Source organism: Streptomyces litmocidini (assembly GCF_014649755.1).
GTDB lineage: Bacteria > Actinomycetota > Actinomycetes > Streptomycetales > Streptomycetaceae > Streptomyces > Streptomyces litmocidini.
Genome location: NZ_BMTQ01000006.1, coordinates 1 through 57671, shown reverse-complemented (window position 1 = coordinate 57671; position 57671 = coordinate 1). Strand labels below are relative to the sequence as shown.

Sequence of the window (57671 nt, the reverse complement as noted above, 5' to 3'; positions counted from 1 at the left end):
GGGACGGCCCAGGACTTCCCGCCGAGGGTGGTGAGTTCGACGGTCTGCGGGAGGAGCTTGGCGCGGTCGGCCCCGGTGAACTGGTCGCCGATGTCCTGGAGGGCGCCGGAGCTCACGAACTCGGGGAGCGAGGAGTACTCGATGGAGACCAGGTCGGGGGCGTTGCCCGCCTTCACGGCGTTGGAGATCTTGGCGTAGCCGCCGGCGGTGCCGGAGGGGATCTCCTCGAACTTCACCCGGATGTCGGTGTGGGAGGCGTTGAAGGCGTCCACGACGTCCTTGGAGCCCTTGGCCCAGCCCCAGAAGGTGATGGTCACGGGCCCGTTCGGCTTGCTTGCGGTGTCGTCACCGCCGCCGCCGCAGGCCGTGAGGACGGCCAGGGCGGTGGCGGTGCCGGCTATGACGCGGGACGTTCTGCTCCAAGTACGGGTCACGGCACGGCTCCTGAGGGCGGGCGACTGGAGGTTGTGGCCGTGATCCTGTGACCGTTCATGACCGAAGTCAAGAGCGAAAGATTGTTTGATCGAAAAAAGATCAGATCGAAGGTGCGGGGCCCCCGGTCGGGCCCGCGTGGGAGCCGGCCCCGCACGACTCCCGCACCCGCAGCCACGGCAGCAGGCTCAGATGCCGCCGCGCGGCCTCCTCCCCGGCCCCTTCGGTGAGCCGCTCCACCAGCAGCTCCGCGGCGTGCCGCCCCACCTGCCGCTTCGGCGGCGCGACCGCCGTCAGCGGGGTGTCGGCGAGGGCGGCGACCTCGTCGTCGTACGCGATCAGGGCCAGGTCCTGCGGCACCCGCACGCCCAGCTCGGCCAGGCGCTGCACGATCTCGATGGCGTCCACGTCGTTGTGGACCAGGGCCGCGCTCGCCAGACCCGAGCCGACGGCCTCGTGCAGCGCCCGCACCGCCCGCTCGAAGCCCTCCGGGTCCGCCTCGGCCGGTACGGAGTCGATGACCGGGCGCGGCTCCTCCAGGCCCAGCGTCCCCAGCGCCTCGGCATAGCCCGCGCGCACCGCGAGCGCGGTCGGGGAGTCCCGGCGGGCCACGAGCAGCGGGGTCGCGTGGCCGAGCGAGAGCAGGTGGCGCAGGGCGAGCAGCACGCCGTGGGCGTGGTCGGAGGAGACCCGGTCCAGGCCGTCGAGCGGGCTGCCGGGCTCGGCGCGGCGCTCCAGGAGCACGGTCGGCACGGGCAGTTCGGCCAGCCAGTCCCCGTACGCGAGCCGGTCCTCGGGCCCCCGCCAGCCGGGCGCGACGAGGACGCCCTCGGCACCGGCCGCGAGGAGGCCCTCGGTGCGGGCGCGGTCCTCCTCGGGCCGGTAGTCGGAGATCCGCAGCACGAGCCGCGCCCCGGCGCGGGCCGCCGCCTCGTGCGCCCCCCGGATGACCTCGGCGAAGTAGTACGTGGCGGAGGGGGCGAGCAGGCCGAGGACCAGCCCCTCGCCGGGGCGCCCGCCGCCGGGGGCGCCCTGCCGCCGGGGCCAGGAGACCTGGCCGTGCACCCGGTCGAGCAGGCCCCGGCCGGCCAGGACCTCGACGTCGCGGCGGGCGGTGACGGGGGAGACCCCGAGGCGTTCGGCCAGTTCGGAGACGCGGGCGGTGCCGCGCTCGCGCACCAGGGCCAGCAGTCGGTCGTGTCGTTCGGCAGCACTCTCGCGCACGGCGCGGTTCCCCCTCGCGGTGGTGGTGGTCCGTGGACCCCGGTGGTGCGTCGGTCCCGGTGGACGCGTCGGCGTCCCCTGGACGCGTCGGCGTCCGCAGATGCGTCGGCTCCGGTGGTCCGTCGACCCCGGGGTGGGTCACCCTAACCCAGAAATGATCGAACGACAGGAGTTTCGATCATTCGCTCCGACTCTCTTGACGTTCGATCGGAGTCTGTTCAGGATTCCCGGCGACGCAGAGGCCGTCGCAGGGAGCCCCAGGGAGCATCATGCCCACGCCGCCCGAGAACCGTGAGATCAGCCCGTACACCGGCTGGACCCGTGCCCACTGGGAGGCCGCGGCCGACCGACTCCTCCTGGACGTCCGCCCGTTCGCCTCCCCCCGGGGCGGCCTCCTCGACCTCCCCGGCCCCCGCCCCAGCTGGTCCGGCCCCCGCTCCGACGGCCTGGAGGGCTGGGCCCGCACCTTCCTCCTCGCCGCCCTCCGCGTCGCGGGCGCCCACGGCGAGGACCCCCACGGCCACCTCGACCGGTACGCCGCGGGGCTTGCCGCCGGCACCGGGAAGCCGGGCCGCGACGACCACGACTCCTGGCCCCCGATGGCCGACACCCGCCAGGCGGTCGTCGAATCCGCCTCGATCGCCCTCGGCCTCCGCCTCACCCGCCCCTGGCTCTGGGACCGCCTCGACGACCGCGTCCGGCAGCAGGCCGTCGACTGGCTCCTCCCCGCCCTCGGACCGTCCCCCGTCGACAACAACTGGTGGCTCTTCGGCCTCACCGTCGCCGGCTTCCTCCAGGACATCGGCGTCGAGACCGACCGCGCCGCCGCCACGATCGACCGCTCCCTCGCCCGCGTCGAGGACTGGTACCTCGGCGACGGCTGGTACAGCGACGGCGACAACCGCGCCTTCGACCACTACAACGCCTGGGCCCTGCACTTCTACCCCGTCCTCCACGCCCACCTGTCCGGCGACCGCGCCCTCCTCGGCCGGTACGGACCCCGGCTCCGCGCCCACCTCGACGACTACGTCCACCTCTTCGACGCCAACGGCGCCCCCGTCCCGTACGGGCGGTCCCTGATCTACCGCTTCGCCGCGGCCGCCGCCCCCTGGCTCGGCGCCCTCACCGGCCACACCCCGCTCACCCCCGGCGCCACCCGCCGCCTCGCCTCCGGCACCCTGCGGTACTTCCTCGACCGAGGCGAGGGGCGCGACGAGGGACGCGGCGAGGGGCGCGGCGCCACCGACGAGCGCGGGCTCCTCACCCTCGGCTGGCACGGCCCGTACCCGCCGCTCGTCCAGGAGTACTCGGGACCCGGCTCCCCCTACTGGGCCTCCAAGGGCTTCCTCGGCCTCCTCCTGCCCGCCTGCCACCCCGCCTGGACCGACCCCGAGGAACCCCTGCCCGCCGAACGCGCCGACACGGTCCGCGCCTTCGCCCCCGCCGGGCTGCTCGTCCAGACCACCGCCGCCGACGGGCTCGTACGCCTCCACAACCACGGCAGCAACCACGTCCACAGCGCCCCCGGCGAGGAGGACGACCCCGGCTACGCCCGCCACGCCTACTCCACCCGTACGGGGCCCACCACCGGGCCCGCCCCCGCCGACAACCACTTCGCCCTGATCGTCGAAGGGAAGGCCACCACCCGCGGCCCCGCCGTCCCGACCGGCACCGGCCCCGACCGGGCCGCCTCCCTCCACCACCCGCTGCCCGGCGTCCGGGTCCTCTCCGCGACCCTCGTCCACGGCCGCGCCGAACTCCGCGCCCACCTCGTCCTCGACGCCCCGGAGGGGACCCCCGTACGGCAGACCGGCTGGGCCGTCACCCCCGACGGCCCGCACGCCCAGCTCCACCCGGTCCACGGCTACGCGCCGGACGTCGGGGAACTCCCCACCGAGGAGACCCTCCAGGGCCCCGGCAGCCGCACCCTCGCCCTGCACGGCGCCACGAGCGGCCCGGCGACCCTCTTCGTCGCCCTCGCCTCCCTCACCGCCGAACCCGACCCCGCCCCCCTCCCGGCCCTCGCGAACGTCCGGGTCACCGGCCCCCACGCCCTCACGGTGACCTGGTGGAACGGCACCACCGCACACCTCGATCTCGAAGCCCCCGATGCGGAAGATCAGTGACCCGGCGCCGTACCCGCACCGCCCTCGCCGCCGCCCTCGCGCTCCCCCTGCTCGCGGCCGCCCCCGCCCAGGCCGCGCCCCCGCCCGGCGACCGCCACTACGCCGACTGCTCCGCGAGCGGAGCGGGCGACGGCACCGTCCGGCACCCCTGGACCACCTGTCGATCCACGACGTGCGCGGCGGCGACTTCAAGACCCTCACCGGTTCCAGCGCGATCCACGTCGCCGTCGAGGGGACGACCGTCCCCAGCTGGTACGACGGCCTGGAGATCCACCACAACGACATCCGGGACGTCGACCGCGAGGGCATCTACTTCAGGTCGCGCTTCTCCCGGCGCGACCTGGTCGGCGACCAGCAGGACCCGAACGCCTGCCCCGGAGCCTGGACCCCGAGCCTGAACGTCCGGATCCACCACAACGCCCTGACCTCGCTCGCCGGCGACGGCATCAAGATCGACACGACCGGTGGGGCCCGCGTCGACCACAACCGGCTCGACGGCTTCCAGCTGCGTTCCCGGGCCGCCAACGCCGGCATCTGGACCTTCGACACCGACGACACCGTCGTCGAGCACAACGAGGTCTCCGGCGGCGGAAACACCAGGGACGGCATGTCCTTCGACGCGGACGGCGCCTCCCGGGGCACCGTCTTCCAGTACAACCACAGCCACGACAACGCCGGCGGTTTCCTGCTGGTCTGCCCCTACAGCGGCGCCAAGACCCTCGGCACGGTGGTCCGTTACAACCTCAACAGGACCGTCCGTCCCGGATACCTCGTCCAGGACGACGCCGGCAGCCCCGCCGCCACCCGGCACGAGCCGTCGATCCGCAACAACGTCTTCGTGAACGAGGGCGCGAGCGGCGGCTACGGCTTCAAGAACCCCACGCCCGGGCTCTCCTTCTCGCACAACCTCTTCCACGGCGTCGCCATGACCCGTCCCGACCCCGGCGGCGTCGACGCCGATCCGCTGCTCCTCCCCGACCTCCGTCCCGCCGCCGGCTCCCCGGCCCTGTCCGCCGGCACGCCCATCGCGGACAACGGCGGCAGGGACTGGTTCGGCAACGCCGTGTCGGCGACGGAGGCCCCGAACATCGGGGGGTACGAGGGACCGGGGCTGTAGCGAGCGCCATCGAGCCGACCGGGCCTCCGGCGAGCGCCGCCGAGCCGACCGGGCCTCCGGCGAGCGCCGCCGAGCCGACCGGGCCTCCGGCGAGCGCCGCCGCGGGCCTCCGGCGAGCCCTACCGCGGACCGTACTTGCGGCCCGCCTTGGAGGAGACCCCGCCGAGCAGACCGCGCGGCGCCAGCTTCACCACACCCATGAGGGCCTTGTAGCGGGGGTCCGGGACCGACAGCGTCCTCCCCCGCTCCAGGTCGACGAGCGCCGCCGCCACCAGCTTGTCCGCGTCGAGCCACATCCAGCCCGGGATGTTGTCCGTGCCCATCCCGGCCCGCTCGTGGAACTCGGTCCGTACGAAGCCGGGGCAGAGCGCCATCAGCCGTACCCCGCTGCCCGCGAGGTCCCGCGCCGCGCCCTGCGTGAACTGCACGACCCAGGCCTTCGACGCGCCGTAGGTGCCGCGGGGCACGAAGGCCGCCACCGAGGCGACGTTCACCACGGCGCCCCGGCGGCGGTCCTTCATCGAGGCGGCGGCGGCCGAGGTCAGCCGCAGCACCGCCTCGCAGTGCACCGTCAGCATCTTCAGCTCGTCGGCCATGGAGACCTCGAGGAAGCGGCCCTTGTTGCCGAAGCCGGCGTTGTTCACCAGCATGTCCACCGGCTGCTTCCGGTCCGAGAGCCGGGCCTCGACGGCGGCGATCCCGTCCTCCTCGGAGAGGTCGGCCGCGAGCACCTCGGCCTCGACGCCGTGCCGGTCGTGCAGCTCGGTCGCCTGCTCCCGGAGGCGCTTCATGTCCCTGGCCACGAGCACGACGTCATGGCCGTCCGCCGCCAGTCTCCGTGCGAAAGCGGCCCCGATGCCCGCGGTGGCGCCCGTAATCAGTGCAGTCGTCATACGGGCAACCTAGTGCCTGTCCTCCGGGCCGGTCCGGGCCGCCGGGTCCCCGCTCGCGCGGCTACGCCGTGGCGTACTTCTCCGTGTACTGGCGGGCGAGCGCGAGGAGCCCGGACTCCATCCACTCGGCGGCGGCCAACGTGGAGGGCAGCAGGGCGCGTTCGGTGGTCGCGGCGCGGTGCAGGAGCGACACGGTGATGTCGTGGTCCGGCCGGTGCAGCACCGTGATCGGGTCGCCGGCCCGCACCTCGCCCGGCACGATCACCCGCAGCAGCGCGCCGGGGCCGGCCTCCGACTGCGTGAACCGCTTCACCCAGCCCTTCTCCCCGAGGAAGCCCGCGAACGTACGGCACGGGATGCGGCCGCCGGTCACCTCCAGGACCACCTCCCCGCCGATCCGCCACCGCTCGCCGATCAGGGCCCCGTTCACGTCGAGGCCGAGGGTGGTGAGGTTCTCTCCGAAGGAGCCGTTGGCCAGTTCGCGGCCGAGCTCCCGCTCCCACAGGTCCATGTCCTCCCGGGCGAAGGCGTAGGCCGCCCGGTCGTCGCCGCCGTGGAAGCGCAGGTCGCAGACCGTGTCGCCGGCGAGCCCGCTCGCCCCGACGCCGGGCGCCCCCGGTGCCTCGATCCGTACGGGCCCCTCCACCGGGCGCTTGTCGATGCCGGTCATCCCCGAGGCGGCGTCCGTGTACTCCACGGGCCTGGCGCGGCCCACATTCACACTCAGCAAGGTCATGCGGGCACTGTACGGGCGGGGATCTCAAAGGCACCCACGGAAATATCCATCTTCACCCAAGAGCCGCTTATGCTGGACGCATGATCGAGGCCCGCCACCTCCGCGTCCTGCGCGCCGTCGCCGCCACCGGCTCCTTCTCGGCCGCCGCGCGCGAACTCGGCTGCACCCAGCCCGCCGTCAGCCAGCAGATGAAGGCGCTCGAAGCCTCCGCCGGCACGCCGCTGCTGATCCGCACCGGACGCGAGATGCGCCTCACCCAGGCCGGCGAGGTCCTGGTCCGTCACGCCTCCGGCATCCTCGCCGGGCTCACCGCGGCCGAGGAGGAGGTCGCCGCCATCGCCGGGCTCCGGGCGGGCCGGGTCCGCCTGGTCTCCTTCCCGAGCGGCAGCTCCACCCTCGTGCCCACCGCGCTCGCCGCGCTGCGGGCCGCGCACCCCGGCACCCGGGTCTCCCTCGTCGAGGCCGAACCGCCGCGCTCGATCGAGATGCTCCGCGAGGGCGACTGCGACATCGCCCTGGCGTTCCGGTACGGGGCGGGGCAGGCCGAGTGGGACGACCTGGTGGTCCGCCCGCTCCTCGCCGACCGGCTCGTCGGGCTGGTGCCCGAGGGGCACCGGCTCGCCGGGGCCGAGGCGGTCGGGATCGCGGAGCTGGCGGACGAGTCCTGGATCGCCGGCTGCCCGCGCTGTCGCCGCCAGCTCGTGGACGTCTGCGAGGACGCGGGGTTCGTCCCCCGCATCGACTTCGCCACCGACGACTACCCGGCCGTGGTGGGTCTGGTCGGCGCCGGTCTGGGCGTGGCCGTCCTGCCGGAGCTGGCCATCGAGTCCGTACGGCCCAAGGGCGCGCGGACCGTGGCCGTGGAGCCCGCCGTGGAGCGGGAGATCGTGGCCCTGACGCTGCCGGACCTCGCACAGGTCCCGGCGGTCGCCGCCACGCTCGACGAACTGATGCACGCCGCCAGGCGCGCGTAGCCGGCCGAGCCGGGTCGATCCGCGCCGCCGCGCGCGTGCGGCCGGGTCACGGCGTACGCGGGCGCGTGGATCCGTTCATCGTCCCCTCGGCGCTCGACGCGTCCCCTCGACGCTCAGCGCGATAGAGAAACGTTCCTTCACATACGTTCCCCGAGCGATGTCATCGTCGTCATGGATGTCGCGGACGCGCCGGACGCGGCCGATGCGGAGGCCGGTGCCGTCGCGATCAGGCGGTTGCGCGCGCGTCCCATGAGTTCTTCGCGTTCGTCCTCGGTGAGGCCGCCCCATACGCCGTAGGGCTCCCGCACGGCGAGTGCGTGTGCCGCGCACTCCGCGCGCACCGGGCACCGCATGCAGACCTCTTTCGCCGAGTTCTCACGCGCACTCCGTGCCGCGCCGCGCTCTCCCTCGGGGTGGAAGAACAGGGAGCTGTCGACCCCGCGGCAGGCCGCGAGCAGTTGCCAGTCCCACAGATCGGCGTTGGGTCCGGGAAGGCGGGAGAAATCTGCCATTGCGCTTGTCCCCTTGAAACCGTGTCGAACGGATAGGTGGGCGGGTGGATGGCTGATGGCCGGGGTTCCTCGTCTTCCCCGACAGGTCCGGGCGATACACCTACTGTCGAAGTAGATGTAAATATGACTCATTGCGAATCTAGTCACAGACACTGCGAAAAGGGAAGAAAACCCGCCAAATGGGGCAGAGCTTGCGATGTTTGGGCGAACGGGCCGCGCCGCTCTCCTCCGCGCACGTCCCCTCACGTAGAGTGCCGAAGACGCCGTCCGACCCGTAACTCTTTCGAGTGACCGTCGTTGAGAGTGCGGAGGCGGTTGAAGGAACAAGCGCTCGGGCACACGTCCGAGAGCGTCAACCGCACAGGTGACGATACGTACAGCCCTGGAGGCTCAAGGTGACGCGCAACAGCTGCGAGAGCCGCGGAGGTCAGGCATGACATCCGTCCTCGTCTGCGACGACTCCCCGCTTGCCCGAGAGGCGCTCCGCCGCGCGGTCGCGACCGTGCCCGGCGTCGAGCGCGTGACCACCGCGGCCAACGGCGAGGAAGTCCTCCGCCGCTGGGGCGCGGACCGCTCGGACCTGATTCTGATGGACGTGCGCATGCCCGGCCTGGGCGGCGTGGAAACCGTCCGCCGGCTGCTCTCCGCGGACCCCGGCGCCCGCATCATCATGCTCACGGTCGCCGAGGACCTCGACGGCGTCGCGCTCGCCGTCGCCGCGGGCGCCCGCGGCTACCTGCACAAGGACGCCTCGCGCGCCGAGCTGCGGGCCACGGTCACGCAGGCGCTCGCCGACCCGACCTGGCGGCTCGCCCCCCGCCGCCTCCGTTCGGCCGAGATGGGCGCCGCGCCCACCCTCACCGCGCGCGAGATCCAGGTCCTCGAAGGCATGAGCCACGGCCGGTCCAACGCGGAGATCGGGCGCGAGCTCTTCCTCTCCGAGGACACCGTCAAGACGCACGCCCGGCGCCTCTTCAAGAAGCTCGGCGCCTCCGACCGGGCGCATGCCGTCGCGCTCGGATTCCGCTGGGGCCTGGTCCGCTGAATCGCAGGTCACCTGCCGTCTCCCCGTCCTCACCCGCGTCCGTCGTGGGGTGGACGGGGTGGGCTTGTGTCACTTCCCCGCCGAATGCCGCATCCTTGAGATGTGGAGTTCCTCGGGGACGAGTCGATCGAGCGGGAGGGGAGGGCGCGGGAGATGAATGCCGGCGCACCTGCTCATAACGCTTCGGTGCACAACTACGGACGCGGTGCCGCGAACCGAGAGGCATCGGGGCACCATGGAGCGATGCGCGACGACGAGACCGTGGGTTCCCCCATGCCTGCCGGGCAGGGGGAGATCGGCGCGCTCGTGCACCGCGCGGTCGACGGCGACGCGCAGGCCACCCACGACCTGCTCGCGCGCGTCCACCCGCTCGCCCTGCGGTACTGCCGCACCCGCCTCAACCGGCTGCCCGGCGACGCCCGGCACTTCGTCGAGGACCTCGCCCAGGAGGTCTGCGTCGCCGTCCTGATGGCGCTGCCGCGCTACAAGGACACGGGCAGGCCCTTCGAGGCCTTCGTCTTCGCCATCGCCGGACACAAGGTCGCCGACCTCCAGCGGGCCGCCATGCGGCACCCGGGATCCACCGCCGTGCCCTCCGACGAGATGCCCGAGCGGCCCGACGACTCCCTCGGCCCCGAGGAGCGCGCCCTGCTCAGCGACGACGCCGAGTGGGCCAAGAAGCTGCTCGCCAACCTCCCGGAGAACCAGCGCGAACTGCTCGTGCTGCGGGTCGCGGTCGGGCTCACCGCCGAGGAGACCGGTCAGATGCTCGGCATGTCCCCCGGCGCCGTCCGGGTCGCGCAGCACCGCGCCCTCAGCCGGCTGCGCGCGCTCGCCGAGCAGTGAACCCGGCGCCCGCCGGGCGCCGCCCGCCCGCACTGGCCGAGCAGTAAGCCTTGCCGGCCCCCGTCGTCCCTTTCGTACACGTGTGAACGTCCAAAGCTGCCCGCTGATCTTGCTCGTGGAATGAGACACCGCTCCAGGCCGTTAGCATGGACATCCCGCACCGATCAAGGCCATTTGGGAAGGTGTCATGACTGCCAACGTCGACGGAGTGCCCGAGAAATTCGCGACACTCGGGCTGACCTACGACGACGTGCTGCTGCTGCCCGGCGCGTCCGACATGGCGCCCGACCAGATCGACACCGCCTCGTACATCTCGAAGAACGTGCGGGTGAACATCCCGCTGCTCTCCGCCGCGATGGACAAGGTCACCGAGTCCCGCATGGCGATCGCCATGGCGCGACAGGGCGGTGTCGGCGTGCTGCACCGCAACCTCTCCATCGCCGACCAGGCCAACCAGGTCGACCTGGTGAAGCGGTCCGAGTCCGGCATGGTCACCGACCCGATCACGGTCCACCCGGACGCCACGCTCGCCGAGGCCGACGCGATCTGCGCCAAGTTCCGCATCAGCGGCGTCCCCGTGACCGACCCGGCGGGCAAGCTCCTCGGCATCGTCACCAACCGCGACATGGCCTTCGAGTCGGACCGCGACCGCCGGGTGCGCGAGGTCATGACCCCGATGCCGCTGGTCACCGGCAAGGTCGGCATCTCCGGCGTGGACGCCATGGAGCTGCTGCGCCGCCACAAGATCGAGAAGCTGCCGCTGGTCGACGAGACGGGCATCCTCAAGGGCCTCATCACGGTCAAGGACTTCGTCAAGGCCGAGAAGTACCCGAACGCCGCCAAGGACAAGGAAGGCCGCCTGATCGTCGGCGCCGCCGTCGGCGTCGCCGGTGACGCGTACGAGCGCGCCCAGGCCCTGATCGAGGCGGGCGTCGACTTCATCGTCGTCGACACCGCGCACGGCCACTCCCGCCTGGTCGGCGACATGGTCGCCAAGATCAAGTCGAACTCCTCGGTCGACGTCATCGGCGGAAACGTCGCCACCCGCGACGGCGCCCAGGCGCTGATCGACGCCGGTGTCGACGGCATCAAGGTCGGTGTCGGCCCGGGCTCCATCTGCACCACCCGCGTGGTCGCCGGCATCGGCGTCCCGCAGGTCACCGCGATCTACGAGGCCTCCCTCGCCGCCAAGGCGGCCGGCGTCCCGGTCATCGGCGACGGCGGCCTGCAGTACTCCGGCGACATCGCGAAGGCCCTCGTCGCCGGCGCCGACACGGTGATGCTCGGCTCGCTGCTCGCGGGCTGCGAGGAGTCCCCGGGCGAGCTGCTCTTCATCAACGGCAAGCAGTTCAAGTCGTACCGCGGCATGGGCTCGCTCGGCGCCATGCAGTCCCGCGGCGAGCAGCGCTCCTTCTCCAAGGACCGCTACTTCCAGGAGGGCGTCGCCTCCGACGAGAAGCTCGTGCCCGAGGGCATCGAGGGCCAGGTGCCCTACCGCGGCCCGCTCTCGGCCGTCGTCCACCAGCTGGTGGGCGGTCTGCGCCAGTCGATGTTCTACGTCGGCGGCCGCACGGTGCCGGAGCTCCAGGCGAACGGCCGCTTCGTCCGGATCACCTCGGCGGGCCTCAAGGAGAGCCACCCGCACGACATCCAGATGACGGTCGAGGCGCCGAACTACAGCAGGAAGTAACGCAGCGCGACGCGTGGGGGCGGTTCCGGCATGTGGCCGGAGCCGCCCCCCACGCTTGTGTCGGGGATACTGGTAGGCGCAGACGTAGAGGGAAAGGCCACACATCGTGACTGAGATCGAGATCGGGCGCGGCAAGCGCGGCCGCAGGGCGTACGCGTTCGACGACATCGCCGTCGTGCCGAGCCGGCGCACCCGGGACCCGAAGGAGGTCTCGATCGCCTGGCAGATCGACGCCTACCGCTTCGAGCTGCCGTTCCTGGCCGCCCCGATGGACTCGGTCGTCTCGCCGCAGACCGCCATCCGCATCGGCGAGATGGGCGGCCTCGGCGTGCTGAACCTGGAGGGTCTCTGGACCCGGTACGAGGACCCGCAGCCGCTCCTCGACGAGATCGCCGAGCTGGACGAGGCGACCGCGACCCGCCGCCTCCAGGAGATCTACGCCGCGCCGATCAAGGAGGAGCTGATCGGGCAGCGCATCAAGGAGGTGCGCGACTCCGGCGTCGTCACCGCCGCCGCGCTCTCCCCGCAGCGCACCGCGCAGTTCTCCAAGGCCGTCGTCGACGCCGGCGTGGACATCTTCGTCATCCGCGGCACGACGGTCTCCGCCGAGCACGTCTCGGGCGCGGCCGAACCGCTGAACCTGAAGCAGTTCATCTACGAGCTGGACGTCCCGGTCATCGTCGGCGGCTGCGCCACGTACACCGCGGCCCTGCACCTGATGCGCACCGGCGCGGCCGGCGTCCTGGTCGGCTTCGGCGGCGGCGCCGCGCACACCACCCGCAACGTCCTCGGCATCCAGGTCCCGATGGCGACCGCGGTCGCCGACGTGGCCGCGGCCCGCCGCGACTACATGGACGAGTCCGGCGGCCGGTACGTGCACGTCATCGCCGACGGCGGCGTGGGCTGGTCCGGCGACCTGCCGAAGGCGATCGCCTGCGGCGCCGACGCCGTGATGATCGGCTCCCCGCTGGCCCGTGCCACGGACGCGCCGGGCAAGGGCCACCACTGGGGCATGGAGGCCGTCCACGAGGACGTGCCGCGCGGCAAGCTGGTCGACCTGGGCATCGTCGGCACCACCGAGGAGATCCTCGCGGGCCCGTCGCACACCCCGGACGGCTCGATGAACTTCTTCGGCGCCCTGCGCCGCGCGATGGCCACCACGGGCTACAGCGAGCTCAAGGAGTTCCAGCGCGTCGAGGTCACGGTCGCGGACGCCCAGCACAAGCGCTGACCTTCCGTACGCACGCCGAGGGGCCCCGCACCGGGTGGTGCGGGGCCCCTCCGCGTGCGCGGCTCACCGGGCGGCGGCCTTCTTGGCCCCGGAGAACGCCGCGAACGCGGCGAGGCCGAAGAACAGGAACGTCAGCGGGTCCAGGTCTTCCTTCCAGGCCGAGGTGAGGACGTCGAAGTGCTGGAAGAGGAGCTCGGTGGGGGAGACGCCCAGCTCCTTGCCGCCGATGACGGAGAGGGCGACCAGCTGGCCCAGGTACACCGAGCCGAGCGAGAACACGGCGCTGACCACGGACAGCACGGGGTTGTCGCCCCCTGCCTTGCCGGCCGCGAAGCCGACGAGGAAGCCGACGCCGACGGCCGCCCAGCCGATCTCGCGCTCGACGGCGCCGGCGATGCCGCCGTAGAGACCGGCGGCGACGAGCGCCGCGACCAGGCCGGCCACCAGGCCGAGCCCCACGTTGGCGCGGGCGGGCGCGGGCGGCGGGGCCATCGGGTACTGCTGGGGCGCGGCGCCGCCGGCGAACGGGTTGCCGGGCGGCGGGACGGGCTGGCTCATGCTGTGGATCCCCCCGGGGAAAGTGAAGAGCGGTCGGTCCTGAACGCGTGTCGGCCGGTGAACGCGGTGCTCGGCGCCGCGGAGACCGGTCCGAACGTGACCAGCGCCATCGACCCACCGGTCACGCGGACGCCGAAGGCGGTGGCGATCCGGTCGGGCGGGGACAGGTCCCCCTGGCGTGCGCGCGCGTGGAACGGTGCGCGCTGAGACCCCGGAGGTTAGCAGCTGTACATGACAATGGCGGAAGGATTTCCGGCCGGGGCCGTCCTCAGAGGCGGTGGGCCGCTCCGGCGGGCGTCGCCCCCCGCGTGTCCAGGAGGAGCTGGGCCTTCACCGAGAGGCCCTGGAGGTCGTACGTGCGGTGGTGCTGGAGGAGGACCGTCAGGTCGGCGTGGGCGGAGGCCTCGTAGAGGGAGTCCGCCCGGGGGACGGGCAGCTCGCGGACGCGCCAGTCGGGGACGTGGGGGTCGTGGTAGCTGACGGCGGCGCCCAGGTCCATGAGGCGGCGGGCGATCTCGTCGGCGGGGGAGCCCTGCCGGTCGGGGAGGTCCGGCTTGTACGTGATGCCCAGGAGGAGGATCCGGGCGCCGCGGGCCGACTTGCCGTGCTCGTTGAGGAGGGTGGCGGCGCGCTGGACGACGTACTGCGGCATGCGCTCGTTGACCTGGCCGGCGAGTTCGACGAGGCGGAGCGGGCGGTGGGCGCCGACCGTGTCGACGGGGACGCCGTGGCCGCCGACGCCGGGACCGGGGCGGAAGGCCTGGAAGCCGAAGGGCTTGGTCTCGGCGCAGCGGATGACGTCCCACAGGTCGACGCCGAGTTCGTGGCAGAGGACCGCCATCTCGTTGACGAGGGCGATGTTGACGTGCCGGAAGTTGGTCTCCAGGAGCTTGACGGTCTCCGCCTCGCGGGGGCCACGCGCGCGTACCACCTTGTCGGTGAGCCGGCCGTAGAAGGCGGCCGCGGACTCGGTGCAGGCCGGGGTGAGGCCGCCGATGACCTTGGGAGTGCCGGCGTAGCCGTGGGTGCGGCTGCCGGGGTCGAGGCGGCCGGGGGAGTACGCGAGGTGGAAGTCGCGTCCGGCGCGCAGGCCGGAGCCCGTCTCCAGCGTCTCGCGGAGGAGGCCCTCGGTGGTGCCCGGGGGGACCGGGGACTCCAGGAGGACGGTGGTGTGCGGGCGCAGCCGGGCGGCGAGCGCGCGGGCGGCGTCGGTGACGGCGGTGAGGTCGAGCGTCCGGTCGGGGCCGAGGGGGGTCGGGGCGCAGAGGACGGCGGTGCGGACCCGGCCGAGCTCGGCGGGGTCGGTGGTCGGCCGGAAGCTGCCCGAGAGCATCCGGCGGATCTCGGGGGCGGTGAGGGAACCGTCGACCGGGGAGCGGCCGGCGGCGAGTTCGGCGGCGGGGCGGGGGTCGGTGTCGTAGCCGATGGTGTCGATGCCTGCGGCGGAGGCGGCCTGGGCCAGGGGGAGTCCGTGGTGGCCGAGGCCGATGACGGCGAGGTCAGCGGGCATGGGGGTGGGCCGTCCTTCCCAGTAGCCGGAGGGGACGCGGGGCGCAAGCCCGGTGGACAGAACGGGTCGAGCGCAATGTCAGACTAGGCGTAAATATGACCGATATGCGGCATTGTGGGGCCGAAGATCGCCGAGTGTTATCCACAGGTTGGCGGCGAGACGGTGGCCGAAGCCGCGGGGGCGGGCCAGAATCGAGCTGTGAGCCGGACCACACGGGCCCGGTTCACGGCTTGTGCGCGTCCCGCCCGGGAAGGGGGGACGAGGGCGTGCGGAGACCGTGCGGGACGGACGGGGGACGACGGGAGGCAGCACCGTGAGGACAGCGACACTGGGACCCGCCGAGCGCGCCGAGGCGCTCGCGGCCATGGCCGACCGAGAGCTGGACGTGCTGGTCGTCGGCGCCGGAGTGGTCGGCGCCGGGACCGCCCTCGACGCCGTCACCCGAGGACTCTCCACCGGCATCGTGGAGGCCCGCGACTGGGCCTCCGGCACCTCCAGCAGGTCCAGCAAGCTCATCCACGGCGGCCTGCGCTATCTGGAGATGCTGGACTTCGCCCTCGTGCGGGAGGCGCTCAAGGAGCGCGGACTCCTCCTGGAGCGGCTCGCCCCCCACCTGGTGAAGCCGGTCCCCTTCCTCTACCCCCTCCAGCACAAGGGCTGGGAGCGGTTCTACGCCGGCTCGGGAGTCGCGCTGTACGACGCGATGTCGCTCTCCTCCGGCCACGGCCGCGGCCTCCCCGTCCACCGGCACCTCTCCCGGAAGGGCGCCCTGCGGGTCGCGCCCTGCCTGAAGAAGGACGCCCTGGTCGGCGCCCTGCAGTACTACGACGCCCAGATGGACGACGCCCGCTTCGTCACCACCCTCGTGCGCACCGCCGCCTCCTACGGCGCCAGGGCCGCCAGCCGGGCCCGCGTCACCGGCTTCCTCCGCGAGGGCGAGCGGGTCGTCGGCGCGCGCGTCCAGGACGTGGAGGCCGGGATCGCGTACGAGATCCGGGCCAAGCAGATCGTCAACGCCACCGGCGTGTGGACGGACGACACCCAGGCCCTCATCGGGGAGCGCGGCCAGTTCCACGTCCGCGCCTCCAAGGGCATCCACCTCGTCGTGCCCAAGGACCGCATCCACTCGACGACCGGACTGATCCTGCGCACCGAGAAGTCCGTGCTCTTCGTCATCCCCTGGGGACGCCACTGGATCGTCGGCACCACCGACACCGACTGGGACCTCGACAAGGCGCACCCCGCCGCATCCAGCGCCGACATCGACTACCTCCTGGAGCACGTGAACACCGTGCTCGCCACCCCGCTCACCCGGGACGACGTCCAGGGCGTCTACGCCGGCCTGCGCCCCCTCCTCGCCGGCGAGTCCGACGCCACCAGCAAGCTCTCCCGCGAGCACACCGTCGCCCACCCGGTCCCCGGCCTCGTGGTCGTCGCCGGCGGCAAGTACACGACGTACCGCGTGATGGCGAAGGACGCCGTCGACGAGGCGGTGCACGGCCTCGACCAGCGCGTCGCCCCCTGCGTCACCGAGGACACCCCGCTCCTCGGCGCCGAGGGCTACCGGGCCCTGTGGAACGCGCGGGCGAGGATCGCCGCGAGGACCGGGCTGCACGTCGTCAGGATCGAGCACCTCCTCAACCGCTACGGCTCCCTGACGGAGGAGGTCCTCGACCTCGTCGAGGCCGACCCGAGCCTCGGCGAACCGCTCGCGGCGGCCGAGGACTACCTGCGGGCCGAGATCGTCTACGCCGCCTCGCACGAGGGCGCGCGCCACCTCGACGACGTCCTCACCCGGCGGACCAGGATCTCCATCGAGACCTTCGACCGGGGCGCGCTCAGCGCCCGCGAGTGCGCGGAACTGATGGCCCCGGTGCTCGGCTGGGACGAGCACCAGATCGGGAAGGAGGTCGAGCACTACGCGAAGCGGGTGGAGGCGGAGCGGGAGTCGCAGCGGCAGCCCGACGACCTGACCGCGGACGCCGCACGGCTCGGGGCGCCGGACATCGTCCCCATCTGACAGGGTGTCCGGGGGGCCCGCGCCCGGTGGGAACCTCGGGGGCGAGCGGAGGCGTCGTATCCCGGAGTGCGGACCCGGGGGCGTCACCCGCCCCGAGGTGAGAGACAATGGCCTCTCTTCCAGGGCGGGTTACCGCATCGCGCGGGAAGCGGCAGACGCGGCGAAGATCAGGGATCGCAGAGGGGACGCATGTCGGAGGCGGAGCAGTCGCGGGACAAGGCGAGGGACCCCAGGCGGGACGCCGCCGCGGGGGCCGCGACCGACGGCGACCGAGGAGCGGTTCCGGCCGCGCGCGAGTCGGCACGAGACGCGAAGGACGCGCAGGTCAGCAGGGGTGCGCAGGGCCCGGGAGGCGGACGGGAGCCGGGGCGGGGCGTCGAGGACGCGAAGCCCGCGGAGCCCGTGGGATCCGAGGAGCCCGAGGAGCCCGAGAAGTCCGCGGCGCCCGCGAAGCCCGCGGAGTCCGCGGGTCCCACGCCGGTCCCGGCGGCCCGGGAGGCCGGGTCGGACGTGAAGGAGCCTCAGGACGCGCCGCCCGCCCGCGCGACGGGTTCGGGTGCGACGGGTTCCGGAGCCGGTGGCGACGACTCCGTCGTGGGCGGGCGGCTGCGCGGCACCGAGCCCTCGACCGGGAGCGCCGGTTTCGGGGCTGGTGACGGCGACGGCGAGAGCGACCGCCGGACCGGTCCTGCCGCCACGCGCGGCGGCGACAGGTTCCGCAAGGCACCGGTCGGCGAGGGGCGGCTGCTCGCGGGCCGCTACCGGCTCGGCGCGGTCCTCGGGCGCGGCGGCATGGGCACCGTGTGGCGCGCCGTCGACGAGACCCTCGGCCGCACCGTCGCCGTCAAGGAACTCCGCTTCCCCACGAGCATCGACGAGGACGAGAAGCGACGCCTCATCACCCGGACCCTGCGCGAGGCGAAGGCCATCGCCCGGATCCGCAACAACGGCGCCGTCACCGTGTACGACGTCGTCGACGAGGACGACCGTCCGTGGATCGTCATGGAGCTCATCGAGGGCAAGTCGCTCGCGGACGCCATCCGCGAGGACGGCACGCTCACGCCCCGGCGCGCCGCCGAGGTCGGCCTCGCCATCCTCGACGTGCTGCGTTCGGCGCACCGCGAGGGCATCCTGCACCGCGACGTGAAGCCGTCCAACGTCCTGATCGCCGAGGACGGCCGGGTCGTCCTCACCGACTTCGGCATCGCCCAGGTGGAGGGCGACCCCTCGATCACCTCCACCGGCATGCTCGTCGGTGCCCCCTCGTACATCTCCCCGGAGCGCGCCCGCGGCCACAAGCCCGGCCCGGCCGCCGACATGTGGTCGCTGGGCGGCCTCATCTACGCGGCGGTCGAGGGCAGCCCGCCGTACGACAAGGGCTCCGCCATCGCCACCCTCACGGCCGTGATGACCGAACCGGTCGACCCGCCGAAGAACGCCGGCCCCGAATTGGAGCAGGTCATCTACGGCCTGCTCGCCAAGGACCCGGCGCAGCGGCTCGACGACGCCCGCGCCCGGGTCCTGCTGAGGGCCGTCCTCGACGCGCCCGAGCCGGCGCCCGCGGTCTCGCCCGAGGCCACCACCGTCATACCGCTGCCGCCGCGCCCGGAGACGGCCCCGCCGGTTCCCGCGGCCGAGAAGGGCCCCGACGCCGCCGCCGAGCGGATGCGGGGCGCGCTGAAGTCCGTGCGGAACGCGGCGGCCTCCGCGAAGGCCGAGCCGGCGCAGGCCCCGAGGCTCGCGACCGAGCCGCTGCGGGGCGGCGGAAAGCCCGCCCCCGCCCGCGCGCCGCTGACCGACGTCGTGCCCCGCCGCACCCTGGTGATCATCGCCGCGGTCGCCGTCCTCGCCGTGCTCGGGACGATCCTCGCGGTGTCCCTCGGTGGCGGGGGCGACGAGGCCGACCAGGGCAAGGGCGACGGGGGCACCACCGCCTCGGCCGGCGCCACGGCCGGTGGCGCCGGAACCGGCGGCGCCGCCGGTTCCGGCGGAGCCCAGGGCCAGTCCACGGGGGGCTCCGGCCAGCAGGGCGGCGTGCAGCCCGGCGACAACGGCGGCACGGGGTCGACGGGCACCGACGGCACGACGGGCGCCACGGGCGGAGGGAACGGCACCACGCCCTCCGGCAAGCCCGGCGGTGACGCCGGCAAGCAGCTGCCCGCCGGCTACGCCCTCGTCACCAACGGCCCGCTGCACTTCGCGATGGCGATGCCGGCGTCCTTCGAGCAGCGCTCGATCCCGGGATACTCGCTCGGCGCGATCTTCAGCGAGAGCGGCGGCTTCCCGCGCGTCCAGGTCGACTACAACGACAGCCCGAAGGACAACGCGGCGACCGCCTGGGAGCTGGCCAGGTACGGCGTGGCCGCCACCAGCCAGGACTACCGGCACCTCGGCATCAAGCCCGTCTCGTACAAGGGTTACCCGACGGTCGCCGACTGGGAGTTCGAGCGCACGCAGAAGGGCGTCCGCGTCCACGTGCTCAACCGAGGCTTCAAGGTGGACGCCACGCACGGCTACTCCATCATGATCAGCTGCGCGGCGGACGAGTGGAACGGCGCGGAGTGCAAGACGCTGCGGGAGACGGCGTTCGCCACGTTCCGCCCCAAGGACTGACCGGTGCCACGTATCGTGAGGTTCGCGGACCGAACGCAGCCGAACAGAGCCGACAACTGCGCGGTGCCGGACCGGAACTGACGGATTCGCGCGATCCCGGGGGATCCGTGGGTCCACGGGGGACATCGTGCGCGCGTGGGGAGGCGTCGTGGACGACTACGCGGGAAGGGTGCTCGCCGACCGCTACCGCCTGCCGCTGCCACCGGCGGACGCCGACGCGTACGACCCGGTGGAGACGCGCGCCTTCGACACGTACAGCGGGCAGGAGGTCCTGGTCCGCCAGGTTCCGCTCCCGGAGTTCGTCGATGCCGAGGTGCTCGACGGACGGGACGGCCCCGTCGACGCCTACGACGGAGCGGGCGCGGCCACCCGCCGACCGGCCGAACCCGTCGTGCGCCGGGCCATCGAGGCGGCCCAGGCCGCCGCGCAGATCCCCGACCACCCCCTGCTCGACCAGGTCTTCGACGTCTTCGCGGAGGCCGGCTCGCTGTGGATAGTGAGCGAGCGCGTGGCGGCCAGACCGCTGGCCGCGCTGCTCGCCGAACGGCCCCTCAACCCGTACCGCGCGGCCGAGATAGGCGCCGACGTCCTCACCGCCCTGCGCGCCCTCCACGCCCACGGCTGGGTGCACCGGAACATCACGGCCCGGACCGTGCTCGTCTGCGACGACGGCCGCGTGGTCCTCAGCGGCCTCGCGGTGGGCGCGGCCGAGGAGGCCCTCTGCGGCTACGCGGCGGTCCCGGAACAGCCGGACGCCTTCGCGCCGCCCCCGGCGCCCGAACACGGGGAGCACGGGGAGGACGAGGAACACGAGGAGCACGAGCCGGCGGTGCCCGGACAGGGCGCCCACCCGGCCGATCCGTACGTCGCCGATCCGTACGGGCCTGAGGGGTACGGGCCTGAGGGGTACGGGCCTGAGGCGTACGGATCGGAGGAGCGCGGCTCCGAGGGGCACGGGTTCGAGGAGTACGGCTCCGAGGCGTACGAGACGGAGGGGTACGGCCCCGAGGGGTACGGCTCGGAGAGGTACGGCTCGGAGGAGTACGGCTCCGAAGAGTACGGTTCGGAGGAGTACACGTCCGGCGGGCACGGCTCCGAGGCGTACGAGGTGGAGGTGTACGAGGAAGGCGACGGGGACGAGGAGGACGGCGGGTTCGACGGCGAACCGTACCCGGACGGCACAGGCGCGGGCACCGGCACCCGCACCGGCCACGCCCCCGAGGGCCCCGCCGCCCCCGACCCCTACGGTGCCGACCCCTACGGGCGGGCCGCGCCCGCCGCCGAGACGCGGCCCGTGGCCGCGCCGCCCACCGCCGACGTACGGGCCGCGCGGGCCGGGGCCATCGCCGCGTACCGCGCCGGCGCGCGCGCCGCCGCCCGGCTCGGCGAGACCGGTGCGCTCCCCGCCCAGCGCCCCGCGTCGCCGGAGCCGCCCCCGCCGCCGACGGCACAGGCGTCCGGAGCGCCCGAACCGCAGTGGTGGGCGCGGATGGCCGAGGACGAGGGCGACGAGGACGAGGGCGACGAGCCGTACGGCGGCGGCCCGCAGACCGGCCCGCCGCGCGTGATGCTGGCCGGCAGCTGGAGCGACGGCCCGCACGCCTCGCGCGACGGCTCCGGACCGATCCCGGCCGGTGGCGGCCCCCTGCTGCCCGGCTCGGGCCGTCCCGCCCTGCCCGCCGGGTACACCGCGGCGACCCCGGACCCCACGCGGCTCCCGGTTCCCGTCGGCGCCCGGGACGAAGCGCCGGTCGCGATCCCGGCCCAGGCGCACCGGGGTCCGACCACGCGGCTCGCCGCCGAGCGTGCCCGCCAGACCCGGATCGCGGTCGTCGGCGCCGTGACCGAGCGCTGGGCGCCCGAGCAGGCCGGGCCCGTGCACGAGAACTGGCGCCTCGCCCCGCCGATCGGCCCCGCCACCGACCTGTGGGCGCTCGGCGCGCTCCTCTACCGCGCCGTCCAGGGCCACGCCCCGTACCCCGAGGACAGCGCGGCCGAGCTGGTCCAGCTGGTCTGTGCCGAGCCGCCGGCCTTCGCCGAGGAGTGCGGGCCCCTGCGCCCGGTCGTCGAGTCCCTGCTGCGCCAGGACCCCACCGAGCGGCCCGACTTCGAGGAGCTGCGCGGCTGGCTGCGCTCCCTCGTCCGCTCGGCGCCGGAGCCGGACGCCGGGTTCGGAGTCGTACCGCTGCCGTCCTTCGACGAGGCGCGGCTGCCGATCGTGCGCCGGCGCGGCGAGCTGGTGCGCCGGTGGCGCGGGGGAGCGGGAGCGGGCCGCCACCGTCACAAGCGCGGCAGGGTCCCGGGCCCCGCCGCCCGGCAGGAGGCCCCGCACGACCACGAGTACGGCAACGCGCGCGTACAGCCGGATCACCGCCAGGAGTTCCGTGAGGAGTTCTGGGAGGAGTCCCGGAGCGGCTTCCGCGAGGAGTCCGGGGGCGGCTTCCGCGAGGAGTTCCAGGACGGCCTCCACGAGGAGTTCGACGGGGAGCTCCCGCAGCGCGCCCCGCGCACCCCGCGGTCCTCCGCGCGCGCGTCGTCCTCCCGGGCCCCGGGCTCCCCCCGTTCCCTGGGCCGTACGCTCCTGATCCTCGTCCTCCTGCTGCTCGCGGGAGCCGTCGCGTACGCCGTCCTGTTCATGCCGGGGAAGGAGGGGCGGTCCGCCGCGCCGACCGTGCCCGGGACCGCGACGGGCTCTGCGTCCGGCCCGCCCGCGACCACGGGGCCGCCCGCCGGAACGACCGCGAAGCCGACCACGAGACCGACCACGCGCCCGGCCACCACCCCGCCCCCGGCGGATCCTTCGGCCCCCGCGCTCGCCGCCGGGTACGACCTGCGCCAGGACCCGGAGGGCTTCCGGATCGGGGTCCCGAAGGGATGGCGGCGCAGCCCGGTCAACGACGCCGGGCAAGTGCGCTACACCGGCGGGGACTTCACGCTGATCGTCGTTCCCGGCCGGGACAGCGTCCGGGACAACGGCGCGGATCCGCTGGAGTACCAGAACGCCAAGGAGCGCGAGCTGGCGCCGTACCGGTCCTCCAGCTGGTCACAGGTGGTGCGGGCGCGCCGGGTGGACATCGGCCGGACGCCGACGGCGGAGGGCGACTACACCTGGCTGGACAGCACGGGCCGCGAGGTGTTCGTGCGCAACCTCGCCCTGATCGACGGCGGTCGGTACCACGTCGTCCAGGTCATCGGTCCGGAGAGCGAGCGCGACAAGGTGTCCGAGGTGTACGAGCAGGCCACGAAGGCTTTCCGTCCGGGACGTTGATACGTATGTCCCACCGGCCCCCGGTCACAGTGCTGTTCCTATGACCGCCCCGAGGTTCCGCCACCCGCACCTCCCTCCGTAACCTGGCATCAGAAGGAACGGGCGGGGGCAAGTGGAACATTCTCAGAGCACAGGGGCGGGGCTGCTGCTCGCCGGTCGCTACCGGCTGGGCGAGTCCATCGGGCGCGGCGGCATGGGCAAGGTCTGGCGCGCGCACGACGAGGTGCTGCACCGCGTGGTGGCGGTGAAGGAGCTGACGGCGGGTCGCTTCGTGGCCGAGGCCGACCGGCTCGTGCTGCACGCCCGTACGCAGAAGGAGGCGCGGGCCGCCGCTCGGATCACGCACCCGGGCGTGGTGACCGTCCACGACGTCCTGGAGCACGACAACCGGCCGTGGATCGTGATGCAGTACGTCGACGGCCCCTCGCTCGCCGACGCCGCCAAGGCGGCCGGCACGATCGAGCCCCGGGAGGCGGCCAGGATCGGTCTGCACGTCGTCGGCGCGCTGCGCGCCGCGCACGCGGCCGGGGTGCTGCACCGGGACGTCAAGCCGGGCAACGTGCTGCTCGCCCGGGACGGGCGCGTCCTCATCACCGACTTCGGGATCGCGGCGATCGAGGGGGACTCCACGATCACGCGGACCGGCGAGATCGTCGGCTCCATCGACTACCTGGCGCCCGAGCGGGTGCAGGGCGGCGACCCGGGGCCCGCGTCCGACCTCTGGTCCCTCGGTGCCACGCTGTACACGGCGGTGGAGGGCACCTCGCCGTTCCGCCGCACCTCCCCGATCAGCACCATGCAGGCCGTGGTGACCGAGGAGCCGCCGCGCCCGGAGAAGGCGGGGCCGCTGGCCTCCGTCATCGTGGCCCTGCTGCGCAAGGACCCGGCGCAGCGGCCGCGCGCGGACGAGGCCGAGCGGATGCTGCTCGACGCGATGGAGGGGCGCTCGCCGGCGGCGGCGCAGGCGTACGTGCCGACCCAGCGCGTGGCCAGGGAGGACCTGGACTCGGTGGCGGACGGTCACGGGCCGGGCGGCGACGCGCGTAGCACGGACGCCGTGAGCGGCGGTACGGGCACCGGCACGGAGAGCCTGACGTCCGGCGAGCCGCGGAAGGCCACCGCGCAATGGCCCCACCCGCCTCACCAGACCGACCAGTCCCCTCTGCCTCACCAGCCCTCTCTGCCTCACCAGCCCTCTCAGCCTCACCAGCCCCAGCCGTCACCCGGACCTCCCCAGCACCCCAGGCTCGTCCCGGCCTCCCCGTCCGCCTCCGGGCGCGGCCGCTGGCGCACCGCCGTGCTCGCGGCGCTGCTCGCCGGGGTCGTCGCGGGCGGCGCCGTCTTCGCCGCCATGAACTACGCGGGCGGCGACCGCGCCGGCGGACGCACGGCGGCGACGTCCCCCGCCGCCCAGGGACCGGGCGGCGGCGTCCCGGCCGGCTGGCACCGCGTCAAGGACCCGGAGGGCTTCAGCCTCCTCGTGCCGGACGGCTGGAAGCGGCAGACGGAGGGCGACCAGATCGACTACACCCCGGACAACGGCCGCCACCGCATCCGCATCAGCATCGACCGCAGCCCCGACTTCGAGAATCCGTACATGCACGCCCTCGACCTGGAGGTCCTCCTCCAGAAGCGCATGAACTACCAGCGGATCAAGCTCGACCAGGTCACCTATCGCGACCAGGTCCGCTCCTGCCTGTGGGAGTTCACCTGGACCGAGAAGAAGAGCTTCCCCGGGCCGCGGCACGCGATCGACCAGATGTACTACGAGGACGACGGCACCGAGTACGCCCTCTACATGTCCTCGCCGGAGTCCAGCTGGGAGACCACCCGGGAGCAGTTCGACATCGTCGTCCAGCACTGGCGCGCACCGGGGGACTGAGGGCGCGCACCGGGGGACTGAGGGGCGGAAAAATCTCCACGGGCGACCTTCGAGGGCCGTAAGCCCCTGATCAGGGCTTATGTGCCAGTGATCGCTGGCGCGATGTGTGCGGACGGTGAAAACGCGTTACCGACGGGTACCCAAAGGTCGGAACGCGGCCTACGCTCGGCCCCATGACGGACTCGCAGGCCCCCGCCGCCCCCACGGTTCCCGCCGACGCCGCCGCCGAGGCGGCCCGCCCGGCCGCGCCCGCCGGCGCGACCAACCCGGTCGCGCCCGCGCCCGCCGGCGCGCGGACCGCCGCCGACGTCGTGACGCCCGAGCTGATCGCCCGGCTCACGCGCGGAGTCGTCGGCTCCGGCCGGACCGCCAACCACACCCCCTTCACCGGGGAGAAGCTGGCGGACCTGCCCGAGTCCACCCCCGAGGACGTCGCCGAGGCCTTCACGCGCGCGCGTGCCGCCCAGACCGCCTGGGCCGCCACCCCGGTCAGGACCCGCGCCGCCGTCCTCCTGCGCTTCCACGACCTCGTCCTCCAGCGGCAGGCCGAGGTCCTCGACCTCATCCAGCTGGAGACGGGCAAGGCCCGCCTGCACGCGCACGAGGAGGTGCAGGCGGTCGCCGTCGCCGCCCGCCACTACGGCCGCAAGGCCGCCTCGTACCTGCGTGCCAAGCGCCACACCGGCGTCGTGCCGACCCTCACCAAGGTCACCGAACTGCGCCAGCCGCGCGGGGTCGTCGGCCAGATCGCCCCCTGGAACTACCCCCTGGAGCTCTCCGTCGGCGACGCGCTCCCCGCCTTCGTCTCGGGCAACGCCGTCGTCATGAAGCCCGACACGGAGACCGCGCTCACCGCGCTCTGGGCCCGTGACCTGCTCATCGAGGCCGGGCTGCCCGCCGAGGTCTTCCAGGTCGTCCTCGGCGAGGGCCCGGTCGTCGGCCCCGAGGTCGTCGCCCACGCCGACTACGTCTCCTTCACCGGCTCCACCCGCACCGGCCGCGAGGTCGCCCGGGGCGCCGCCGCCCGCCTCGTCGGCGTCTCGCTCGAACTCGGCGGCAAGAACGCGATGCTCGTCCTCCAGGACGCCGACGTCGAGAAGGCCGCCGCCGGAGCCGTCCGCGCCTGCTTCTCCTCCGCCGGGCAGCTCTGCATCTCCATCGAGCGGCTGTACGTGCACGAGTCGATCGCCGACGCCTTCCTCGACCGCTTCGCCGCCCGCACCAGGGCCATGCGCCTCGGCAACTCCCTCGCGTACGGGGCGGACATGGGCTCCCTCGTCGGCGAGCGGCAGCTGGAGACCGTCACCAAGCACGTCGAGGAGGCCGTCGCCAAGGGTGCCACGCTCGTCGCCGGCGGCGTCGCCCGTCCCGACATCGGCCCCCTCTTCTACGAGCCGACCATCCTCGACGGCGTCGAGGCCCCGATGGCCGTCTGCGGCGAGGAGACCTTCGGCCCCGTCGTCTCCGTCTACCGCTTCACGGACGAGGACGAGGTCGTCGAGCTCGCCAACGCCACCCCGTACGGCCTCAACTCCTCCGTCTGGACGAAGGACTCGCGCCGCGGCCACGCCGTCGCGGCCCGGCTGCGCACCGGCACCGTCAACATCAACGAGGGGTACGCCCCGGCCTACGGCAGCGTGCAGTCCCCGATGGGCGGCATGAAGGACTCCGGGCTCGGCCGCCGCCACGGCTCCGAGGGCATCCTCAAGTACACCGAGGCGCAGACCGTCGCCCAGCAGCGGCTGATCCCGCTCGCGCCCTCCTTCGGGATGGACGACGAGAAGTACGCCGCGTTCATGAGCGCGTCCCTGAAGGCGATGAAGGCCCTGCGCCTGCGCTGACGTCCGTCCCTTTCCCACCTTTCCGCACGAGGAGAGCCATGGCCGCGGTACCCCCTACCCAAAATCAGGAGCTCGCGGACGACGCCGCGTACGACTACGACGTCCTGGTCGTCGGCTCCGGCTTCGGCGGTTCGGTCACCGCCCTCCGCCTCACCGAGAAGGGCTACCGGGTCGGCGTCCTGGAGGCGGGGCGCCGCTTCACCCGCGCGAGCCTGCCCAAGAACTCCTGGGACCTGAAGAACTTCCTGTGGGCCCCCGCCCTCGGCCTCTACGGCCTCCAGCGCATCCACCTGCTCGGCAACGTCATGGTGCTCGCGGGCGCCGGCGTCGGCGGCGGCTCCCTCAACTACGCCAACACCCTCTACGTACCGCCCAAGCCCTTCTTCGACGACCCGCAGTGGAAGGACATCACGGACTGGCAGGACGAGCTGCGGCCGTACTACGACCAGGCGAAGCGGATGCTCGGCGTCCGCCTCAACCCGACGATGACCCCCTCCGACGTGCACCTGAAGTCCGCCGCCCAGGCCATGGGCATCGGCGACACCTTCCACATGGCGCCCGTCGGGGTCTTCTTCGGCGACGGCGACGACGCCGACGGAACGGCGAGGGCGAAGCCCGGCGAGGAGGTCGCCGACCCCTACTTCGGCGGCGCGGGCCCGGCCCGGCGCGCCTGCACCGAGTGCGGCGAGTGCATGACCGGCTGCCGCCACGGCGCCAAGAACACCCTCAACGAGAACTACCTGTACCTCGCCGAGAAGGCGGGCGCCACCGTCCACCCCATGACCACGGTCGTCACCGTCACCGAGGACTCGCGGGGCGGCTTCGCGGTGAGGACCCTGCCCACCGACGACCGCAGGAAGGGCAAGGGCCGGACCTTCACCGCCCGGCGGGTGGTCATCGCCGCCGGCACGTACGGCACGCAGACCCTGCTGCACCGGATGAAGGACAGCGGACTGCTGCCCCGGATCTCGAACCGGCTCGGCGAGCTCACCCGCACCAACTCCGAGGGACTGGTCGGCGCCCAGACCACCGACCGCCGCTACCGCAAGCGGCACGGCAAGGAGAAGGCCGACTTCACCAGGGGCGTCGCCATCACCTCGTCCGTCCACCCGGACGAGAACACCCACATCGAGCCGGTCCGGTACGGCAAGGGCTCCAACTCCATGGGCAGCCTGACCGTCCTCCAGGTGCCCTACGGCGCCCACCGGGTGCGGAGCTGGTTCCTCAACCTGCTCAAGCATCCGGCGCTCGCCGTGCGCTCGCTCTCCAACTGGCACTGGTCCGAGCGGACCATCATCGGCCTCGTCATGCAGTCCCTCGACAACTCCCTCACGACCTACCGCAAGCCCGGCGGCCTCGGGAAGGGCCTGCTCACGGCCCGCCAGGGGCACGGCGCGCCCAATCCGGTCCAGATCCCGGAGGCCACCCAGGCCGCCACCCTCCTCGCCGAGGAGATCAACGGCTTCGCCGGATCCAACGTCGGCGAGCTGATGGGCACCCCGCTCACCGCGCACTTCCTGGGCGGCTGCCCGATCGGCGCCGACGGCGCGACCGGTGTCATCGACCCGTACCACCGGCTCTTCGGCCACCCGGGGATCTCCGTCGTCGACGGCGCGGCCGTCTCCGCCAACCTCGGCGTCAATCCGTCCCTGACGATCACGGCCCAGGCGGAGCGCGCCATGTCCTTCTGGCCGAACAAGGGCGAGGAGGACCCGCGCCCGCAGCAGGGCGAGGCGTACGTGCGGCTCTCGGCGGTCGAGCCGAAGTCCCCCGCCGTCCCGTCCGAGGCCTTCGGCGCCCTGCGGCTGCCGTTCCTGGGGATCCCCGCGGTCCCGCCGAAGAAGGACTGACGGCCGACACGCGTAGACGAAAGGGCGCTGCACCCCCCTCCGAGTGCAGCGCCCTTCCAGCTCTGGTGTTGCTGCATAGATGACCTGCGACCGGTGGGATTGGTTGTAGCGGTTGCACAGGATCTTTATGTGATGCGCGTCACATGCCGCTGGGGTCGGGTTCCGGGCACGAGGAAGGGCCCCGCGCTCGCGATTCCGGTCGCGGCGCGGGGCCCTCGGGGTCGGCACCGGTGTCAGGGCAGCGGCGGTGCCGAGCGGGGCGGCGCCGGGGGGTTGCGCCGCAGGGGGAGGGGATCAGGGGGCTCGGGGATCAGGGAGGGATCAGGGATCAGGGGGACGGGGAGGGTCGGGAGATCGGCCGGTTGCGGCCGGCCCCGGGCGTCCCCGGGACCGACCGCCCTTTCTGGGTGACCGGGCTGCTGTCCCCTGCTGTCCGGTCACGCGCGCTGGTGCGAGGTCCCACGACGTACCCGAGGGGTACGCCACACGCCCCAGCGAAGCCACGCGTGGTTTCTTTCGGGCCCGCCCCTGGCTGGCACGGACAACCGGACCAACGAAGCCCGGCCCGAGCCGGTCACGCGCCGTACGGGTGAGAGCCGTACCGAACTCGGGTACGGGCACGCACCCGGAGGGCATCCCCAGGCGATCCCCCCCCGCAGATCCTCCGCAGGTCCCTCCTCCGCAGATCCCTCCTCCGCAGATCCCTCCTCCGCAGGTCCCTCCTCCGCAGATCCCTCCCCCTGGGGCGCCTCTTCTCAGATGCGGCCCCGGCACAGCTCCAGCATCGTCATCGCCAGCGCCGTGCCCGGCTTGCCCAGCGCGTCCCTGTAGTGGCCGAGGACCTCCATCTCGCGGGCCAGGTTCACCCGGCGGCCGCCGGAGGAGATCCGGGCCTCCTGGATGACGGTCGAGATGGCCACCCGTTCCTGGATGAGACCGATGATCCGGTCGTCGAGGGCGTCGATGCGCTCGCGGGCGTCGCCGATCAGCGTCGCCGCCTCGTCGGTGCGGGCGCCGGTCTGCTCGGCGAGGGTCTTCGCGGTGGCGGTGGTCGTCATGGCGGGGGCTCCTTGGGGTGTCGGGTCCGGGAGCCCCGGGGCGACATCGCCCGGAGACAAGCAGAACGCCCCGGGCCTTGTCGGCCCGGGGCGCCTGGGAAGTCGCTTGTCAGTTGCTCAAGCAGCACGACCATGGCAGCCGGTGGGCCGGTTGCCATAGGTAAAGACGAAGGTCGGGTGCTTGCGCATGGCGACAGTATGGACCCCTTCGCGCACCCCGTCACAACCCGGGTTCGGATGGTGAGACGAAAAGAGTCACCGGCGCGCCGGTAGAATCGACAAATAGCCCCCCTTTCGAGGGAACCCCCGGGACCCCCTCAGGACCCCTCGGGGAACCTCGCCAGGGAAACCTCTCCTACCGCCGGAAGGCCGCCGTAGTGTCATCAGCGACTCCCGCTGCCGCGCCCGACGTCTCCAACCCGGACGTAGTCCTCGTTGTCGACTTCGGCGCCCAGTACGCCCAGCTCATCGCCCGTCGCGTCCGTGAGGCGCGGGTCTACAGCGAGATCGTCCCGTCCACCATGCCGGTGGCCGAGATGCTGGCCAAGAACCCGAAGGCGATCATCCTCTCCGGCGGTCCGTCCTCCGTGTACGCCGAGGGCGCCCCGCGTCTCGACCGCGAGATCTTCGAGGCCGGCGTCCCCGTCTTCGGCATGTGCTACGGCTTCCAGCTGATGGCGACGACCCTCGGCGGCACCGTCGACAACACCGGCGCCCGCGAGTACGGCCGGACCCCGCTGCACGTCTCCAAGGCCGGCTCCACCCTCTTCGAGGGCACCCCGGTCGAGCAGTCCGTGTGGATGTCGCACGGCGACGCCTGTTCCGCCGCCCCCGAGGGCTTCACCGTCACCGCCTCCACGGACGTCGTGCCGGTCGCCGCCTTCGAGAACGACGAGAAGAAGCTGTACGGCGTCCAGTACCACCCCGAGGTGCTGCACTCCACGCACGGCCAGCAGATCCTCGAGCACTTCCTCTACCGCGGCGCCGGCATCGAGCCCAGCTGGACCACGGGCAACGTGATCGAGGAGCAGGTCGCGGCCATCCGCGCCCAGGTCGGCACCAAGCGCGCCATCTGCGGCCTCTCCGGCGGCGTCGACTCCGCCGTGGCCGCCGCGCTCGTGCAGAAGGCCATCGGCTCGCAGCTCACCTGCGTCTACGTCGACCACGGCCTCATGCGCAAGAACGAGACCGAGCAGGTCGAGAAGGACTTCGTGGCCGCCACCGGCGTCCAGCTGAAGGTCGTCGACGCGCAGGAGCGCTTCCTCACCGCCCTCGCCGGCGTCTCCGACCCGGAGACCAAGCGCAAGATCATCGGCCGGGAGTTCATCCGCGTCTTCGAGCAGGCGCAGGCCGAGATCGTCGCCGAGGGCGCCGCCGACGGCGAAGAGGTCGCTTTCCTCGTCCAGGGCACGCTCTACCCGGACATCGTCGAGTCCGGCGGCGGCACCGGCACGGCCAACATCAAGTCCCACCACAACGTGGGCGGCCTCCCCGAGGACCTGGAGTTCGAGCTCGTCGAGCCGCTGCGCCAGCTCTTCAAGGACGAGGTCCGCATGGTCGGCCAGGAGCTCGGCCTGCCCGAGGAGATCGTCCAGCGCCAGCCGTTCCCCGGCCCCGGCCTCGGCATCCGCATCGTCGGCGAGGTCACCAAGGAGCGCCTGGACCTGCTGCGCGAGGCCGACGCCATCGCCCGCGAGGAGCTCACCGCGGCCGGCCTCGACCGTGACATCTGGCAGTGCCCGGTCGTCCTCCTCGCCGACGTCCGCTCCGTGGGCGTCCAGGGCGACGGCCGCACCTACGGTCACCCGATCGTGCTGCGCCCCGTCTCCTCCGAGGACGCCATGACGGCCGACTGGTCGCGCCTGCCCTACGAGGTGCTCGCCAAGATCTCGACCCGCATCACCAACGAGGTCGCCGACGTGAACCGTGTCGTCCTCGACGTCACGAGCAAGCCGCCGGGCACCATCGAGTGGGAGTGAGCGTGGGGGAGGAAGCCCTCCCCCTCGCGCACGAGGCCGCCGTCCCGCACTCCGGGGCGGCGGCCTCGCCGCTTCCCGGCCGGGACCGCTTCCCGGCAGGGACCGCTCCCCGGCTGAGATCGCTTCCCGGCCGGGACGTCCGTCCGGCCTCGCCGCCTCCCGGCCGGGAGGTCCGTCCGGACTCTGGTGACTTGACCGGCCGGGCGTTACCTTCCGGCGCATGAGCGTGATACCGGGCCCCGTCCCCGTCGAACGGCTCCACTTCGCCCTGCCGCCCGTCCACGCGACGGTCGAGGAGGAACGCACCCACCGCAAGCAGCGGCTCGCCGGCGCGCTCCGGATCTTCGGGCGGCTCGGGTACGAGGAGGGAGTCTCGGGCCACATCACCGCCCGCGACCCGGAGCACCCCGACTGCTTCTGGGTGAACCCCTTCGGAGCCCCCTTCGAGGAGCTCACCGCCGGCGACCTCATCCTGGTCAACGGCGACGGACAGGTCGTCCGGGGTGGCCACCACGTCAACCAGGCGGCCTTCACCGTCCACGCCCAGGTCCACCGCGCCCGGCCCGACGCGGTCGCCGTCGCCCACACCCACTCCGTCCACGGCCGGGCCCTCGCCGCGCTCGGCGAACTCCTCGACCCGATCACCCAGGAGGCCTGCGCCTTCTACCAGGACCACGCCCTCTACGACGCCTACACCGGCGTCACCGTGGACCCCGAGGAAGGCCGCCGGATCGCCGTCGCCCTCGGCACCTTCAAGGCGATCGTGCTCCGCAACCACGGCCTGCTCACCGTCGGCACCTCCGTCGACGCGGCCGCCTGGTGGTTCATCGCCCTCGAACGCTGCGCCCAGGTGCAGCTCACCGCGCGGGCGGCCGGCAAGCCGGTGCTCATCGACCACCGTGAGGCGGTCGCCACCCGGGAACAGCTCGGCAGCGACCTCGTCGCCTGGATCAACTACCAGCCCCTGTGGCGCAGGATCAGCCGAACGGACCCCGAACTCCTGTCGTAACACCATCGCTTCACCCTTCTGTACGTCAATGGGATGACGCGGCAATCACCCTCCGGCGGGGCGCACGCGGCGGGCGCGAGAGCCGCAGGTACGGCACAATTCCGTGGAATCAACGGCTGGTTGGCCCTTCGGGCCGCGCCCGGACGCATCGAAGCGGATCGAAGCGGGCCGTGCAGTGAGCTCGGGAGTGAGCACCGTGGCGGTTCAAGAGGCGAGACAGTACGGCGAGCACGCGACGGCCTGCGCCGGCTGCGCCCACTGCGGGCAGGCCGGACACCGACGCGCCGTCGCCGCCTTCCTGGCCCGGCGCGACGAGCTCGCCGCCGGACACGGCGTCCCCGCCGCCGTCGCCCACTCGCCGGTCGCCGCCCGCCAATGGGTCTCCGACGAACTCGCCCAGTCCGCCCGCGCGGTGGCCGCGCGCGACCGGGAAGCCGGGCTCGCCCGGCTCGACCGAGTCCGCCGCGGCGGTCTCGGCGCCGTCTGGGGTTCCGTCCTCGCCCTCCTCCTCGGCCAGGCCCTCACCGCCATCGGCGGCGGCTGGACCGGCGCCCGCACGGCCGGCCTCTGCACCGGCCTGGTCCTCGCGCTTCTCCTCAGCGCCGCCGCCCACGCCCATCGCGCCCGGGGCGGTCTCCTCGCCCCGCTGATCGGCGAGGACAACCGGCTCTCCACCACCCGCGCCGTCGCCGCCGGCTGGCTGCTGCTCCTCGGCTTCACCCTCCTCTTCCTGGCCTTCCGGTCGCCCGGCACGACCGCCTTCGGCCTGGCCCGGGGCGCCGGCCTGCTGACCGTCCTCGCCCTCGTCGCCTCCGTCACCGTCACCGCCCGTCTCGTCGTCGCGCGGGGGATCGTGGCAGGCCGCCTCCAGAAGGTGCGGGCCGACCGTCCGCGCGCCGCCGACCTGGTCTGCGACGACGGCGGCCGGGCCGCCCTCGCCGACGTGCAGTACCTCCTCGTCCCCGGTGCCGTCCTCGCCCTGGCCGCCGTCGGTCTGGCCCGCGACCCCGACCGGCTGCCCGAGGTGCCCTGGTCCCTCGTGCTGCTCGTCGGCGTCTCGGCAGCCTGGCACCTCGCCGCGAAGGTCACCGAGGGCGTCCGCCCCACGATCCACTCCGTGGTCCGGTCCCGGGAGGCGGGCGACCTCGACGCCCCGATCCGCACGGGCGACGACATCGAGATCCGCGGCTGCGGCTTCGTCCCGCCCGGCGCCGGTGCCCCCGATCCGCTGACCCGTCTGGTCGTCCGCATCGGCCCCGTCCACGCCCACGTGCCGTTGGTCCCGGTCCCGGGCGGCTTCGCCAACCCCACCGACGCGGCCCTGACCGTCCCCCTCCCGGCGGACGTGGAACCGGGCCGGGTGGAGGTCTCGGTCGTCACGGCGGCCGGCGTGGAGACCAACCGGGTCACGATCGACGTCGTGGACTGAACGTTCGCGCCCCCTTCCCGTGTCCCCGGCGGCAGGTGCGAGGAGAATCGTTCCGCGAACAGTCGTCCGGGACGTGGAGAGGTGACCGACGATGACGGGACAGACGGACCGGCCACACGACACGGGCGACGACCCGAGCCGGACCGGAGCCACCGGTGGTGCCGGCGCCTCGGGCAGGACCGGCGGTACCGGCGGTCCGTCCGGGACCGGGTACCGCAACGGTGCGGACCGGACCGGCACCGGCGGCCCGGGCGGCGCCGACACCGGCGACACGGGTGGGGCCGATGGGCGTTTCGCCGAGCGGAAGGCCACCTTCGACCTGTGGAGGGCGACCGCCTCCCGCTACGCCCTCCTTCCGTTGCGGATCTTCCTCGGGATCACCTTCGTCTACGCCGGACTCGACAAGCTCACCGACTCCGCCTTCTTCGCCGACACGGGCAGCGGCTCGATCGGCGAGATGATGCGCGGCGTCCGCGACAGCTCCGCGATCCCCGCCCTCGTCGACCTCGCCCTCGAGAACCCGGCCGGCTTCGGATACGCCATCGCCTTCGGCGAACTCGCCGTCGGGCTCGGGACCCTCTTCGGTCTCTTCGCCCGCTCGGCGGCGCTCGGCGGCGCGCTGATCTCGCTGAGCCTCTGGCTGACCGTGAGCTGGCAGGTGCACCCGTACTACCTCGGCAACGACCTGGCCTATCTGATGTCCTGGCTCCCGCTGCTGCTGGCCGGGGCCCCGGTGCTCTCGCTGGACCGGCTCCTCGCCGAACGACGTCGTATTCGATAGGCGACCCAGGTCGCGAGGGCGGCGGTGCCGAGGCCGCCGCAGAGCACGGGCACCACCGCGTACCACGGGGTCGTCCAGGCGTCGGCGGCGTCGCCCGCGTAGGCCGCGGCCAGGGCGAGGGCGGTCAGGCCGACGAGCAGCCGGCCGGGGCGGAACTCATGAAGCAGCACGGGTGACCTCCACCTGTCCGAGTCCGACCTCCAGCGAGAGGTCCAGGGTGCCGGCCGGGGCGGTCCCGGTCGGCGGGGCGAGCGTCCGGGTCACGGAACGGTCCGGCGCGATGTCGATGTCGCCGGCGGGCGCGCCCGACAGCCGCAGGTCGCCCAGGCCCACCTCGGCGTGCAGCTTCACCACCGCGCTCTTCGGAACGATCACCTTGACCCGCCCGGCACCCACCCCGACGTGTGTCGCCGCCGTCGTGCCGGCCGGGAGCGGGAGCCGGGACAGGTCGAGCGTGCCGACCCCGGTGCCCAGTTCGTACTCCGGCCGCACGTCGGCGACCGAGACGGGCCGCCAGGTCTCGCGGACCCAGTCCGTGGTGATGCGGTCGGGCAGCGCCGACGCCAGGGCCAGCAGGCCCGCCGTGACCACGGCCAGGAAGACCGTGCCGAAGCCGGTCCGTCCGACGAGGCTGCTGACGACGAGCCCCAGGCCGAACACCGCGAGCGCGGCCGCCAGACCGATCTGCAGGCTGGTGCCCAGCGGGTGGGTGTCCCAGCTCAGGCCCGTGCCCAGACCGCCCGCGATCAGGGCGAGCAGGAAGACGAGCCCCCCGATGGAGAGCGGGCTCCGGCGGACGGAGGGCGCCGGGCGCCCGGCCGCCGCGGGGTCGGGGCCCCACTGACTGCCGGGCTTCGGCACCTCGCCGTTCACCCGGCCGTCCTCGTCCAGGATTCCGTGCGGACCCCACAGATAGCCGACGGCGATCTTGCCCGTCGAGCCGTCCTTGACGATCGGGTCCTTCCACCAGGAGGGGGACTCGAAGAGCGGTGGCGCCTTGGTCTCGGGCGGAGCCTCGGCGACCGTGAGGACGGTCGCCGCGTCCGACCCGCCCTCGGTCTCGCCGCCGACCCGCCGCCGCTGCGACCAGACCGCCGCCCCGCACACCGCGAGCGACAACGTGAGCGTGAAGCCCAGCACCTCCCCGCTGTGCAGGGTCGACAGGAAGATCCCGCAGCCGATCAGCGCCATCAGCAGGGCCGCCAGGGAGGCGCCGGACACCCGGCCCGTCAGCAGTCCGCGCCCTTCGCTCTCCTCCTCGCCCGCGAGCGGGATCAGCAGCCACGCGAAGCCGTAGAACACCAGCCCCAGGCCGCCCGCCACCGACAGCACGCCGATCACCACCCGGAATATCACCGGGTCCAGGTCGAAGCGCCGCCCGAGGCCTCCGCAGACGCCGCCCACGACGTTGCTTCCGCGCGAGCGCCGGAGCGGCGGGGCGGGATCGGCCTCCGCCGGCGGCGGGGCCTCGTGCTGCGAAGGCGTCGAACTCGTCATGCCTCCATGGTGACGGCCCGTGACGTTCCGCGGCACCGGGGCCGACCCTGGCCCGACCCTGATATTCGTGGGGCCTTCGCCCCCGAGCCGGTACCAGGGACGATCTCAGGGCCGACCCTGATGTCCGGGGCGGGCCGGACGTGTGACGATCGGTGCATGTCCGCAACCGCTCGTGTCACCGACACCGACGAACCGCCCGTGCGCAGGCTCTACCGGAGCGCCGACGGGCGGTGGCTCGGCGGTGTCGCACGCGGTCTCGCGGGACACCTCGGGCTTCCGGTCGTCTGGGTGCGGGCGCTCTTCGTGGTGCTGTCGTTCTCGAACGGCCTGGGCATCGTGCTCTACGCGGTCTTCTGGATCGTGGTCCCGCTCGGTGTCGGTGGAAGGTCCGCCCCGCGCTCCCTCTTCGAGACCACCTCGGACGGGCGCCGCAGACTGCGCAAGCCCGACCGCGGCCAGGTCGTCGCCCTGATCGCGCTCGGCATCGGCCTCGCGGCCCTCGCCGGGAACGTCAGCGTGGACAACGAGACCGGGCGCTACATATGGCCGCTGATCCTCATCGCCGTCGGCGTCGTCCTCGTCTGGAGACAGGCGGACAACGCCCGCCGGGCCAGCTGGACCGACACCGGGCGCAACAAGCGCGCGTTCCAGATCGTCCGCGGTTTCGTCGGCGTCGGTCTCGTCGGCACCGGGCTCGCGGTCTTCGTGGTGGTCCGCGGCTCCGTCGCCCAGTTCGGCACGGCCGTCACCGCCGCCGTCGCCGTCCTCACCGGCATAGCGCTGCTCGCCGGCCCCTGGCTGGTCCGCATGTCGCAGGACCTCAACGACGAGCGGACCATGCGCATCCGCGCCCAGGAGCGTGCCGAGGTCGCGGCCCACGTCCACGACTCCGTGCTGCACACCCTGACCCTGATCCAGCGCAACGCCGACGACCCCGGCGAGGTCCGCCGCCTCGCCCGCGCGCAGGAGCGCGAGCTGCGGAACTGGCTCTACAGGCCCGAGGGCACCGGCAGGGACGAGGAGCCCGAGACCCTGGCGGAGGCGGTGAAGAGAGCGGCGGCCGAGGTCGAGGACAACCACGGGGTCCCGCTGGAGGTGGTCGTCGTCGGAGACTGCCCGCTCGACGAGAAGCTGGCCGCGCAGATGCAGGCCGCGCGCGAGGCGATGGTCAACGCCGCCAAGTACGGTGGCGAGGGCGGGGCGGTGCAGGTGTACGCCGAGGTGGAGGGCCGTACGGTCTTCGTCTCGGTGCGGGACCGGGGGCCGGGCTTCGACCTGGACGCGGTGCCCGAGGACCGGATGGGCGTACGAGAATCGATCATCGGCCGTATGCAGCGCAACGGCGGTACGGCCCGGCTGCGGTCGCCGCAGGGCGGGGGCACCGAAGTGGAGCTCGAGATGGAGAGGGCGGACGGATGAGCGACGAGACCGGAGCGACGACCGGAACCGATGCGGAGGCGTCGGGCACGGAGCGCCGGGTGCGGGTGGTGCTCGTCGACGACCACCGGATGTTCCGCACCGGGGTGCAGGCCGAGATCGGCCGGACCGAGGTCACCGGCGTCGAGGTGGTCGGCGAGGCCGCCGACGTCGACCAGGCGGTCACGGTCATCACCGCGACCCGTCCCGAGGTCGTCCTCCTCGACGTCCACCTGCCGGGCGGCGGCGGGGTCGAGGTGCTGCGCCGCTGCGCGAGCCTGATGGGCGCGCCCGAGGACCCGGTCCGTTTCCTGGCCCTGTCGGTCTCGGACGCGGCCGAGGACGTCATCGGGGTGATCCGGGGCGGTGCCCGCGGCTATGTGACCAAGACGATCACGGGGACCGACCTGGTCGACTCGATCTTCCGCGTCCAGGAGGGTGACGCCGTCTTCTCGCCGCGCCTCGCCGGCTTCGTCCTGGACGCCTTCGCCTCGACGGACGCGCCGCCGGTGGACGAGGACCTGGACCGGCTCACCCAGCGGGAGCGCGAGGTGCTGCGGCTGATTGCCCGGGGATACGCGTACAAGGAGATCGCCAAGCAGCTCTACATCTCGGTGAAGACGGTCGAGTCGCACGTCTCGGCGGTGCTGCGGAAGCTCCAGCTCTCCAACCGTCACGAGCTGACCCGCTGGGCCACCGCCCGCCGTCTGGTCTGAGCGGGCCCTCAGCCGACCCGGGTGGCCCCGGCGAAGGGCATCTCGTCGATGGGGGCGATGCGCACGGGGGCGCCCGGCCGGGGGGCGTGGATCATCTGGCCGCCGCCGATGTAGAGCCCGACGTGGCTGATGCCGGAGTAGAAGAAGACCAGGTCACCGGGGGCGAGCTGGGAGCGGGAGACGCGCCGGCCGGCGTTGATCTGGGTGTACGTGGTGCGGGGCAGGGAGATGCCGGCGGCGCGCCAGGCCGCCTGGGTGAGGCCGGAGCAGTCGTAGGCGGAGGGGCCCGTCGCTCCCCACACGTACGGCTTGCCGAGCTGGGCGCGGGCGAAGGAGACGGCCTCGGCGGCCCGGCCGTCCGGGGCGGTCACCGGTTCGCGCCCGCCGCCCGAGGAGCGGTCGGCCCGTACCGTCGGGGAGGCGCCGGCCGGGCCCGTGGCGCCCGAGCCGTCGGTCCGCGTCGAGGTGCCGGAGCCGTCCCGGGCCGCGGCGGCCGCCTCGTACCGGGCGCGTTCCTCCTCGGTCAGCCGGGCGAGCAGCGCCCTGGCCTCCGCCAGCTTGCCGACCACGGCCGCCTTCTGCCGCCGCAGTTCCGCCTCGTGCCCGCGCAGCGCGGTCAGTTTTCCCGCGGACTCGCCGCGCAGCCGCCGGATCGCGGTGAGCTCGCGCCGTACGGCCGCGACGGCGGCCGCCTGCCGGTCCCCGGCCTTCTCGGCGAGCGCGGCCCGTTCCAGGTACTGGTCGGGGTCGGAGGTGAGGGCGAGCTGGACGGCGGGGTCGAGCCCGCCGGAGCGGTACTGGGCGGCGGCCATGGCCCCGAGGGCGTCCCGGGCGGTGTTGAGGCGCTCGGTCCTGCGGGCGGCCTCGTCGCGCAGCCGGTCGAAGGCGGCGCGCGCCTCGTCGGCCTTCTCCTTCGCCCCGTTGTACCGCTCCGTCGCGACCTCGGCCTCCTCGTAGAGCCGGTCGACCTTCGCCTTGACCTGGGCGGTGGTGGGCCGGGGGTCCGCGTGTCCGGACCCTTCGAAGAGCGTCGCCGTCGCCGCGGAGGCGAGGGCGAGGGTGGCGGCGGCGCGGACCGCCGAGGAGCCGAGGGGGGACTGTTTGGACTTCCGGTGCGCTGCCACGAGGGCGGGTCACATCCTCTTCCCTGGGGGACGGTGGCCGCCGGGCCGGCGGCGGGCCGCACAGGGGAGACGGGCCGCCGCCGGGTCTTCTCGGCGGGGGTGACCGGCGCCGCCGGAGCACCGGCGGTGGTGGGGAGCCGGTCACCTGGGGGAGGACGCTAAACCTGGGGTCACGGCCGGACGGGGAGTTGACCGCTATTGGCGACAGTTGACGGGTCGGGGACCGATCCCTTTCGTCCGGAGTGAGGGGACGGGGTCATTCCGGCGGCCGTCCGACCGAAGCGGCGAGGGGAGTGGACCCGGCCGGAGGGCAGTGGTAGGGGCCCGGTTAGGCTCCGCCCATGGACGTCCTCATCAATGTCTTCGTCGCCCTGCACATCATCGGTATCGCCTCCCTCCTCGGCGGCTTCCTCACCCAGATGAAGGCGATGGGCGCGGGTACGGCCCGCTTCAGCCCCGCGATGCTGCACGGCGCGCTGACCATGCTGGTCACGGGCGTCGCGCTCGTCGGCCTCAACCAGGCCGACGACCACACCGTGAACAACCTCAAGATCGGGATCAAGCTGGCGATCCTCGTCGTGATCCTCGGCCTCGTCTACGTCAAGCGGGACGAGGAGAAGGTCGACAAGGGCCTCTTCGCCGCCGTCGGCGGCCTGACCACGGCGAACGTCCTCATCGCGACCCTCTGGGTGTGAGCCGCCGGGGTCGCCGGGAGTCGGCCGGGGCCACCGGATGTGAGCCCTTCCACAGCCTCCGTCCCGAAGGCGGACCCGGATGTCGGCGGGGCGTCCTAGACTCGTGAGGCGATGAGCAGCCTCTTTGACGACAGCTTCCTGGCCGGCCTCCAGAACCACGCGGAGGAGCCGCCGCCCCACCCCGAGGACGAGCACGGCTCCCCGGCCGATGAGGAGGTCCCGCACGACCTCTTCGGGGAGCACTTCGACGTGCCTCCGCCGGCCCGGGAGACGCACTACCGCGACGGCCACCCCCGGCCCGTCGTGGACCCCGCCGCGCTCCTGGAGGGGCTGAACGAGCAGCAGCGCGCCGCCGTCGTCCACACGGGCACCCCGCTGCTCATCGTCGCCGGCGCCGGCTCGGGCAAGACCCGGGTGCTCACCCACCGCATCGCCCACCTCCTGGGCACCCGGCACGTCCACCCCGGCCAGATACTGGCGATCACCTTCACGAACAAGGCCGCCGGCGAGATGAAGGAGCGCGTCGAGCAGCTCGTCGGGCCGCGGGCCAACGCGATGTGGGTCATGACATTCCACAGCGCCTGCGTCCGCATCCTGCGCCGCGAGTCGAAGAAGCTCGGCTTCACCTCCTCCTTCTCGATCTACGACGCGGCCGACTCCAAGCGGCTGATGGCACTGGTCTGCCGGGACCTGGACCTCGACCCGAAGAAGTTCCCGCCGAAGTCGTTCAGCGCCAAGATCTCGAACCTGAAGAACGAGCTGATCGACGAGGAGACCTTCGCCGACCAGGCCGCCGACGGCTTCGAGAAGACGCTCGCCGAGGCGTACCGGATGTACCAGGCGCGGCTGCGCGAGGCCAACGCCCTGGACTTCGACGACATCATCATGACGACGGTCCACCTGCTCCAGGCGTTCCCGGACGTCGCCGAGCACTACCGGCGCCGCTTCCGCCACGTGCTCGTCGACGAGTACCAGGACACCAACCACGCCCAGTACACGCTGGTGCGCGAGCTCGTCGGCACCGGCTACGAGGACCTCGGCCCGGCCGAGCTGTGCGTCGTCGGCGACGCCGACCAGTCGATCTACGCCTTCCGCGGCGCGACCATCCGCAACATCCTCCAGTTCGAGGAGGACTACCCGGACGCGACGACGATCCTCCTGGAGCAGAACTACCGCTCCACCCAGACGATCCTCTCCGCGGCCAACGCCGTCATCGAGCGCAACGAGTCCCGCCGCCCCAAGAACCTGTGGACGAACGCGGGCGCGGGATCGCAGATCACCGGCTACGTCGCCGACACCGAGCACGACGAGGCCCAGTTCGTCGCCGACGAGATCGACCGGCTCACCGACGCGGGCGAGGCCAGGGCCGGGGACGTCGCCGTCTTCTACCGGACCAACGCCCAGTCCCGCGTCTTCGAAGAGATCTTCATCCGCGTCGGCCTGCCCTACAAGGTCGTCGGCGGCGTGCGCTTCTACGAGCGCAAGGAGGTCCGGGACGTCCTCGCGTACCTGCGCGTCCTCGCCAACCCCGAGGACACCGTCCCCCTGCGCCGCATCCTCAACGTCCCCAAGCGCGGCATCGGCGAGCGCGCCGAGGCGATGATCGACGCCCTGTCCCTGCGCGAGAGGATCACCTTCCCGCAGGCCCTCAAGCGGGTCGACGAGGCGTACGGCATGGCCGCCCGCTCGGCGAACGCCGTGAAGCGGTTCAACGCGCTCATGGACGAACTGCGCACCGTCGTCGAGTCCGGCGCGGGACCCGCCGTCGTCCTGGAGGCCGTCCTGGAGCGGACGGGTTACCTGGCCGAGCTCCAGGCCTCGACCGATCCGCAGGACGAGACCCGCATCGAGAACCTCCAGGAACTCGCCTCCGTGGCCCTCGAGTTCGAGCAGGAGCGCGGTGAGGAACCCGCGACCCTCGCCGAGTTCCTGGAGCAGGTCGCGCTCGTCGCCGACTCCGACCAGATCCCGGACGAGGACGAGGAGGGCCGGGGCGTCATCACGCTGATGACCCTGCACACCGCCAAGGGCCTGGAGTTCCCGGTGGTGTTCCTCACCGGGATGGAGGACGGCGTCTTCCCGCACATGCGCGCCCTCGGGCAGACGAAGGAGCTGGAGGAGGAGCGGCGCCTGGCGTACGTGGGCATCACGCGCGCGCGTGAGCGGCTCTACCTCACCCGCTCGTCGATGCGCAGCGCCTGGGGCCAGCCCTCGTACAACCCGGCCTCGCGCTTCCTGGAGGAGATCCCGTCCGCGTACCTGGAGTGGAAGCGGACCGGTTCGATGGCCAAGCCCGCCGGGCCGACCTCGGGGATCACCTCCTCGCTCTCGTCCTCCCGCTCGCGCTCCGGCCCCTCCGGCTTCGCCACCCGGCGCGCGGGCGAGAAGCCGGTCATCTCCCTCCAGGTCGGCGACCGGGTCACGCACGACCAGTTCGGGCTCGGCACGGTCATGGCGGTGCAGGGCGCCGGCGGGGAGGCCCAGGCGACGATCGACTTCGGCGACGACAAGCCGAAGCGACTGCTCCTGCGGTACGCGCCGGTCGAGAAGTTGTAGCGAGGCGGTACGAGGAAGGGCCCCGGCGTCATCCGCCGGGGCCCTTCTCGTGGTGCTCGGATCTCGTACGGGGGAAGGCTCAGCCGAGCGGGTTGAGGCCGTGGCTCAGCAGCCAGGGCAGCGGGTCGATCGCGGAGCCGCCGCCGGGCCGGACCTCGAAGTGGAGGTGCGGGCCGGTGGAGTTGCCGGAGTTGCCGGAGTAGGCGATGACGTCGCCGGCCTTGACGTAACCCGAGCGGAGCTTGGTGCTGCTGAGGTGGCAGTACCAGGTCTCGGTGCCGTCGGGGGAGGTCACGATCGCCATGTTGCCGTAGGCGCTGTTCCACTGCGTGCGGACGGTGCCGTCGGTGGCGGCCATGACGGGGGTGCCGTACTGCACGGGGAAGTCGATGCCGGTGTGCAGCGACATCCAGTTGACGCCGGCCTGACCGAACCGGGCGCTGAGCTGGTGCAGCTTCACCGGCAGCAGGTACTTGGGGCGCAGCGCCTCCTTGCGGGCCGCCTCCTCCTCGCGCTTCTTCTTCTCGGCCGCCTGGCGGGCGCGGAGGTCGATGCGCTCCTGGGTGCGGCTGGCGCGGTCGCCGAAGTCGCGGGCGTCGGCGCTGAGCGCGGCGAGCTGGGTGTCGAGCGCGTTGTTGGCGGCGACCTGCTTGACCGAGGCCGGGTCGGCGGCGGCCAGCGAGGTCGTGTCGTCCTTCTGTCCGCCGGTCGTGTCGGAGCCGGTGAGGCCGCCGACGGAGGCGGCGGCGATGCCGGCGACTCCCATGACGCAGGCGGAGGGGACGGCGACGGTCAGCAGCGCGGACCGTTTGGCGGGGGTGCGGCGACGGGCGCGGCTGCCGCCGGAGGAGCGGCGCACGGGACGGCCGGCGAGGGGCGGTTCCGTACGGAGCCCGACGGCCGGTCCGGCGGTCGGCTCGTCCTGGTCGTAGGCGTCGTCGACGTCCTCGCCGTCGAGGCCCTCCGGGGCTCCGGCGTCGGCCTCGGCGGGGTCGTAGGTCTCGTCGGCCTCGTGGGAGGAGAGCTCCTGGTGTCCCTCGTGTCCCTGGTGCCCCTCGTGTTCCGCGGGGACGTACTCGAAGGCGAACTCGGCCGTGTGCTCGGCCTGCGGGGCGTACTGGTGGGGCACGACCGGCTCGGGTTCCGGGGCCGCGTGGTTCCACGCGGTCGCGTCGAAGGCGCCGGTCTCGGTCGCGAAGGCGGGGGCGGCCCACTGGCCGGTGGCGTCGTAGGCCTCGTGGCCGTACGTGCCCTGGGCGGCGTACGTGCCGGCGTGGGCGGTCTCGTACTGGCCGGTGTGCTGCGCCTCGGTCCAGGCGGAGGCGTCCCACTGGCCGGTGGCGTCGTACTGCGTCGCGGCGGTCTCGTACGCGCCGGTGGTCTCGTACGCGCCGGTGGTGTTCCACTGCCCCGTGGTGTCCCACTGGCCGGTCGTGTCGTACTGCCCGGTGGTGTCGTACTGCCCCGTCGTCGCGTACGTGCCGGTGGCCGCGTACTGGCCGAGGTCCCACTGGCCGCTGTGATCGGCCTGACCGTCGGGGTAGGCGCCGAACAGCGGGTCGATGGCGAAGCTGCCGGTGGTGTGGGCGCCGTCGCCGGCGTATCCGGCGTGGGGGTGCTGGTCGTTCACCAACGTCTCTCTCGCCTCGGCAGCAGGAGCAGTCCGGGGCAGGCCCGTGAGGGGTGTCCCGGGGGTAAGCAGTGGCGCGACTGTACCCGGCGGTATGCGGGGCGGACAATCTTCGGAGGGGTTTGAGCCCGCAGGAAACGGGCAATCGACCGCGTTTTGCCAGGTCGGGTGGAGAGCTTTGGCCTTGTGTTCGATGAACGTTCGAAGAACGGTGTCGTGCGGTCAGGCGACCGAGGTGGCGCCGGGCTCCTCCTCGCGCGTTCCGACGGCCACCGGCCCGCCCGCGTCGAGGGCCTCCCGGACCCCGGCGGCCACCGTCGGATGCACGGGCAGCGCGAGATGGCCGATGCCGCTCACCCGCACGTTGTGCACGAGCAGGTCGGGATGGTCGAGACGGGCGGTCTCCACCGGCACCATCACCTGGTCCAGGTCGCTCCAGAAGCTCACGAACCGGGTACGGCAGCCCGGCGCGGGCCCGGCGAGCTCCCGCAGCACCTCCGAACCGGGCCGCATCTGCCGCACCAGCGGATGCGCGTCGGCGAGCGGGGCCACCGTGGTGCCCGCGTGCGGAGTGCCGAGCGTCACCAGGCTGCGCACCCGGGAGTCGCCATCCAGTCGCTGTACGTAATAACGGGCGATCAGGCCGCCGAGACTGTGCCCGACGATGTCGACCTCGGCGTGCCCGGTGCGGGCGCGCACCTCGTCCACCCGGCGGCCCAGCAGCTCGGCGGCGGCCCGCAGGTCGCAGGTGAGCGGGGAGTAGTTGAGCGACTCGACGCAGTCACGGCCGTGCCGGAGCAGGGAGCGGCGGAGCATGACGAAGACCGACCGGTTGTCGACGAAGCCGTGCAGGAGGATCACCGGGCGGTCGCCCGGGGTGATCGTCGTGGGCGGTGGGGCGGGGGAGAGCCGCTCGGCGATCATCCCGGACGGGTAGAGGACGAGGTGGCCGGTGAGGATCGCGACTTCCAGGGCGGTGGCCTTCATGAAGGCGGTGACCTTGCCGAACTCCATGGCCGGCCTCCCGAACGGCACGCGGGGCCGAACGGTACGCCGGCCCACCGTGCGCCGCACCGCCCGGACGGCGGTGCGAGGCGCGGTGACCTCGTCACGGCTCCCTTCGCGACCGGCCCCGCTCGCGGCTGGTGGGCCCAGGAGAAGGGCCCGGAGCGGGGACGGCGCAGAGCGAACATGTCCCATGTGTGATTTCCCCCCCGGGCGCCGTCGCGAAACGGTTCCGGTGCGGGATGCTGGGGATGACGTTCGTTCACCTCCCCGGCCGTCAGGCGCGGGGTCGCATGTGGAGGCAGTGATGGGTGTGAGCGGTCCGATCCGTGTGGTCGTCGCCAAACCGGGTCTCGACGGCCACGATCGCGGAGCCAAGGTGATCGCACGGGCCCTGCGCGACGCGGGCATGGAGGTCATCTACACCGGGCTCCACCAGACCCCCGAGCAGATCGTCGACACCGCGATCCAGGAGGACGCCGACGCGATCGGCCTCTCGATCCTCTCCGGAGCGCACAACACGCTGTTCGTGAAGGTCCTGGAGCTCCTCAAGGACCGCGACGCGGAGGACATCAAGGTCTTCGGCGGCGGCATCATCCCCGACGCGGACATCCCGCCGCTCAAGGAGAAGGGCGTGGCGGAGATCTTCACTCCGGGCGCGACGACCGCGTCCGTCGTCGAGTGGGTGAACGCGAACGTCCGCGTCACCGCGTGATCCGCTGAGCGGTGCGCCCGCGCCCCGGCCGGCAGGGCCCTTCCCCGCCCGGGGGTCCCTGCCGTCGTCCGGGGGCGTGCCGACCGGGCCGCCCCCTCAGGGGCCGGGTGCCGGTGCCGGTGCGGAAGCGGTCGGCGGGGGCGGCGGTGTGAGTTCGGCGTGCATCGCGGCGCGGAGTCCGAGGGTGGAGACCAGGCGCTGGAAGGCCTCCGCCCAGTAGTCGCCCGCGCCGGGGGAGCTGTCCTCCGTCTCGTACGGACGGGCCGTCAGGGACTCCAGCCGACGTGCCGCCTCCGGGGCGAGGCAGCGCTCCGCCAGGCCCATCACCCCGCTGAAGCTCCACGGGTAACTGCCCGCCTCACGCGCGATGTCGAGCGCGTCGATCACCGCGGCGCCGAGCGGCTCCGCCCACGGGACGGCGCAGACGCCCAGCAGCTGGAACGCCTCCGACAGCCCGTGGGCCGCGATGAACGAGGCGACCCAACGCGCCCGTTCCTCCGCGGGCAGCGTCGACAGGAGCTGGGCGCGCTCGCCCAGCGACGAGGTGCCGGGGCCCGTCGCGGGCGGAGCGGAAGGGGATCCGAGCAGCGCGCGCGACCAGGCCGGGTCCCGCTGTCGCACGGCGGCCCGGCACCAGGCCGCGTGCAGTTCGCCCTGCCAGTCGTCGGCGACCGGCAGCGCCACGATCTCCTCCGGGCCGCGCCCCCCGAACCTGGCCGGCCAGGAGGGCAGCGGCGTCGCCTCGACGAGCTGGCCCAGCCACCAGGAACGCTCGCCCCGGCCCGCCGGGGGCGTCGCCACCAGTCCGTCCCGTCGCATCGCCGCGTCGCACTCGTGCGGGGCCTCGACGGCGATCGTCGGCGTCGGGGCCGTCCGGTCCAGGCCGACGCAGGAGGCGGCCCGGGCCGCCATCCGGCCCGCGAGGGCGGACGCGGGCAGGGCGGAGAGCAGCTCGGCGGCGGTGGCCCGGACGTTGCGGCTGCGGTCGTCGAGGGCCTCCTCCAGGAACGCCTCGTCGGCGTCGGAGAGCCCGGCCCGCAGCGAGTCCAGGAACATCAGCCGGTCCTCCGCCCGCTCGGTGGACCAGGTCGAGGCGAGCAGCGCGAGACCGGCGGCCGGGTCCTCGCTCCGTACGGCGGAGAGCAGGGCGACCCGCTCGGCGAACAGGCCCTCGTCCCACAGCGCGCGGACCCCTTCGGCGTCCTCCGGGGACGGAAGGCGGCCGCCCGCGCCACGGCCCCGGAGGGCGAACCCCCACTCGGGGTTGAGCCGGGCCAGCCACAGGCCGCGCGGACCCGCCAGACGCAGCGCCCGGGGGCGCAGGTCGGTGCGGGCCCTGGCCGCGTCGAGCAGCGCGGGCAGGGCCGCGGGCGGCGCCTTGTAGCCGTACCGGTCGGCGAGGGCCAGCCACTGGGGGAGCAGCTCGGCCAGGTCGGGGGCGGCTCCGCGCCGCCCGGCGGGCGAGGGCGCGGTCCGGCCGGCGAGCAGCTGGGCGAGGCGGAGCCGGGCGGCCTCGGGCAGCGGCGCGCGCGGATCCTCCGGCGCGGGCTCCGGAAGGGGCGCGGCGGTGCCGGGCCGCAGCCCCGCCCTGCGCCGTACGGTGTGCAGCGCGGCCGCGTCGAGCAGCGCGCCCGGCAGGTCCCGGGCCGTGGCGGAGCCCCCGGGCGCGGTGGGGGGCCGACGGTCCGTCCCCAGCATCGCCGAACTGACGAGCTCCTCCCAGGACGGGGTGGACGCCTCGTCGGCGGTCGTTCCCGCCGCCGGCGCGGCGGGGGTGGTCGCGGTCGTGTCCATCGGGCTCCTCCGGTGGGTCGGTGCGCGGTGGCCGGACGTCATGTGAGGGGGACCGTCTCGCCCGGGGTCTCCGGCGACCAGGCGGCGAGCGGGGTGAACCCCCGGTGCCCGACCTCCCCGAAGACGGTCACCGGGGCGCCGCCGGACAGGGCGGCCAGGCGCCACAGGCCGGGCCGGGACCGGGCGGCGGGCGTCAGGGGCAGCGCCTCGCGGCCGTCGGCGTCGGCGAGCTGCCAGCCGTACTCCGCGGGCGCCGGGACGACCCGGCTCAGCGTCACGGGCCAGGAGTCCAGCCACGGGTCCTCGCGGAGCGCGCGGCCGTACGCGTCGAGAGCCGTGCCGACCGGCCCGCCCGCCGGCGGGACGACGGGGCCCGCGACCGGGACGAACCGCTCGCCCGGCTCCGCCCGCACCTGGCCCGAGCCGGTGTGCGGCGTCAACTCCCCGTCCAGCAGCGCGCCCACGGGGAGCGCGAGCTGCGGCGCCCGGCCCGCCGCGCCGAAGGAGAGGAGGAGGGCGGTGCGCCCGGTCGTCGTGCCGTGCAGCCAGATCCGCCGGGTCGTCAGCCGGGCGTCGGCCGCGTCGTACTGCGCGAGGACCAGCCAGTGGTCGCGCACCGGGACGCCGTCGGCCGGGGCGGTGAGGCCCACCCGGGTCCGCACCGTCGTCGCGAGCGGGGCGGGCAGCCGGTCCGCCGCCAGCCACGCCCGGCCGAGGAGGTGCGTCAACGCGCACTCCTCCAGGAGCCGCACCGGCCAGCCCGGCCCCGAGCCGGGTATCGCCCCCAGCTCCCGGACCCGCCCGGCGAGCCCCGGCGCCTGGGCGTCGACCATGCGGGCCGCCGTCTCCTCCCACAGCCCGTACCCCGCCTGCCCGGCCACCGCCAGACCGCCGCGCAGCAGGTCGGCGAGGCGCTGCTCCAACTCCCTCGCGCCCGAGGTGATCCGGGCCGCCCTGCGCTCGGCCCGGCGGCGCGCCGCCTCCGGATCCGCCGTCGCTCCCGGGGGCCCGTCCCCGGCCGGAAGGCCCGCGCGCGCGGCCCGGCCGCGCCGCGCGGTGAGCCACTGCGCGGCCCAGTCGGGAGCGGGGCACCCCTCGGCGGCGATCCCGTCCGCGGCCCGGAGCAGCAGCAGGCCCAGGGCGTGCTTGCAGGGTGACTTCCTGCTGGGGCAGCCGCAGGAGTACGCGGGCCCCGTGGTGTCGACGACCGCCCGGTACGGCGTGCTTCCGCTGCCCTTGCACAGACCCCAGACGGCGCCGTCACCGCAGCCCGTCTCCGACCAGGGCCCGGCCGTGCCGAGCTTGCTCCCCGCTCTGCGCGACGCTTCGTCAGGAGCCAGCGCGAGCACCTGTTCCGCCGTCCAGCGCACCCCCATGGCATTCATGTCGTCGAAGGTAGGGGCCGCCACTGACAACGCCCTCCTCCGGACGGCTCCGGGCCGCGGGACCGCGAGGTCACGGAGGAGGCCGGCGGCAGGAACACCGAGTCGACCGGCGATCGTCGGCTGACCCTCCCTCACCTCCCCGACCGGCGCCGACCAGCGGCGACATCCGATTGTCAGTGGCGTGGTGCACGGTGGATCGCACAGCAGGTCGAACGATCTGGAGGGGGATCCATGCCCGTGCCCGAAACCATCGCGAAGCCCGGTTCCGGTGTCGAGACGGACACCGGAACGGGACGGCCGCAGACCGCCGACGAGGTCCTGCGGCCGCACGCGGAGCACGCCTTCGCCCATGAACTCGCGGCCCTCGCCGCCGCCGACGACCGGCCCCGGCCCGCCCGCTGGCGGCTCTCCCCGTGGGCCGTCGCCACCTACCTCCTCGGCGGCACGCTCCCCGACGGAACCGTCGTCACGCCCAAGTACGTCGGACCGCGCCGCATCGTGGAAGTCGCCGTCACCACGCTCGCCACCGACCGGGCGCTGCTCCTCCTCGGCGTCCCCGGCACCGCCAAGACCTGGGTCTCCGAGCACCTCGCCGCCGCCGTCAGCGGCGACTCCACCCTCCTCGTCCAGGGCACCGCCGGCACGCCCGAGGAGGCCGTCCGGTACGGCTGGAACTACGCGCGACTCCTCGCCCACGGCCCCAGCGAGGACGCCCTGGTCCCCAGCCCCGTGATGCGCGCGATGTCCCAGGGCACGACCGCCCGGGTCGAGGAGCTCACCCGCATCCCCGCCGACGTGCAGGACGGCCTCATCACGATCCTGTCCGAGAAGACCCTGCCCGTCCCCGAGCTCGGCCAGGAGGTGCAGGCCGTCCCCGGCTTCAACCTGATCGCCACCGCCAACGACCGCGACCGCGGCGTCAACGAGCTCTCCAGCGCGCTGCGCCGCCGCTTCAACACCGTCGTGCTGCCGCTGCCCGCGACCCCCGAGGCCGAGGTCGACATCGTCGCCCGCCGGGTCGAGCAGCTCGGGCGCTCCCTCGAACTGCCCGTCCTGCCCGACGGCGTGGACGAGATCCGCCGGGTCGTCACCGTCTTCCGCGAACTGCGGGACGGGGTCACCACCGACGGCCGGACGAAGGTCAAGTCCCCCTCGGGGACGCTCTCCACCGCGGAGGCGATCTCCGTCGTCACCGGCGGACTCGCCCTCGCCGCCCACTTCGGCGACGGCGTCCTGCGCCCCGGCGACATCGCCGCCGGCATCCTCGGCGCGGTCGTCCGCGACCCGGCGGCCGACCGGACCGTCTGGCAGGAGTACCTGGAAACGGTCGTGAGGGAGAGAGACGGCTGGAAGGACTTCTACCGCGCCTGCCGCGAGGTGAGCGCATGACCTGCGCGGCCACGGCCCCCCGCACACCCCGCCCACCGGACCCGCCCCCGGCCTCCGGCGCCCTTCGGGGGGAGCCCCTGCTGCTCGGGGTGCGGCATCACGGACCCGGGTCCGCGCGGGGGGTGCGGGCCGCGCTGGAGGCGGCGCGGCCCGCCGCGGTGCTCGTCGAGGGACCCGCCGAGGCCGACGCCCTCGTGGCGCTCGCCGCGGACCCGGACATGCGGCCGCCCGTCGCCCTGCTCGCCCACGCCGTGGACGACCCGGGGCGGGCCGCGTTCTGGCCGATGGCCGAGTTCTCGCCCGAGTGGGTCGCGATCCGCTGGGCCCTCGACCACGGCGCGGCCGTCCGCTTCGTCGACCTGCCCGCCGCCCACACCCTCGCCGCCGCCGACCCCACCTGGAGGGACGAGGGGGACGGCGAAGAGGAGGTCAGCGGTGGCCCGCGGATCGACCCGGTCGCCGAACTCGCCGGAGCCGCCGGGTACGAGGACGCCGAACGCTGGTGGGAGGACGTCGTCGAGCTGCGCGGGGACGGCGACCCCACCGCCCCCTTCGAGGCCCTCGCCGAGGCCATGGGCGCCCTCCGCGAGACGTACGGAGACGGCGGACACCCCCGCGACCTGATCCGCGAGGCGCACATGCGGCTCAAGCTGCGCGCCGCCCGCAAGGAGTTCGGCGACTCCGTCGCCGTCGTCTGCGGCGCCTGGCACGTGCCCGCCCTCGCCCGCAGGACCACCGTCGCCGCCGACAAGGCCCTCCTGAAGGGCCTGCCCCGGGCGAAGGCCGAGCTGACCTGGGTCCCCTGGACCCACCGCAGACTCGCCCGCCGCTCCGGCTACGGCGCCGGGATCGACGCGCCCGGCTGGTACGGGCACCTCTTCGCCGCCCCCGACCGGCCCGTCGAGCGCTGGATGACGAAGGTCGCCGGGCTCCTCAGGGCCGAGGACCACCCCGTCTCCTCCGCCCACGTCATCGAGGCCGTCCGGCTCGCCGAGACGCTCGCCGCCCTGCGGGGCCGCCCGCGCCCCGGCCTCGACGAGACGACCGACGCGATCCGCGCCGTCCTCTGCGAGGGCTCCGACGTGCCGCTCGGCCTCGTCCGCGACCGCCTCGTCGTCGGCGACGTCCTCGGCGAGGTGCCGGCCGGCGCCCCCGCCGTGCCCCTCCAGCGCGATCTGGACCGCCGCCGGCGCGCCCTGCGCCTCAAGCCCGAGGCCCAGGAGCGCGAGCTCGGACTCGACCTCCGCAAGGAGACCGACGGCGAGCGCAGCCGACTGCTCCACCGGCTGCGCCTCCTCGGCGTCCCCTGGGGCGAACCGGCCGCCGGACGGGCCGGCACCGGCACCTTCCGGGAGACCTGGCGGCTGCGCTGGGAGCCCGAGCTGCACGTCCGGGTCGCCGAGGCCGGCGTCTGGGGCACCACCGTCGAGGCCGCCGCCACCGCCAGGGCCGAGTCCCGGGCCCTCGCCGCGACCGCCCTCGGCGACATCACCGCCCTCGCCGAGCAGTGCCTCCTCGCCGGGCTCGGGGACGCGCTGCCGGTCGTCATGCGGGCGCTCGCCGACCGGGCCGCGCTCGACACCGACGTCGCCCACCTGGCGCAGGCCCTCCCGGCCCTGGCCCGCGCCCTGCGCTACGGCGACGTCCGCGGCACCGGCACGGAGGCCCTCGGCGAGGTCGCCGCCGGGATCGCCGAGCGGATCTGCGTCGGCCTGCCGCCCGCCTGCGCCGGACTCGACACGGACGCCGCCGCGCAGATGCGGGAGCGGCTCGACGACGTCCACACGGCGATCGGCCTCCTCCCGGACCGCCCCGACCTCGTCGACCGGTGGGCCGGGGTGCTGCGCCGGCTCGCCGACCGCGACCGGACACCGGGCGTCCTGCGGGGGCGGGCCGCCCGGCTCCTGCTCGACGAGGGCCGGACGGCCGACGGCGAGGCCGCCCTGCTCATGAGCCGCGCCCTCTCGCCCGGCACCCCGCCGGCCGACGCCGCCGCCTGGATCGACGGCTTCGTCGGCGGGGCCTCCGGCGGCGGACTGCTCCTCGTCCACGACGAGCGGCTCCTCGGGCTGGTCGACGCCTGGCTGACGTCCGTCCCGGCCGGGGCGTTCACCGACGTCCTGCCGCTGCTGCGGCGCACCTTCTCCGGCTACGAGCAGGGCGTGCGCCGCAGCCTCGGGGAGCTGGTCGCCAGGGGGCCCCGCCCCGGCGGCCCGGGACCCTCCGCGCCCGGCGTGCCCGGCTTCGCACCGGACCCCGACCCCGAGCGGGCGGACGCCGTGCTGCCGCTCCTCCACCTCATCCTCGGAACGGAGGCCCTCGCATGACGCACCCGACGCCCACCGACGACGAGCGGCTGCGGCGCTGGCGGCTGGTCCTGGGCGGTGGGGAGGCCGACGGCACCGGCCGGGCGCTCACCGGCACCGACGCCGCCATGGACGGAGCCCTCACCGCGCTCTACGACCGCCCGGGCGAGAGCGGCCCCCGCACCGGACGGGACCGATCGGCCGGGCTCGGCGCGTCCGCGCCCTCCGTCGCCCGCTGGCTCGGCGACATCCGCACGTACTTCCCGAGCTCCGTCGTCCAGGTCATGCAGCGCGACGCCATCGACCGGCTCGGCCTCGCCGCCCTCCTCCTGGAGCCGGAGATGCTGGAGGCCGTCGAGGCCGACGTGCACCTCGTCGGCACCCTCCTCTCCCTCGGCAGGGCGATGCCCGAGACGACCCGGGAGACCGCCCGGGCCGTCGTCCGCAAGGTCGTCGACGACCTGGAGAGGCGTCTCGCCGCCCGCACCCGCGCCACCCTCACCGGCGCGCTCGACCGCTCCGCCCGGATCAGCCGCCCCCGCCACCGGGACATCGACTGGGACCGCACGATCCGCGCCAACCTCAAGCACTACCTGCCCGAGCACCGCACGGTCGTCCCCGAGCGACTCGTCGGCCACGGGCGCGCCTCCCGGGGGGTCAGGAAGGAGGTCGTGCTCTGCGTCGACCAGTCGGGTTCCATGGCCGCCTCCGTCGTCCACGCGGCCGTCTTCGGCGCGGTGCTCGCCTCGATGCGGTCGCTCGCGACCCGCCTCGTCGTCTTCGACACCTCCGTCGTCGACCTGACCGAGCAGCTCGACGACCCGGTCGACGTCCTCTTCGGCACCCGGCTCGGCGGCGGCACCGACATCGACCGCGCCCTCGCCTACTGCCAGTCGAGGATCACCTGCCCCGCGGACACCGTCGTCGTCCTCGTCAGCGACCTCTACGAGGGAGGCATCCGGGACGGGATGCTGAAGCGGGTCGCGGCCATGAAGGCCTCCGGCGTCCAGTTCGTCGCGCTGCTCGCGCTCTCCGACGAGGGCGCCCCCGCCTACGACCGGGACCACGCGGCGGCGCTCGCCGCGCTCGGCGTCCCGGCCTTCGCCTGCACCCCCGACCTGTTCCCGGAGATCATGGCGGCCGCTCTGGAGAAGCGCCCCCTCCCGCTGCCGGAGGGCTGACGCGGGGCGGGCCGAGGACTGCGGAATCCGTCGTCGCGGGACCACCCGCACGGGCGCGCGCGATCCGACTGAGGTCCATATCACACGGGTGGCGGAACGGCCCTCACTCCGGGCCCCGGCGCGTCGTGAGAACCCCGAAGGCCGGTCCCCGCCTGCCGCGAGGGGCCTCCGGGTCCGTCCCGCCACCCCTACGGACAGCCCTCCGGTCCGTACGTTCTGTGACCCGTATCACCGCTCTCGCGCGACCTGCGATTTAGGGACCCACGGCCCACGGGGATAACCTGCGAGACGGACATGCCGCGTCCACGGACTCCGTGAACGCCTCCCTTGTGACAGCGCAGTCACGTTGCCCTCCGCGGCACGCCCACGCAGACAACGAACCGCGATCATCAGAAAAGGGACGGACGCGCGTGGACCTGTTCGAGTACCAGGCGAGGGACCTCTTCGCCAAGCACGGTGTACCGGTGCTGGCCGGTGAAGTCATCGACACGCCTGAGGCGGCGCGCGAGGCCACCGAGCGTCTTGGCGGCAAGTCGGTCGTCAAGGCGCAGGTGAAGGTCGGCGGCCGCGGCAAGGCCGGCGGCGTGAAGCTGGCCGCCACCCCGGACGAGGCCGTCGCCCGCGCGACGGACATCCTCGGGATGGACATCAAGGGCCACACGGTCCACAAGGTGATGATCGCGGAGACCGCTCCGGAGATCGTCGAGGAGTACTACGTCTCGTACCTCCTCGACCGCACCAACCGCACCTTCCTCGCCATGGCGTCCGTCGCCGGTGGCATGGACATCGAGGAGGTCGCCGCGACGACCCCCGAGAAGCTCGCGAAGGTGCCGGTCGACTCCAACAAGGGCGTCGACATCGAGAAGGCCCGCGAGATCGTCGCCCAGGCGAAGTTCCCGGCCGAGGTCGCCGAGAAGGTCGCCGAGGTCCTCGTGACCCTGTGGGACACCTTCGTCGCCGAGGACGCCCTCCTCGTCGAGGTCAACCCGCTGGCCAAGGTCGCCTCCGGCGAGGTCATCGCCCTCGACGGCAAGGTCTCGCTGGACGCCAACGCCGACTTCCGCCAGCCGGAGCACGAGGCGCTCGAGGACAAGGCCGCAGCCAACCCGCTCGAGGCTGCCGCCAAGGCCAAGGGCCTGAACTACGTCAAGCTCGACGGCCAGGTCGGCATCATCGGCAACGGCGCGGGCCTGGTCATGTCGACGCTGGACGTCGTCGCGTACGCCGGTGAGAACCACGGCGGCGTGAAGCCGGCCAACTTCCTCGACATCGGCGGCGGCGCCTCCGCCGAGGTCATGGCGAACGGCCTGGAGATCATCCTCGGCGACCCGGACGTCAAGTCCGTGTTCGTCAACGTCTTCGGTGGCATCACCGCCTGTGACGAGGTCGCCAACGGCATCGTGCAGGCCCTGGAGCTCCTCGCCTCGAAGGGCGAAGAGGTCACCAAGCCGCTGGTCGTCCGTCTCGACGGCAACAACGCGGAGCTGGGTCGCAAGATCCTGTCGGACGCCAACCACCCGCTCGTGCAGCGCGTGGACACCATGGACGGCGCGGCCGACAAGGCCGCCGAGCTCGCGGCTGCGAAGTAAGGGACAGGGGAAACCACAGCCATGGCTATCTTCCTCAACAAGGACAGCAAGGTCATCGTCCAGGGCATGACCGGTGCCACGGGCATGAAGCACACCAAGCTCATGCTCGGTGACGGCACCAACATCGTCGGCGGCGTGAACCCGCGCAAGGCCGGCACCAAGGTCGACTTCGACGGCACCGAGATCCCGGTCTTCGGCACCGTCGCCGAGGCGATGAAGGAGACCGGCGCCAACGTCTCGGTCCTCTTCGTGCCGCCGGCCTTCGCGAAGGCCGCCGTCGTCGAGGCGATCGACGCCGAGATCCCGCTCGCCGTCGTCATCACCGAGGGCATCGCCGTCCACGACTCGGCCGCGTTCTACGCGTACGCCGTCGAGAAGGGCAACAAGACCCGCCTCATCGGCCCGAACTGCCCCGGTCTCATCACCCCGGGCCAGTCCAACGCCGGCATCATCCCGGGCGACATCACGAAGCCGGGCCGCATCGGCCTGGTCTCGAAGTCCGGCACGCTGACGTACCAGATGATGTACGAGCTCCGTGACCTCGGCTTCTCCTCCGCCGTCGGCATCGGTGGCGACCCGGTCATCGGCACCACGCACATCGACGCCCTCGCGGCGTTCGAGGCGGACCCCGACACCGACCTGATCGTCATGATCGGCGAGATCGGCGGCGACGCCGAGGAGCGCGCGGCCGACTTCATCAAGGCCAACGTCACCAAGCCGGTCGTCGGCTACGTCGCGGGCTTCACCGCCCCCGAGGGCAAGACCATGGGCCACGCCGGCGCCATCGTCTCCGGCTCCTCCGGCACCGCCCAGGCGAAGAAGGAGGCCCTCGAGGCCGCCGGTGTCAAGGTCGGCAAGACGCCGACCGAGACCGCCAAGCTGGCGCGCGCCATCCTCGCGGGCTGAACAGGCTGAAACGCACAGCGGCCTGACAGGCAGCACGCGAAGGGGCCCCGCCCCTCCCGGGAGACCGGGAGGGGCGGGGCCCCTTCGCATCGGTCACCCGACCGCCGGGACCAGCCGTTCCGGGCCCGGGTTGGGCTCGGCGCGCAGCTTGTCGCGGAGCTCCAGGTCCTCCGGGCCGAGCCTCTGAGGGCCGCCGCGCACGGGCACGCCGTTGACGGCCTCGCCGGGGGCGTTCACCGGGATGTAGCGGGTCGGCGCGGTCGCCGCCGTGAAGCCGGTCACCACGACGAGGGCCGCCGTCACCCCGAGCACCGTCCGCGTCCAGCCGCGGGTCCGGCGCTCGCTGCCCGTCCGGACCGTGCGGGCGGGCGGCAGCGTCGTCGTCGGCGCTGCCGCGACCAGCGCGCTCAGGCACCGGTGCAGGGCCTCCGGCTCGGCGAGCTCGGGGATCCGCCTGCCGAGGACGGTCCGGGCGTGCAGCAGCCGGTTGGCCGCGGCGGGCGTGCTCGCCTCCGTCTCGGCCGCCGTCTCCGGCAGGTCCAGGCCGAGCCCGTCGTAGAGCAGGAGGGTACGGCGGTACGGCGGAGGCAGTTCGAGGAGGGCGCCGAGCAACGCCCGGAGGTTCGCCTCGGCCGGCGGGGCGTCGGGGTGCCGGTGGGCGCGCCGGAACCGGTGCCAGGGGGAGAGGGCGTACTCGTACGCCGTCGCCCGCACCCAGCCCACCGGGTCCGCGTCCACGGCGACCTCGGGCCAGCGCTGCCAGGCGTGGTGGAAGGCGTACTCGACGGCCTCCCGGGAGAGCCGGCGGCGCCCGGTGAGCAGGTACGCCTGGTGGACGAGGCCGGGTGCGGCGTACGCGTACAGCGCGTCGAAGGCCTCCTCGGGGGTGAGGGTCGGCGGCTGCGCGGGGCCCGCGGGGGCGGCCGGTTCCGCCGGGGCCTCCGCCGCCACCGGTCTCAGCCGCTCCGGCGGCTTCGAGGGGCCTTTGCGGGCGGGGCCCGGTGAGATGGCCGGCGCCGGGGACGGGGCCCGCGGCGGCTTGGCGGCCCGCTTGACGGCGGCCCTGGGCCGCACGTTGCCCGAAGCCTGCGGCTGCGCCTGGGCCTGCGCCTGCGGCTGCGCCTGGGCCTGCGCCTGCGGCTG

The 57671-nt window shown here is 73.7% G+C and carries 42 protein-coding genes (1 of these 42 running past the window's edge); 27 read left to right on the top strand and 15 right to left on the bottom strand.

The annotated features are described in order from the left end of the window. Together IE180_RS15190 and IE180_RS15185 are read right to left on the bottom strand one after the other, a co-directional pair. Nucleotides 1-434 carry the 5' portion of an ABC transporter substrate-binding protein gene (locus tag IE180_RS15190; RefSeq protein ID WP_190157422.1) on the bottom strand. Its footprint begins 883 nt before the window's first position, so 434 of the gene's 1317 nt are visible here — the first part of the coding sequence; it begins with the start codon at nucleotides 432-434; the stop codon falls past the left edge of the window. 100 nt (nucleotides 435-534) lie between these two features. Beyond that, nucleotides 535-1656 carry a substrate-binding domain-containing protein gene (locus IE180_RS15185; RefSeq protein WP_190157421.1) on the bottom strand — a complete coding sequence of 374 codons (1122 nt, stop codon included), beginning with the start codon at nucleotides 1654-1656 and terminating at the stop codon, nucleotides 535-537. Between the two features lie 269 nt (nucleotides 1657-1925). Here IE180_RS15185 and IE180_RS15180 point away from each other — a divergent pair, with 269 nt between their 5' ends. Both IE180_RS15180 and IE180_RS15175 read left to right on the top strand, forming a co-directional pair. Next, entirely contained in the window at nucleotides 1926-3782 is a 1857-nt protein-coding gene (locus tag IE180_RS15180; RefSeq protein ID WP_190157420.1) for a DUF2264 domain-containing protein, read from the top strand. Between the two features lie 172 nt (nucleotides 3783-3954). After that, a complete protein-coding gene (locus tag IE180_RS15175; RefSeq protein ID WP_190157419.1) occupies nucleotides 3955-4899 on the top strand; it encodes a right-handed parallel beta-helix repeat-containing protein in 945 nt (314 codons plus the stop codon). A gap of 119 nt (nucleotides 4900-5018) precedes the next feature. Here IE180_RS15175 and IE180_RS15170 read toward each other — a convergent pair whose 3' ends face one another. Then, nucleotides 5019-5792, bottom strand: a complete 774-nt coding sequence (locus tag IE180_RS15170) for an SDR family NAD(P)-dependent oxidoreductase (RefSeq protein ID WP_190157418.1) — start codon at nucleotides 5790-5792, stop codon at nucleotides 5019-5021. Nucleotides 5793-5853: 61 nt separating this feature from the next. Then, nucleotides 5854-6528, bottom strand: a complete 675-nt coding sequence (locus IE180_RS15165; RefSeq protein WP_190157417.1) for an MOSC domain-containing protein — start codon at nucleotides 6526-6528, stop codon at nucleotides 5854-5856. A gap of 80 nt (nucleotides 6529-6608) precedes the next feature. On the opposite strand from IE180_RS15165, the gene IE180_RS15160 reads away from it, so the two are divergent. Further along, entirely contained in the window at nucleotides 6609-7502 is an 894-nt protein-coding gene (locus IE180_RS15160; RefSeq protein WP_190157416.1) for a LysR family transcriptional regulator, read from the top strand. A gap of 137 nt (nucleotides 7503-7639) precedes the next feature. Here the strand turns inward: IE180_RS15160 and IE180_RS15155 are convergent, their stop codons facing one another. Then, nucleotides 7640-8014, bottom strand: coding sequence for a WhiB family transcriptional regulator (locus IE180_RS15155; RefSeq protein WP_190157415.1), 375 nt, complete (start codon nucleotides 8012-8014; stop codon nucleotides 7640-7642). Between the two features lie 433 nt (nucleotides 8015-8447). Between IE180_RS15155 and IE180_RS15150 the strand changes: the two genes are divergently transcribed. From IE180_RS15150 to IE180_RS15135, 4 genes are all read left to right on the top strand, one after another. Continuing rightward, nucleotides 8448-9059, top strand: a complete 612-nt coding sequence (locus tag IE180_RS15150) for a response regulator transcription factor (protein ID WP_003948568.1) — start codon at nucleotides 8448-8450, stop codon at nucleotides 9057-9059. A 243-nt stretch (nucleotides 9060-9302) separates the two neighbouring features. Then, nucleotides 9303-9905: a sigma-70 family RNA polymerase sigma factor gene (locus IE180_RS15145; protein WP_030211429.1), complete on the top strand. Its 603-nt coding sequence runs from the start codon at nucleotides 9303-9305 to the stop codon at nucleotides 9903-9905. A gap of 187 nt (nucleotides 9906-10092) precedes the next feature. After that, nucleotides 10093-11595, top strand: a complete 1503-nt coding sequence (guaB, locus tag IE180_RS15140) for an IMP dehydrogenase (protein WP_190157414.1) — start codon at nucleotides 10093-10095, stop codon at nucleotides 11593-11595. A 106-nt stretch (nucleotides 11596-11701) separates the two neighbouring features. Next, nucleotides 11702-12826, top strand: a complete 1125-nt coding sequence (locus tag IE180_RS15135) for a GuaB3 family IMP dehydrogenase-related protein (RefSeq protein ID WP_093874493.1) — start codon at nucleotides 11702-11704, stop codon at nucleotides 12824-12826. 63 nt (nucleotides 12827-12889) lie between these two features. On the opposite strand, the gene IE180_RS15130 is transcribed toward IE180_RS15135, so the two are convergent. Together IE180_RS15130 and IE180_RS15125 are read right to left on the bottom strand one after the other, a co-directional pair. Next, nucleotides 12890-13384 carry a hypothetical protein gene (locus IE180_RS15130; protein ID WP_190157413.1) on the bottom strand — a complete coding sequence of 165 codons (495 nt, stop codon included), beginning with the start codon at nucleotides 13382-13384 and terminating at the stop codon, nucleotides 12890-12892. A 268-nt stretch (nucleotides 13385-13652) separates the two neighbouring features. Next, the gene (locus IE180_RS15125) at nucleotides 13653-14894 is read right to left on the bottom strand and encodes a nucleotide sugar dehydrogenase (RefSeq protein WP_190157412.1); all 1242 of its coding nucleotides are present in this window, start codon (nucleotides 14892-14894) and stop codon (nucleotides 13653-13655) included. A 313-nt stretch (nucleotides 14895-15207) separates the two neighbouring features. Here IE180_RS15125 and IE180_RS15120 point away from each other — a divergent pair, with 313 nt between their 5' ends. The 6 genes from IE180_RS15120 to IE180_RS15095 all read left to right on the top strand — a co-directional run bounded on the left by IE180_RS15120 (nucleotide 15208) and on the right by IE180_RS15095 (nucleotide 28368). Then, nucleotides 15208-16914, top strand: a complete 1707-nt coding sequence (locus IE180_RS15120; protein ID WP_190157411.1) for a glycerol-3-phosphate dehydrogenase/oxidase — start codon at nucleotides 15208-15210, stop codon at nucleotides 16912-16914. A 189-nt stretch (nucleotides 16915-17103) separates the two neighbouring features. Next, nucleotides 17104-19527: a serine/threonine-protein kinase gene (locus IE180_RS15115; protein ID WP_190157410.1), complete on the top strand. Its 2424-nt coding sequence runs from the start codon at nucleotides 17104-17106 to the stop codon at nucleotides 19525-19527. A 148-nt stretch (nucleotides 19528-19675) separates the two neighbouring features. Further along, nucleotides 19676-22795, top strand: coding sequence for a serine/threonine kinase C-terminal domain-containing protein (locus tag IE180_RS15110; RefSeq protein WP_190157409.1), 3120 nt, complete (start codon nucleotides 19676-19678; stop codon nucleotides 22793-22795). 112 nt (nucleotides 22796-22907) lie between these two features. Then, entirely contained in the window at nucleotides 22908-24677 is a 1770-nt protein-coding gene (locus tag IE180_RS15105; protein ID WP_190157408.1) for a serine/threonine-protein kinase, read from the top strand. A 173-nt stretch (nucleotides 24678-24850) separates the two neighbouring features. After that, a complete protein-coding gene (locus tag IE180_RS15100; RefSeq protein WP_190157407.1) occupies nucleotides 24851-26518 on the top strand; it encodes a succinic semialdehyde dehydrogenase in 1668 nt (555 codons plus the stop codon). A gap of 38 nt (nucleotides 26519-26556) precedes the next feature. After that, nucleotides 26557-28368 carry a GMC oxidoreductase gene (locus IE180_RS15095; protein WP_190157406.1) on the top strand — a complete coding sequence of 604 codons (1812 nt, stop codon included), beginning with the start codon at nucleotides 26557-26559 and terminating at the stop codon, nucleotides 28366-28368. Between the two features lie 755 nt (nucleotides 28369-29123). Here IE180_RS15095 and IE180_RS15090 read toward each other — a convergent pair. Continuing rightward, complete coding sequence (locus tag IE180_RS15090; RefSeq protein WP_190157405.1) at nucleotides 29124-29426, bottom strand: chorismate mutase; 303 nt, start codon at nucleotides 29424-29426, stop codon at nucleotides 29124-29126. 377 nt (nucleotides 29427-29803) lie between these two features. Between IE180_RS15090 and guaA the strand changes: the two genes are divergently transcribed. The 4 genes from guaA (at nucleotide 29804) to IE180_RS15070 (ending at nucleotide 34624) form a co-directional block, all read left to right on the top strand. After that, complete coding sequence (gene guaA / locus IE180_RS15085) at nucleotides 29804-31405, top strand: glutamine-hydrolyzing GMP synthase (RefSeq protein ID WP_190157404.1); 1602 nt, start codon at nucleotides 29804-29806, stop codon at nucleotides 31403-31405. Nucleotides 31406-31625: 220 nt separating this feature from the next. Further along, nucleotides 31626-32414 (top strand): class II aldolase/adducin family protein, encoded by a 789-nt coding sequence (locus IE180_RS15080; protein WP_190157403.1) that lies wholly within the window; start codon nucleotides 31626-31628, stop codon nucleotides 32412-32414. Between the two features lie 196 nt (nucleotides 32415-32610). Continuing rightward, nucleotides 32611-33843: a hypothetical protein gene (locus IE180_RS15075; protein WP_373302776.1), complete on the top strand. Its 1233-nt coding sequence runs from the start codon at nucleotides 32611-32613 to the stop codon at nucleotides 33841-33843. A gap of 319 nt (nucleotides 33844-34162) precedes the next feature. Then, nucleotides 34163-34624 (top strand): DoxX family protein, encoded by a 462-nt coding sequence (locus tag IE180_RS15070; RefSeq protein WP_190157687.1) that lies wholly within the window; start codon nucleotides 34163-34165, stop codon nucleotides 34622-34624. 156 nt (nucleotides 34625-34780) lie between these two features. Here IE180_RS15070 and IE180_RS15065 read toward each other — a convergent pair whose 3' ends face one another. Continuing rightward, the gene (locus tag IE180_RS15065) at nucleotides 34781-36121 is read right to left on the bottom strand and encodes a PspC domain-containing protein (protein WP_190157401.1); all 1341 of its coding nucleotides are present in this window, start codon (nucleotides 36119-36121) and stop codon (nucleotides 34781-34783) included. Between the two features lie 156 nt (nucleotides 36122-36277). Between IE180_RS15065 and IE180_RS15060 the strand changes: the two genes are divergently transcribed. Together IE180_RS15060 and IE180_RS15055 are read left to right on the top strand one after the other, a co-directional pair. Beyond that, complete coding sequence (locus tag IE180_RS15060; RefSeq protein ID WP_190157400.1) at nucleotides 36278-37540, top strand: ATP-binding protein; 1263 nt, start codon at nucleotides 36278-36280, stop codon at nucleotides 37538-37540. Continuing rightward, on the top strand, nucleotides 37537-38253 hold the full coding sequence (locus IE180_RS15055; RefSeq protein ID WP_030687669.1) for a LuxR C-terminal-related transcriptional regulator: 717 nt from the start codon (nucleotides 37537-37539) through the stop codon (nucleotides 38251-38253). The genes IE180_RS15060 and IE180_RS15055 overlap by 4 nt, the downstream gene beginning before the upstream one ends. A gap of 8 nt (nucleotides 38254-38261) precedes the next feature. Here IE180_RS15055 and IE180_RS15050 read toward each other — a convergent pair whose 3' ends face one another. Further along, nucleotides 38262-39377 carry a C40 family peptidase gene (locus IE180_RS15050; protein WP_190157399.1) on the bottom strand — a complete coding sequence of 372 codons (1116 nt, stop codon included), beginning with the start codon at nucleotides 39375-39377 and terminating at the stop codon, nucleotides 38262-38264. A gap of 341 nt (nucleotides 39378-39718) precedes the next feature. Between IE180_RS15050 and IE180_RS15045 the strand changes: the two genes are divergently transcribed. Further along, complete coding sequence (locus IE180_RS15045; protein ID WP_190157398.1) at nucleotides 39719-40072, top strand: hypothetical protein; 354 nt, start codon at nucleotides 39719-39721, stop codon at nucleotides 40070-40072. Nucleotides 40073-40183: 111 nt separating this feature from the next. Then, nucleotides 40184-42628, top strand: coding sequence for a DNA helicase PcrA (pcrA, locus tag IE180_RS15040; RefSeq protein WP_190157397.1), 2445 nt, complete (start codon nucleotides 40184-40186; stop codon nucleotides 42626-42628). A gap of 79 nt (nucleotides 42629-42707) precedes the next feature. On the opposite strand, the gene IE180_RS15035 is transcribed toward pcrA, so the two are convergent. Both IE180_RS15035 and IE180_RS15030 read right to left on the bottom strand, forming a co-directional pair. Next, nucleotides 42708-44258, bottom strand: coding sequence for a M23 family metallopeptidase (locus tag IE180_RS15035; protein ID WP_190157396.1), 1551 nt, complete (start codon nucleotides 44256-44258; stop codon nucleotides 42708-42710). 222 nt (nucleotides 44259-44480) lie between these two features. Then, nucleotides 44481-45272, bottom strand: a complete 792-nt coding sequence (locus IE180_RS15030; protein WP_190157395.1) for a lipase family alpha/beta hydrolase — start codon at nucleotides 45270-45272, stop codon at nucleotides 44481-44483. Between the two features lie 298 nt (nucleotides 45273-45570). Between IE180_RS15030 and icmB the strand changes: the two genes are divergently transcribed. Then, nucleotides 45571-45978, top strand: a complete 408-nt coding sequence (gene icmB, locus IE180_RS15025; RefSeq protein ID WP_190157394.1) for a coenzyme B12-dependent isobutyryl CoA mutase small subunit — start codon at nucleotides 45571-45573, stop codon at nucleotides 45976-45978. A gap of 96 nt (nucleotides 45979-46074) precedes the next feature. On the opposite strand, the gene IE180_RS15020 is transcribed toward icmB, so the two are convergent. Further along, the gene (locus IE180_RS15020; RefSeq protein WP_190157393.1) at nucleotides 46075-47772 is read right to left on the bottom strand and encodes a DUF5691 domain-containing protein; all 1698 of its coding nucleotides are present in this window, start codon (nucleotides 47770-47772) and stop codon (nucleotides 46075-46077) included. Nucleotides 47773-47810: 38 nt separating this feature from the next. After that, complete coding sequence (locus tag IE180_RS15015; RefSeq protein ID WP_229860495.1) at nucleotides 47811-49157, bottom strand: SWIM zinc finger family protein; 1347 nt, start codon at nucleotides 49155-49157, stop codon at nucleotides 47811-47813. A gap of 231 nt (nucleotides 49158-49388) precedes the next feature. On the opposite strand from IE180_RS15015, the gene IE180_RS15010 reads away from it, so the two are divergent. The 5 genes from IE180_RS15010 (at nucleotide 49389) to sucD (ending at nucleotide 56528) form a co-directional block, all read left to right on the top strand. Further along, complete coding sequence (locus tag IE180_RS15010) at nucleotides 49389-50546, top strand: ATP-binding protein (protein ID WP_190157392.1); 1158 nt, start codon at nucleotides 49389-49391, stop codon at nucleotides 50544-50546. Further along, a complete protein-coding gene (locus IE180_RS15005; RefSeq protein WP_229860494.1) occupies nucleotides 50543-52873 on the top strand; it encodes a DUF5682 family protein in 2331 nt (776 codons plus the stop codon). Before IE180_RS15010 ends, IE180_RS15005 begins: the two co-directional genes overlap by 4 nt. Beyond that, entirely contained in the window at nucleotides 52870-54033 is a 1164-nt protein-coding gene (locus IE180_RS15000) for a VWA domain-containing protein (RefSeq protein WP_190157391.1), read from the top strand. Before IE180_RS15005 ends, IE180_RS15000 begins: the two co-directional genes overlap by 4 nt. 410 nt (nucleotides 54034-54443) lie before the next feature. Further along, nucleotides 54444-55622 (top strand): ADP-forming succinate--CoA ligase subunit beta, encoded by a 1179-nt coding sequence (sucC, locus tag IE180_RS14995; RefSeq protein WP_093874472.1) that lies wholly within the window; start codon nucleotides 54444-54446, stop codon nucleotides 55620-55622. A gap of 21 nt (nucleotides 55623-55643) precedes the next feature. Next, nucleotides 55644-56528: a succinate--CoA ligase subunit alpha gene (sucD, locus tag IE180_RS14990; protein WP_190157390.1), complete on the top strand. Its 885-nt coding sequence runs from the start codon at nucleotides 55644-55646 to the stop codon at nucleotides 56526-56528. 93 nt (nucleotides 56529-56621) lie between these two features. Here the strand turns inward: sucD and IE180_RS14985 are convergent. Next, a partial coding sequence (locus tag IE180_RS14985; RefSeq protein WP_190157389.1) for a sigma factor-like helix-turn-helix DNA-binding protein occupies nucleotides 56622-57671 on the bottom strand: 1050 nt, incomplete at its 5' end.

Coding starts and splice junctions, on each gene's coding strand:
- IE180_RS15180 (WP_190157420.1), top strand. CDS start 1,926: ATGCCCACGCCGCCCGAGAACCGTGAGATCAGCCCGTACACCGGCTGG.
- IE180_RS15170 (WP_190157418.1), bottom strand. CDS start 5,792: ATGACGACTGCACTGATTACGGGCGCCACCGCGGGCATCGGGGCCGCT.
- IE180_RS15165 (WP_190157417.1), bottom strand. CDS start 6,528: ATGACCTTGCTGAGTGTGAATGTGGGCCGCGCCAGGCCCGTGGAGTAC.
- IE180_RS15160 (WP_190157416.1), top strand. CDS start 6,609: ATGATCGAGGCCCGCCACCTCCGCGTCCTGCGCGCCGTCGCCGCCACC.
- IE180_RS15155 (WP_190157415.1), bottom strand. CDS start 8,014: ATGGCAGATTTCTCCCGCCTTCCCGGACCCAACGCCGATCTGTGGGAC.
- IE180_RS15150 (WP_003948568.1), top strand. CDS start 8,448: ATGACATCCGTCCTCGTCTGCGACGACTCCCCGCTTGCCCGAGAGGCG.
- IE180_RS15145 (WP_030211429.1), top strand. CDS start 9,303: ATGCGCGACGACGAGACCGTGGGTTCCCCCATGCCTGCCGGGCAGGGG.
- guaB (WP_190157414.1), top strand. CDS start 10,093: ATGACTGCCAACGTCGACGGAGTGCCCGAGAAATTCGCGACACTCGGG.
- IE180_RS15130 (WP_190157413.1), bottom strand. CDS start 13,384: ATGAGCCAGCCCGTCCCGCCGCCCGGCAACCCGTTCGCCGGCGGCGCC.
- IE180_RS15125 (WP_190157412.1), bottom strand. CDS start 14,894: ATGCCCGCTGACCTCGCCGTCATCGGCCTCGGCCACCACGGACTCCCC.
- IE180_RS15115 (WP_190157410.1), top strand. CDS start 17,104: ATGTCGGAGGCGGAGCAGTCGCGGGACAAGGCGAGGGACCCCAGGCGG.
- IE180_RS15100 (WP_190157407.1), top strand. CDS start 24,851: ATGACGGACTCGCAGGCCCCCGCCGCCCCCACGGTTCCCGCCGACGCC.
- IE180_RS15095 (WP_190157406.1), top strand. CDS start 26,557: ATGGCCGCGGTACCCCCTACCCAAAATCAGGAGCTCGCGGACGACGCC.
- IE180_RS15090 (WP_190157405.1), bottom strand. CDS start 29,426: ATGACGACCACCGCCACCGCGAAGACCCTCGCCGAGCAGACCGGCGCC.
- IE180_RS15080 (WP_190157403.1), top strand. CDS start 31,626: ATGAGCGTGATACCGGGCCCCGTCCCCGTCGAACGGCTCCACTTCGCC.
- IE180_RS15065 (WP_190157401.1), bottom strand. CDS start 36,121: ATGACGAGTTCGACGCCTTCGCAGCACGAGGCCCCGCCGCCGGCGGAG.
- IE180_RS15060 (WP_190157400.1), top strand. CDS start 36,278: ATGTCCGCAACCGCTCGTGTCACCGACACCGACGAACCGCCCGTGCGC.
- IE180_RS15055 (WP_030687669.1), top strand. CDS start 37,537: ATGAGCGACGAGACCGGAGCGACGACCGGAACCGATGCGGAGGCGTCG.
- IE180_RS15045 (WP_190157398.1), top strand. CDS start 39,719: ATGGACGTCCTCATCAATGTCTTCGTCGCCCTGCACATCATCGGTATC.
- pcrA (WP_190157397.1), top strand. CDS start 40,184: ATGAGCAGCCTCTTTGACGACAGCTTCCTGGCCGGCCTCCAGAACCAC.
- IE180_RS15030 (WP_190157395.1), bottom strand. CDS start 45,272: ATGGAGTTCGGCAAGGTCACCGCCTTCATGAAGGCCACCGCCCTGGAA.
- icmB (WP_190157394.1), top strand. CDS start 45,571: ATGGGTGTGAGCGGTCCGATCCGTGTGGTCGTCGCCAAACCGGGTCTC.
- IE180_RS15020 (WP_190157393.1), bottom strand. CDS start 47,772: ATGGACACGACCGCGACCACCCCCGCCGCGCCGGCGGCGGGAACGACC.
- IE180_RS15015 (WP_229860495.1), bottom strand. CDS start 49,157: ATGAATGCCATGGGGGTGCGCTGGACGGCGGAACAGGTGCTCGCGCTG.
- IE180_RS15010 (WP_190157392.1), top strand. CDS start 49,389: ATGCCCGTGCCCGAAACCATCGCGAAGCCCGGTTCCGGTGTCGAGACG.
- IE180_RS15005 (WP_229860494.1), top strand. CDS start 50,543: ATGACCTGCGCGGCCACGGCCCCCCGCACACCCCGCCCACCGGACCCG.
- IE180_RS15000 (WP_190157391.1), top strand. CDS start 52,870: ATGACGCACCCGACGCCCACCGACGACGAGCGGCTGCGGCGCTGGCGG.
- sucD (WP_190157390.1), top strand. CDS start 55,644: ATGGCTATCTTCCTCAACAAGGACAGCAAGGTCATCGTCCAGGGCATG.